The organism is Streptomyces javensis (genome assembly GCF_039525925.1).
Taxonomy (GTDB): Bacteria; Actinomycetota; Actinomycetes; order Streptomycetales; family Streptomycetaceae; genus Streptomyces; species Streptomyces asiaticus.
This window is the reverse complement of record NZ_BAAAIF010000003.1, coordinates 57,672-109,645: the sequence shown is the minus strand read 5'-3', so window position 1 is coordinate 109,645 and position 51,974 is coordinate 57,672. Positions and strand designations below refer to the sequence as shown.

The following is a 51,974-nucleotide window of genomic DNA, read 5'->3' as shown; positions in this document are numbered from 1 at the left end:
GCAGGCCGTATCGGCTGGGCAAGCCGGGTTGACCGGGTCGACCGGGGCCAGCGGGCCGACCGGGCACGCCATATCGGCTGAACAGACCGGAGAGCTCCGGCCGACTGGCCAGGCCGGGGCCACGGGGACGAGCGGCCAGACCGGGCAGGCCGGGGCGGCCGGGCAGGCCGTATCGGCTGGGCAAGCCGGGTTGACCGGGTCGACCGGGGCCAGCGGGCCGACCGGGCACGCCATATCGGCTGAACAGACCGGAGAGCTCGGGCCGACCGGCCAGACCGGGGCCACGGGGACGAGCGGCCAGACCGGGCAGGCCGGGGCGGCCGGGCAGGCCATATCGGCTGGGCAAGCCGGGTCGACCGGGGCGGCTGGGCAGGCGGGGTCGACCGGGGCCACCGGGCCGACCGGGCACGCCATATCCGCCGGGCAGACCGGAGAGATCCGGCAGACGGGGGCAGCCGGGCCGAGCGGGGCAGCCCGGCAGAATGGGGCCACCTGGGCAACCGGGCAGAACGGGGTCACCGGGGCCACCCGGGCAGCCGGACCGGTCTCGGCCTCCCCGCCGCCCATGCCGCCCGGCCCTCCCGAATCGTTCCGCCCCGCCGATCCCCTGCCGACGCCCCCATCGCTGCACCCGCCGCAGCCGACGCACGCCCCCGCGCCTCCGCCGCCCGGGTGGGCGCCCGTGGCCGATCCGCTCGCCTCGACGCACGCGGCGATATTCGAGGCGGCCAACGCGGGGCGGCACAGCGAGGCGGCCTCCATGGCGGCCGCCTGGGAGCAGGAGGCGCTCCGGACGGCCGGTCCCCGGTCCGACGAGGCGATCCACTGGCTGGAGGTCCGCGCCGATCTCTCCCGTATCGCCGGGGACCCGGCCCGCGCCTGCGAGCTGTGGCTCGCGGTGGCCGACGCGCGGCTGGGCAACGGGGAACCGGCCGAGCACCCCGAGGTCGAGGGGGCCGTGGACCGGGCCCACCACCAGTGGCAGTTCGTGGCGGACCGGGCCAGGGCCGGTGCCCTGGCCCCGCTGCTGATCGAGCTGCGGGGCCGGGTGCCCGGCCGCAGACCAGGGGCGCTGGAGGCGGTCCGGCGCCGCGCCGAACTGCTCCAGGCCCCGGCCCGCACGCGCTGATCGCCGTGGCCCTGGCCGGGATGTGCTGATCGCTGTTGCCCTGGCCGGGACGTGCTGATCGCCGTTGCCCTGGCCGGGACGTGCTGACCGCTGTCGCCCCGGACCGTACGCGCTGATCGCTGTTGCCCTGGCCGGGACGTGCTGATCGCCGTGGCCCTGGCCGGGACGTGCTGATCGCCGTGGCCCCGGCCGGGACGTGCTGATCGCCGTCGCCCCGGCCCGTACGCGCTGATCGCCGTCGCCCCAGGACCGGAGACACCGGACTCAGTGGTGGAACGCCTTGACGACCTTCCCCATCGGCGCGGGCTGGGACCGCAGGTCCGGCAGCAGTGACCCGAGGTCGCCCAGGAAGAGATCGGCCAGGTCCTCCGAGAAGCCGTTGCGGCACACCACCCGCAGTACGGACAGGTCCTCCCGGTTCGGCGGGAAGGTGTACGCGGGCACCAGCCAGCCGCGTTCGCGCAGCCGCCGGGAGATGTCGTAGACGTCGAAGTTGCGGATCCCCTCAGCCGTGGTGAACGCGAACACCGGGAGCTGATCGCCGCGGCTGAGCATGGTGAAGTCCCCGAACGCCTCGATCCGCTCGGCGAGCGAGCGCGCCACATCGCGGGTGTTCTGCTGGACGGCGCGGAAGCCCTCCCGGCCCAGGCGGACAAAGGTGTAGTACTGGGCGGCCACCTGGGCGCCGGGGCGGGAGAAGTTGAGCGAGAACGTCGGCATGTCGCCGCCCAGGTAGTCGACGCGGAAGACCAGCTCCTCGGGCAGCGCGTCCGACGTTCGCCACAGCGCCCACCCCACCCCGGGGTAGACCAGGCCGTACTTGTGCCCCGAGGCGTTGATGGAGGCGACCCGCGGCAACTGGAAGTCCCATACCAGGTCCGGGTCGAGGAACGGCGCGATCATCGCGCCCGAGGCGCCATCGACATGCACCGGGATGTCCAGTCCCGTGCGCTCCTGGAGGTCGTCCAGCGCCCGGCACACCTCGGCGACGGGTTCATAGGAGCCGTCGAAGGTGGAGCCGAGGATCGCGACGACCCCGATGGTGTTCTCGTCGCACAGCTCGGCGGCGCCCTGGGGGTCGAGGTGGAACCGGTTGCCCTCCATGGGCACCTGTCGCGCCTCCACCTCCCAGAAGTTGCAGAACTTCTCCCAGCACACCTGGACATTGGTCCCCATGATCAGGTTGGGGCGGGCGGTCGCCGGATAGCTCACCGGGTTCCGCTTGGCCCAGCGCCGCTTGAAGGCCATTCCGGCCAGCATGCACGCCTCGCTCGACCCCGTGGTGGAGCAGCCCACGACCGTGTCCGGGTCGGGGGCGTGCCACAGATGGGCGAGCATCGCCACGCACCGCCGCTCCAGCTCGGCGGTGCGTGGGTACTCATCCTTGTCGATCATGTTCTTGTCGCGGCAGTCGGACATCAGCTTGCCCGCCTGCGGCTCCATCCACGTGGTGACGAAGGTGGCGAGATTCTGGCGGGCGTTGCCGTCCAGCATCAGCTCGTCATGGACGAACTGATACGCGGTCGTGGGCGCCATCGGCCCGTCCGGGAGGCGGCGGCGCGGGGGTTTGCCGGTCATGCCGCTGACCGGATTGGCCTCGCCGTAGATCGGATTGATGGAGAACTCGGGGCGTTCTTCCCCGTCGTGTCGACCGCGAGTGCCTTCATGAAGAGCCATCTTCGTTAAATTAGAGGCATATCAGGCATAAGTCCTGATCCCGCGCCGTGCCCCCGCGTCCCGCCCCTCGCTATCCCGCGCTATCCCGCGCTATCCCGCGCTATCCCGCGCTATCCCGCGCTATCCCTCGCTACCCCGCGCTGCTGAGCGACAGCTTCGCCGCGAAGCCGAGGAACGCCGTGCCCGCGGCCGCCGAGAGCCCCGCCCGCAGCCGCCGGCGCCGCCGGAAGGTGGCCGCCAGATACGTACCGCTGAAGATCAGCACCGTCAGATAGGTGATGCTGAACAGCTGCGCCCAGGCGCCCAGCGCCACGAAGGACAGCGCGGGATGGGCGTAGTCCGGATCCACGAACTGCACGAAGAAGGAGATGAAGAAGAGGATCGCCTTCGGGTTCAGCAGGCTGATGACCAGCGCCCTGCGGTACGGGCGCTCGCCCTCCGCGGACTCCTTGGCCGCGTCCGCGGACCCCATGGCCGCATCCGCGGCCCCGTCCGCGCCCGGCGCCTCCGCCGCGCTCCGGGCCGCCTCCGCGGTCCCCGGACGGCGGCGCCACAGGGCCCGCGCCCCGCGCAGCATGCCCACCGCCAGCCAGGTCAGATAGCCCGCGCCCGCGAACTTGACCACCGCGAACAGCACCGGGCTCGCATGCAGCAGCGAGGCCACCCCGCCCGCCGACAGCGCCATCAGCACGGTGTCGCCGCACAGCACCCCGGCCGCCGCCCGATAGCCGGTCCGGGCGCCGCAGCGGGCCGCGACCGACACCACATACAGCGAATTGGGGCCCGGCAGCAGGATGATCAGCGCCAGACCGGCCAGATACGTCGAAAGATCGGTTATCCCCAGCACGAGCGGCAGGATGACAGCGGTCCGCCGCGCCGCCCAGCCGGTTTCGCCATCCGGACTTGCACCTCACGCCACGTGAGGGAGCACCGTGGAACCCGTACCGAACGGAAAGAGAGCGGATTCGGCCATGAGCTATTCCGTGGGACAGGTGGCGGGCTTCGCCGGCGTCACGGTGCGCACGCTGCACCACTACGACGAGATCGGACTGCTGCGCCCCGGCGCCCGCAGCGCGGCCGGGCACCGGCGTTACGACGACGCCGACCTCGACCGGCTCCAGCGGATCCTGTTCTACCGGGAGCTCGGCTTTCCGCTCGAAGAGGTGGCGGTGCTGCTCGACGACCCGGACATCGATCCGCAGGCCCACCTGCGGCGCCAGCACCAGCTGCTGTCCGACCGGATCGAGCGGCTGCGGAAGATGGCCGCCGCCGTCGAACAAGCCATGGAGGCGCGGAAGATGGGCATCAATCTGACCCCCGAGGAGAAGTTCGAGGTCTTCGGGGACTTCGACCCGGACGAGCACCACGAGGAGGTCGAGCAGCGCTGGGGGAACACCGAGGCGTACAAGGAGTCCCAGCGCAGGGCCGCCTCGTACACCAAGGAGGACTGGAAGCGGATCCAGGAGGAGGCGGACGATCTCAGCAACCGCTTCGTCGCGCTGATGGGCGCGGGCACCCCGCCGACGTCCGAGGCGGCGATGGACCTCGCCGAGGAGCACCGGCAGGGGATCGGCCGGAACCACTACGAGTGCGGCTATGAGATGCACGCCTGTCTGGGCCGGATGTACGTCTCGGACCACCGCTTCACGGAGAACATCGACAAGGCCGGCCCGGGGCTGGCCGTCTACCTCCGGGACGCGATCCTCGCCAACGCGGAGCGGCACGGCCAGGAGGCGTCCGACGGATCGTGACGCCCGCGGCGGGACGCATCGATACGCGGCTCCGCCGCGTGGCCCGCCGGGTACTCCGTCAGGGCGTCCCCGGGGGTGGCGGTCGAGGGCGGGCCTCCTTCGCGGTGGGAACCAAGGGCACGCACACGGCGTTGATAGCTTTGGGCGGCACACTGCGAAGAACTTCAGTCCGCCCCGAACCTGCGGCCGGGCCTCGCACGAGCCTGCTTCCCTCGACCCAGGAGCCTGTCACCCGTGACCACTCTCGCGCTCGGCCCTCAGTGGCTGGACCCGGACTATCTGATCGAGACCTTCGGTCTACTCGGCGTCCTGGCCATCGTTTTCGCGGAGTCCGGCCTGCTCATCGGCTTCTTCCTGCCGGGCGACTCGCTGCTGTTCACCACCGGCCTGCTGGTGACCACCGATGTGATCAAGCAGGATCTGTGGCTGGTGTGCGTGGCCGTGGCGGTCGCCGCGATCCTCGGTGACCAGGCCGGATATCTCTTCGGCCGCAAGGTGGGGCCGTCGCTGTTCCGGCGCCCCGACTCCAAGCTCTTCAAACAGGAGAACGTGGAGAAGGCGCATGAGTTCTTCGAGAAGCACGGGCCGAAATCGCTGATCCTCGCCCGCTTCGTGCCCATCGTGCGGACGTTCACGCCGATCATCGCGGGCGTCAGCCGGATGAACTACCGCTCGTTCATCATCTTCAACGTCATCGGCGGTGTGCTGTGGGGCACCGGCGTCACGCTGCTCGGCTCGGCGCTCGGAAAGGTCGACTTCGTGCATCAGCACATCGAGCTGATGCTGATCGCGATCGTGCTGCTGTCGATCATCCCGATCGTGATCGAGTTCCTCCGGGCGCGCGGCAAGGCGAAGAAGGAGGCCGCCGCGCAGCCGGAGCCGCAGGGCCCGGCCCCGGGTTCCCCCTCCCAGGGGCCGCGCGGGCGCCACGCCAAGCGCTGAGCGGGCCTTTCACCAGGCTTCACATCCGTCACACACCGCCCCCACCTGCCACTCGGCGGTCACCGCCCCGCACAATGGGCTCCGGTGGCCGCCGATGTTGCATCCTTGGCCGCTGGGAAACATACGGGGAGGGCTGGTGAGGAGCGAGGAGACGTGAGGTCGGACCGTCAGCAGATGCCGCGTGCCGTGAGCGCGGCGGAGACGGACACGGGGGAGCAGCAGAAGCCGCTGTCCGACGAGGCGCACAGCGCCTTCACCCCGCCCCTGGGCGTACCCCTGCCGCCGCCGCCCGAGGACGAGCACCCGACATCGGAGTTCGCCGTCCCGGACGGGCTGACGGCGGAAGCCCCCGCCGAGCCCGAGGGCTCGGCCTTCGTGCCGCCGGCCGGGGTGAAGACCCCCTCGAACAACCAGACCACCGGCGGCTTCCCCGTCATCACCCCGCCGAACGGCATCCCCGTCGTCCGGCTGACCAAGGACGCCCCCTGGCAGGACCGGATGCGCACGATGCTGCGCATGCCGATCAGCGAGCGCCCGACGCCCGAGCGCGTCGAGCGGCAGGACGATACCGGCCCGGCCGTGCCGCGTGTGCTCGACCTCACTCTCCGCATCGCCGAGCTGCTGCTCGCGGGCGGTGAGGGGGCCGAGGACGTCGAGGCGGCGATGCTCGGCGTGGCGCACGCGTACGGGCTCGACCGCTGCGAGCCGACCGTCACCTTCACCCTGCTGTCGGTCAGCTACCAGCCCTCGCTGGTCGACGACCCGGTCACCGCCAGCCGGACCGTACGGCGCCGGGGCACCGACTACACGCGGCTGTCCGCGGTCTTCCGGCTCGTGGACGACATCACCTCGCGGGACGACTTCACGCTGGAGGAGGCGTACCGGCGGCTCGCCGAGATACGCCGTAACCGCCACCCCTACCCCGGCTGGGCGCTCACCGTGGCCGGTGGCGGGCTGGCCGGCGCGGCGAGCATGCTGGTCGGCGGTGACTGGCCGGTCTTCTTCGCGGCGGCCCTCGGCGCGATGCTCGGCGACCGGCTGGCGTGGCTGGCCTCGGGGCGCGGGCTTCCGGAGTTCTACCAGTTCGTGGCCGCCGCGATGCCGCCCGCCGCGATCGGGGTACTGCTCAGCCTCGCCAACTCCGGGCTCCAGGCGTCCGCCGTGATCACCGGTGGGCTGTTCGCGCTGATCCCGGGGCGAGCCCTGGTCGCGGGCGTCCAGGACGGGTTGACCGGCTATTACATCACCGCGGCGGCGCGCCTGCTGGAGGTCGGCTATCTGATCGTCGGCATCGTCTGCGGGGTGCTCACGGTGCTCTACGGGGGCCTCCAGCTCGACGCCAAGCTCAACCCGGAGGCGGCGCTGCGCCATGTGGAGCGGCCGTACATCCAGATCCTGGCGGCGATGCTGCTCGCGCTGACCTTCTGCATCCTGCTCCAGCAGGAACGTCACACCGTGCTGTTCGCCACGCTCAACGGCGGGGTCGCCTGGGTGGTCTACGGCGCGCTGGCCGACACCGCCAATGTCCCGCCGGTGGCCGCCACGACCGTGGCCGCCGGGCTGGTCGGCCTCTTCGGCCAGCTGCTCTCGCGGTACAGATACGCCTCGGCGCTGCCGTACGTCACGGCCGCGATAGGGCCCCTGCTGCCCGGTAGCGCGACCTACTTCGGGCTGCTCGCGCTGGCCCAGGGCAATCTGGACCGCGGCATTCCGCACCTCACCCAGGCGGCGGCACTGGCCCTGGCGATCGCCATAGGGGTGAACCTGGGAGGCGAGGCCGCGCGCCTCTTCCTGAAGATGCCCGGCGCGGACACCGACCCCTCCGGCCGCCGCGCCGCCAAGCGCACCCGGGGCTTCTGACCGGGCCCCGGGGCTGTCGCTCCGGGGCCGGAGACCGCCGCCGCCCGGCCCCGGAAACGCCGGGAGGGCGGGGCACCCGCGTGGTGCCCCGCCCTCCCGGCGTACATCTATCGCTCAGGACTCAGTGGCCGCCGGCGGCCTCGAGACGCTTGATGGATGCCTCCACCTCGGCCTCGGCCTCGGCGCGGCCCACCCAGTTGGCCCCCTCGACCGACTTCCCCGGCTCCAGGTCCTTGTAGACCTCGAAGAAGTGCTGGATTTCCAGGCGGTCGAACTCTGAAACGTGGTGAATATCACGCAGGTGCTCCACCCGGGGGTCGGAGGCCGGTACGCAAAGCAGCTTGTCATCGCCGCCCGCCTCGTCGGTCATCCTGAACATGCCGATGGCGCGGCACTTGATCAAGCAGCCGGGGAACGTCGGCTCGTCGAGAATGACCAGTGCGTCCAGCGGATCACCGTCCTCGCCGAGGGTGTTCTCGACGAAGCCGTAGTCCGCGGGGTAGCTGGTCGACGTGAAGAGTCGCCGGTCAAGGCGGATGCGACCCGTCTCGTGGTCCACCTCGTACTTGTTCCGCGAACCCTTCGGGATCTCGATGGTGACGTCGAACTCCACGGGTGGCTCCTCCATGATCAACACATACGTCTGGTGATTAAGTGTCCCCCACGCAGGTGTGTGGTGGCGAAAGGGGCTGGTCGGTCGTGCCTGAAGCCCGATCGTGGCAGGTCAGGGAGTGGCTGAGCCACCGGCTGAGCCGTGGGCGACGCGAGTTGGACCGGATGCGCGGGCGTGGGCTGCGCGGGTTTGACCGGATGCGCGGGCGTGGGCTGCGCGAGTGGAACCGCGTGCGCGCCCGTGTCCGGCGCGAATGGCGTAGCGCGCCCCCGGAACAGCGGCGGACGTGGCAGCTGGTGGCGGTCTCCGCCGCGACCGGCCTGGTCGTCGCCGTGGTGTCGGTGCTGGTGGCCGGGCCCTGGGACGGCGGCCAGCGGACGGCCGAACGCGCCCGCGCCGCCGAGGACGGTGTCCCGGGCGAGCGGCACGGCGCCCCGGGGCGCCCCGCGCCCAGCGCCGCGCCCGTCCTGGCGGCGCTCGGCACGCGGTCCGCGCCCCGGTCGTCGGACAGCGGCGGCGACGCCGTGCCGCCACCCACCGGGGCGGGGCTCGCCGACACGCTCGAACCGCTGCTGAAGGACCCCGCGTTGGGCGGTGAGCGCTCGGTGGCGGTGATGGACGTGACCACCGGTCAGCAGGTGTTCGGCGCCAAGGCGGGCACGGCCATCGTCCCCGCCTCGACGATCAAGCTCGCGACCGGTGCCGCGGCCCTCTCCGCACTCGGCCCGGACCACCGCATCAGGACCAGCGTCGTGGCCGGCGCGGGCAAGCACGACATCGTGCTCGTCGGCGGCGGCGACCCCACGCTCACCGCGCGGGCCGTCAAGGGGGACGACCACCCCGCCGCACTCCGCCAGTTGGCCGATGACACCGCCCGCGCCCTGAAGAAGCGCGGTGCGGGCCCCTACCGGCTCGGCTATGACACCTCGCTCTACTCCGGGCCGAAGCTCCACCCCATCGGCCCCAACGAGAACCTCTCGCCCGTCGTCCCCCTGATGGCCGATGAGGGCCGTAAGGACGACAGCGACCACGGCACGGCCCCGCGTGCCGGGGACCCGGCCGCCGACGCGGCCGGCGCCTTCGCCGAGATGCTGCGCGACCGCGGCGTCGAGGTGAAGGACGAGCCTCGGGCGGGCAAGGCCGCCAAGGGCGCCCGTACGGTGGCCTCCGTCCGCTCCCAGCCGCTGTCCTCGCTCGTCGAGCGGATGCTGACCACCAGCGACAACGACATCGCCGAGGCCCTGTCCCGGCAGACCGCCATCGCCGCGGGCGAGCCCGCCAGCTTCGAGGGCGGGGCGAAGGCCGTGACCCAGCGGCTGCGCAAGCTCGGGCTGCCGCTGGGCGGTGCCCGGATCGCGGACGGCAGCGGGCTCGACCGCGCCGACCACGTCTCCGCCGGGCTGCTCGCCCAGGTGCTGGTGCGCGCCGCCGACCGCGACCACCCCGAACTGCGGTCGCTGCTCACCGGGCTGCCGGTGGCCGGATTCACCGGCACCCTGCGCACCCGCTACGCCCAGGACGCGGTGGGCCGGGGCGTGGTCCGGGCCAAGACCGGCACCCTCACCGGGGTCAACAGCCTCGCGGGCTCGGTCGTGGACGCGGACGGCCGGCTGCTGGTCTTCGCGTATCTGACCAACGGCACCACCGACGCCACCGGCGCCCAGCGCGCCCTGGACCGGATGGCCTCGGCCCTCGCCAACTGCGGCTGCCGCTGAGAGCCTGTGTCATACCCCCGGCCGGACGCGGGGCGGCCGCCTGTGCGGCCCCCGGTGTCCTCCCGGATGGGGCGCGGGCCACGTACCGTGAAGCCATGACGAGCATCGGTGGTGTGGAGATGGTCGACTGGAACCTCGCGGTCGCGACCGCGACCCGGCTGGTGCGCCCCGGGCCCGAGGTGAGCCGCGAGGAGGCGCGCGCGGTCGTCGCGGAGCTGCGACGGCACGCCAAGTCCTCGGAGGAGCACGTCCGCGCCTTCACCCGGATGGCCGTCTCCGGCGGCCCGGCCTCCGACACCCCCGTCCTCGTCGTGGACCGCGCGGGCTGGATCAGGGCGAACGTGGCGGGCTTCCGGCAGATCCTCAAACCACTGCTCGGCAAGATGCAGGACCGGCGCGGCGGGCTCCCCGGCGGGGCGGTGCTGGGCGCGGTCGGCGGCAAGGTGACCGGCGTCGAGCTGGGGATGCTGCTGTCCTTCCTGGCCTCCCGGGTGCTCGGCCAGTACGAGACCTTCGCGCCCTCGACCCGCGAGCTGCCCGGCTCCCCGGGCGGCGGCCGGCTGCTGCTGGTGGCGCCCAACATCGTCCATGTGGAGCGCGAACTCGACGTGGCCCCGCACGACTTCCGGCTGTGGGTCGCGCTGCACGAGGAGACCCACCGCACCCAGTTCACCGCCGTGCCCTGGCTGCGCGACCACATCGAGTCCGAGATCCAGGCGTTCCTCGGCGAGACCGACGTGGACCCGGCCACCCTGCTGGAGCGGGTCCGCGAGGCCGTCCAGTCGCTGAGCGGCGGCCGTCCCGCCGACGAGGGGGACGAGCCGGACGGGCACGGCGCGCCCAGCATCATCGAGCTCGTCCAGACCCCGGCCCAGCGGGAGATCCTGGCCCGGCTGACCGCGGTGATGTCGCTGCTGGAGGGGCACGCCGACTACGTCATGGACGGGGTGGGGCCGGAGGTCGTGCCGTCCGTCGCGGAGATCCGGGAGAAGTTCCAGAAGCGCCGGGCGAGCGGCGCGGGCCGGCTCGACCAGGCGCTGCGCAAGCTGCTGGGGCTCGACGCCAAGCTGCGGCAGTACCGTGACGGGGAGCGGTTCGTGCGGGCCGTGGTGAACCAGGTGGGCATGGACGGCTTCAACCGGGTCTGGACCTCGCCCAACACCCTTCCGACCAAGGCGGAGATCAGCAAACCCGCCGAGTGGGTCGCACGGGTGCACCGCAAGGCGGAGTCCTAGAACCGGCACACCCCCGGCACACGCGAAAACGGACGAACGCCCCCTTTAATCACTCGTCCGAGGGACCGTTGGCGACGGGTAGGCGTGCGATGCTCGGGGAACAGCTCGCTTCTGTCACCATCGACATACGCAGCGTGACGAAAGCCTCGTACCGCTCGTACTCCTCGTACCCCCCGAGGCACCCCCTCGAATGACAGATGGGAAACGGACATGGGTCCCCATCCAGCGGTCGCCGCGATACGCCTCGCGGTCCGCCGCGTCCTCCACGACATCCTCGTCGCCCATTCGGCCGCGCCCTCGGCCGCCTCGTCGCCCCCCGCTCCGCCCTCCCCCTCCCCGGCGCCCGCCGCCCCCGGCCCCCGCGGCTCCGCCCCGCGGGACGACGCACCGCTCGTGCTCGCCGCCTGCTCGGGCGGCGCCGACTCCATGGCACTCGCCTCCGCCCTCGCCTTCGAGGCCCCGCGGGCCGGGCTGCGGGCCGGCGGGGTCACCGTCGACCACGGCCTCCAGCAGGGCTCCGAGGTCCGCGCCGCCGAGGTCACCGACCGGATGCGGGCCCTGGGCCTGGCGCCGGTCGAGGCGATCGCCGTGTCCGTCGGCCGCGGCGGCGGCCCCGAGGCCGCCGCCCGGGACGCCCGCTACGCCGCGCTGGACGCCGCCGTCGAGCGCCACGGCGCCGCCGCCGTCCTGCTCGGCCACACCCGTGACGACCAGGCCGAGACGGTTCTGCTGGGCCTCGCCCGCGGCTCCGGCACCCGCTCGTTGTCCGGTATGGCCTGGGTCTCCGGCGCCGGCGGCCGCTACCGCCGCCCCTTCCTCCAGCTGGACCGGCACACCGTCCGCGAGGCGTGCCTGGCCCAGTCGCTGCCCGTCTGGGACGACCCGCACAACGTGGACCCCTCCTACACCCGCTCCCGGGTCCGCCACGAGGCCCTGCCCATCCTGGAGAAGGCGCTCGGCAAGGGCGTCGTCGAGGCGCTCGCCCGCACCGCCCAGCTCTCCCGTGACGACGCCGACGCCCTCGACGCCTGGGCCGCCCGCGCCGAGGCCGATGTGATGACCACCGCACCGGCGGCGGCCGGTGGCGCGCAGGCCGTGCACCTCGACACCGTCGGCCTGCACGGACTGCCCACCGCCGTCCGCCGCCGGGTGCTGCGCCGGGCCGCCATCGCCGCGGGCGCGCCCGCCGGTTCGCTCTTCGCCCGCCACATCGAAGAGGTGGACCGGCTGATCACCGGTTGGCGGGGGCAGCGGGCCATCAACCTCCCCGGCCGCGTCGAGGTCCGCCGGGAGGGTGGCAGACTGGTCATCCGGCAGGGCTGATCCGCCCGAGCCAGTTGAGCCGGTAGTCGAACGAGAGTGGCGCGGGTGGACGACAAGGACATGGGCACCGACCTCAAGTCGGTCCTCATCACCGAGGAAGAGATCAACGCGAAGCTGGCCGAGCTGGCCGCCGCCATCGATGAGGAGTACGCGGACAAGGATCTGCTGATCGTCGGCGTGCTCAAGGGCGCGGTCATGGTGATGGCGGATCTGGCGCGTGCCCTCTCCACGCCCGTCACCATGGACTGGATGGCCGTGTCGTCCTACGGCGCGGGCACCCAGTCCTCCGGCGTGGTGCGTATCCTGAAGGACTTGGACACCGACATCAAGGGCAAACACGTCCTGATCGTCGAGGACATCATCGACTCCGGACTGACGCTGTCGTGGCTGCTGTCGAACCTGGGCTCGCGCGAGCCGGCCTCGCTGAACGTCTGCACCCTGCTGCGCAAGCCGGAGGCGGCCAAGGTCGCCATCGATGTGAAGTGGGTCGGCTTCGACATCCCCAGTGAGTTCGTCGTCGGCTACGGCCTGGACTACGCCGAGAAGTACCGGAACCTTCGGTTCGTCGGCACCCTGGCCCCTCACGTCTACGGCGGCTGACGGGCGCCGCCGCCCCTCCTGGGAACCTGGCGGGGTTTTCCGCCGTTGGAGCAGGGGAAGGCGGTTTTGTTAACAGTCCACGGCGGCGTCGGGTGACAATGCTGGGGTACCGTCCGAAGGTCAGTCTTTTTCGAGACTGAGGATTACACAGCTCATACACCGCAATACACCGCACGCACGAGCGCCCCTCCAGGGCTGCCGTGCCTCACTGTGGCAGGAGGGACGGGGCGGCTTCGCCCCGTATGGATGGACGTGAAGCGCTACTTCCGTGGGCCGGTCATGTGGATCGTGCTGGCCGTCCTCGCCGTGGTCGTGTTGATGCAGGTCGTCGGCTCGTCCGGCGGCTACAAGTCGGTGGACACCAGTCAGGTCGTCAAGGCGATCAACCAGAACCAGGTCCAGTCCGCCGAACTGACGACCGGCGACGAGCACAAGGTAAAGATCAAGCTCAAGGACAACGTCGCCAAGATCTCGGGCAGCGACAAGCTCCAGGCCACCTACATCGGTGACCAGGGCGTCGATCTTGCCAAGACTCTTCAGGCCAACGCCCAGAAGCAGGGCGGGATCCCCGACGGGTACAACGTCTCGACGTCGAAGCAGAACCCGTTCGTCGGGATTCTGCTCTCGCTGCTCCCGTTCGTGCTGATCGTCGTGGTCTTCCTGTTCCTGATGAACCAGATGCAGGGCGGCGGCTCCCGGGTGATGAACTTCGGGAAGTCCAAGGCCAAGCTCATCACCAAGGACACCCCGAAGACGACCTTCACCGATGTGGCGGGGGCCGACGAGGCGGTCGAGGAGCTCCAGGAGATCAAGGAGTTCCTCCAGGAGCCGGCGAAGTTCCAGGCCGTGGGCGCCAAGATCCCCAAGGGTGTGCTGCTCTACGGCCCGCCCGGTACGGGTAAGACGCTGCTCGCGCGTGCCGTCGCGGGCGAGGCGGGTGTCCCCTTCTACTCGATCTCCGGCTCCGACTTCGTCGAGATGTTCGTGGGTGTGGGTGCCTCCCGGGTCCGCGACCTGTTCGAGCAGGCCAAGGCCAACGCCCCGGCCATCGTCTTCGTCGACGAGATCGACGCCGTCGGCCGGCACCGCGGCGCGGGCATGGGCGGCGGCCATGACGAGCGCGAGCAGACGCTGAACCAGCTGCTCGTCGAGATGGACGGCTTCGATGTGAAGGGCGGGGTCATCCTGATCGCCGCCACCAACCGGCCCGACATCCTCGACCCGGCGCTGCTGCGCCCGGGCCGCTTCGACCGGCAGATCGCCGTCGACCGCCCGGACATGCAGGGCCGGCTGGAGATCCTCAAGGTCCACCAGAAGGGCAAGCCGGTCGCCCCGGACGTCGACCTGTCGGCCGTCGCCCGTCGCACCCCCGGCTTCACCGGTGCCGATCTGTCGAACGTGCTGAACGAGGCCGCCCTGCTGACGGCCCGCAGCGACAAGAAGCTGATCGACAACCACTTCCTGGACGAGGCGATCGACCGAGTCGTGGCCGGTCCGCAGAAGCGGACCCGGATCATGAGCGACAAGGAGAAGAAGATCACCGCGTACCACGAGGGCGGTCACGCCCTGGTCGCGGCGGCGTCTCCGAACAGCGATCCGGTGCACAAGGTCACGATCCTCTCCAGAGGCCGGGCCCTGGGCTACACCATGGTCCTGCCCGACGAGGACAAGTACTCGACCACGCGCAACGAGATGCTGGACCAGCTCGCCTACATGATGGGCGGCCGGGCCGCGGAGGAGCTCGTCTTCCACGACCCGACCACGGGCGCGTCCAACGACATCGAGAAGGCCACCACCACGGCCCGCGCGATGGTCACGCAGTACGGCATGACCGAGCGGCTCGGCGCGATCAAGTTCGGCTCCGACAACTCCGAGCCGTTCCTCGGCCGTGAGATGGCTCACCAGCGCGACTACTCCGAAGAGGTCGCCGCGCTGGTGGACGAGGAGGTCAAGAAGCTCATCGAGGCCGCGCACAACGAGGCGTGGGAGATCCTCGTCGAGAACCGGGACGTCCTGGACAACCTGGTACTGGCGCTGCTGGAGAAGGAGACGCTGAACAAGGAGGAGATCGCCGAGATCTTCGCCCCGGTCGTCAAGCGCCCGGCCCGCCCGGCGTGGACCGGCTCCTCGCGGCGTACGCCCTCCACCCGTCCGCCGGTGCTCTCCCCCAAGGAGCTGGCCCCGGCCAACGGCGCCCAGCCCACCTCGGCGGCCTCGCTGACCAAGAGCACCGCCCCGGAGGACAGCGCCGAGCGACCCGAGGGATCGGGCTCCGGCTCGGAGAACTGATCCCCCTCACCGGGGGCGGTCTCCGCTCCCGGTGGCCCCGGAATGAATGCCGCGTCCATCAGGTTCTAGCCTGGTGGACGCGGCATTTTCGCGTTCGTGTGCGTGTATGTGAGGAACGAGGCAGTCCATGACCGACCCGGTGACGCTGGACGGCGAGAGCCCCATTGGCGTGTTCGACGAGAAGCGCGCCGAGAACGCGATCCGCGAGTTGCTGATCGCCGTTGGCGAGGACCCCGACCGGGAGGGGCTGCGCGAGACGCCGGGCCGGGTGGCCCGTGCGTACAAGGAGATCTTCGCGGGGCTGCGCCAGGTGCCCGAGGACGTCCTGACCACCACCTTCGACCTGGGCCACGACGAGATGGTGCTGGTCAAGGACATCGAGGTGATGTCCTCCTGCGAGCACCACCTGGTGCCGTTCGTGGGCGTGGCCCATGTGGGCTATATCCCGTCCCACGACGGCAAGATCACCGGGCTGTCCAAGCTGGCCCGGCTGGTCGATGTCTACGCCCGCCGCCCCCAGGTCCAGGAGCGGCTGACCACTCAGATCGCCGACTCCCTGATGCGGATACTGGAACCGCGCGGGGTGATCGTGGTGGTCGAGTGCGAGCACATGTGCATGACCATGCGCGGGGTGCGCAAGCCCGGCGCCAAGACCCTCACCTCGGCCGTCCGCGGCCAGCTGCGCGACCCGGCCACCCGGGCGGAGGCGATGAGCCTCATCATGGCCCGCTGAGCGGCTCTCCGGGCTCCCCACACACCTGGCGGGCCCCTGGGGCCCGGGTGCCCCTCAGGCGCGGGCCGCCGCGCTCGGGCCGTTCCCGTCGTTGTCGTCGTCCTCCGGGAGCTTGAGCACCCGCTCCAGGAAGAACGCGGCCGCCACCACACCCGCGCCCGCCAGGACCGAGCCCCCGGCGTAGAGCGCCTGATCGCGGCGGGCGGGCACATCGAGCTGCTCCATGGCCAGGAAGAGGCCCACCCCGCCGTACATCCCCGCGATCAGCGCCGCCACCAGCGCGCTGGCCTGCCCGAAGACCACCGCACGGGCGGCCACCATCGGGTCCACGCCCTTGGCGTCGGGCTGCCGCTCCCGCTGGGCGCGCAGCCGGGCCCGCAGCGACAGCGCGGTGGCGGCCAGCACGACCGCGATCAGGGCCAGCACGATCGGCGCGGCCACCGGGACGCTCGGCAGCGACCCGAAGGTGTCCCACAGCCGGGCGCCCGCCCACGACACCACACCGGCCACGGCGAACAGCCCGACCAGCACCCCGATCCGAAGTTGCTTCACCGAGCGGTCGCCCCTCAATCCAGTACGTGCCAGCGTCTCCCGGAACCTATCCGGATCAACGTCTACTCGGGCAGTCGCAGTTCCAGATCGACGCGGCCCCGGACCCCGTCCTGGCCCACCGCCGCCAGCAGCCCCGCGACCGTCCCGCGCCCGGGCACCTCGGCCTGCGGATCCACGTCGTTCCACGGCACCAGGACGAAGGCGCGCTCATGGGCGCGCGGATGCGGCAGGGTCAGCTGCGGGTCGTCGGAGACCACGTCCTGGTACGCCACGATGTCCACATCGATGGTGCGCGGGCCCCAGCGCTCGTCCCGCACCCGCTCGAACGCCTCCTCGATCGCATGGCCGCGCTCCAGCAGCGAGGACGGCGGCAGCGTCGTCTTGATCAGCACCACCGCGTTGAAGTACGTGGCCTGGGTGCCCGGCTCCACGCCCCACGGATCGGTCTCGTACACCGGCGACACGGCCTTGACCCGCAGGCCCGGGGTGTCCTCCAGCGCGTCGATCGCGCCCTGGAGGGTCTCCAGGCGGTTGCCCAGGTTGCTGCCGAGCGAGATCACCGCCCATTTGGGGTTGCTCAATGTCACATCGGCGGCGTCCACCTGCTCCACCACGGAGGTGGGAACGGGCTGCACGGTCGGGTCGCTGCTGCTCATACTCGGCTCCGGGTGATGGTGATGGTCACGTCGTCAAAGGGCACGGTGATCGGGGCCTGCGGCTTGTGCACCACGACCTCGACCTCCCGCACCACGTCGTGCTCGAGGCACCGGTCCGCGATCCGTTCGGCTAGCGTCTCGATCAGATCGACCGGCTCACCCCGGACCACGTCCACGACCTCCTCCGCCACCACGCCGTAGTGGACGGTCCTGCCGAGGTCGTCGTCGGCCGCGGCGGGCCGAGTGTCCAGGCCGAGCACGAGGTCCACGACGAAGTCCTGGCCCTCCTCGCGCTCATGGGGCAGCACACCGTGGTGCCCGCGGGCCCTCAGGCCGCGCAGCGCGACACGATCCACCTGAACCACTCCTGCTGGTCGTCGGTACGCGGGTACGTCCCATCCGGAACGCACCACCCGTCCCCTGCCGTATGCGGGGGTACCTGCCTCGAATCTACCTGCGAGCTCCGGCGGCACCCGCCCATGGGGTGGGCGGCGCCGGCTGCCGACGCTCCGCGCCACAGCCTCCTACCCCCACCTGGCGGGGCGCGAACTCCGGTGGGCTCAGCCCGGCAGCAGTCCGTCGTCGGCGGGGCCTTCGGGGCCGCCCGGCTCCTCGTCGTCGCTCTCCGCGAGCACCGGGGAGCCGTGGTGCGCCCAGACCTTCCAGCCGTCCTCCGTCCGGCGGAACACGTTCGTGGCCACGACCAGCTGGCCCACCAGCGGGCCGAGCTGGCCCTCCTCCTCCGCCGGGGCGCCGCTGAGGATGTTCTCGGTGCAGGTCACCATGGCGGTGTCGGCCATCACCGACACCTCGACATCCGTCAGGAAGAACTGGATGTAGTCCGTGTTGGCCATGATCAGCGCGTAGGAGCGGAGCACTTCGCCCCGGCCGCGCAGCACCGGCCAGCCCGGGTGGACACAGGACACCTCGGTGTCGGGGGAGTCCAGCCAGAGCCGCTGGAGCGTGGCGTGGTCGCCCTGCTCCATGGCGTCGTACAGCGCGGTGTTGACCAGCGCCACACGCTCGTTGTCCGTAAGGGAAGTCACAGCGCTCCCGCCGTGGTCTCGGCCGCTTCGATGGCCCGCGCCACGCGCACCGCGTCCGCGCTGGCCCGTACCTCGTGTACCCGGACGGCCCAGGCGCCCTCGCGCGCCGCGAGCGCGGTGACCGCCGCCGTGGCGGCGTCCCGCTCCCGGGCGGGCGGCGGGCTGCCCCCGTCACCGGCCAGGACGCGTCCCAGGAACCGCTTGCGGGAGGCCGCCACCAGCAGCGGCCGGCCCAGCTCCCGCAGCGCGGACAGATGGGCCACCAGCGCCAGGTCGTGCTCGGCGTCCTTGGCGAAGCCCAGGCCCGGGTCGACCACGATCCGCTCCGGGTCGATACCGCCCGTGACCGCCCCCTCCAGGGCGGTGCGCAGCTCGCCGACGACCTCGCCGACCACGTCCGCGTACACCGCCCGGTTGTTCATGTCGATCGACTGGCCGCGCCAGTGCATCACCACGAACGGCACCCCCGCCGCGGCGACCATGGGCACCATCGCGGGGTCGGCGCCGCCGCCGCTGACGTCGTTGACCAGCCGGGCCCCGGCTTCCACGGCCCGTTCGGCCACCGTGGCCCGCATGGTGTCCACGCTGATCACGGCCCCGGTCGCGGCCAGCTCCCGGACCACCGGGATCACCCGGCGCAGCTCCTCGGCCTCGTCGACGCGCGCCGCGCCGGGCCGGGTCGACTCGCCGCCGATGTCCACCAGGTCGGCCCCGGCGGCGACCAGATCGAGACCGTGCTTGACGGCCAGATCGGTGTCGAACCACTGTCCGCCGTCGGAGAAGGAGTCGGGCGTGACGTTCACCACGCCCATCACCGCGCACCGGTCCCACTCCGGCAGTCCGGCCACCCGGCCCCGCCCATGCAACGTGCTCATGTGCCCAGCCTAGGTGCAGGGGCCGCGTTCTGGATCAGGCCGCCTGCTGGAGCTCCCGGCCCTCGGCCAGGTGCCGATGGGCGCAGGGCCGGGGCTCGGGGCGGCGGCCGCGGCGCAGCAGCCGGGGCAGGGCGAGCGAGACGAACCCCTCGGCCTGCATCGCGGCCAGGCCGATCCGGGGCAGGTCGCGGGTGTTGCGGAAGACCACGAAGCGCGGCTCCCAGCGCGGCTGGAACTTCGCGTTGAACTTGTACAGCGACTCGATCTGGAACCAGCGGGAGAGGAACACCAGCAGCGCCCGCCAGCCGCGCAGCACCGGGCCCGCGCCCAGCTTCTCGCCGCGCGCCAGCGCCGAGCGGAACATCGCGAAGTTCAGCGACACCCGCTCCACGCCCAGCTCGGGGGCGGCCCGCAGCGCGGCCACGATCAGCAGCTCGTTCATGCCCGGGTCGGCGCTGCGGTCGCGCCGCATCAGCTCCAGCGACATCCCGTCCCGGCCCCACGGCACGAAGTGCAGTACGGCCTTGAGATCCCCGTACGGGCCCTCCTGCGCGCCCTCCTCGGCGGCCTTGTGGGCGGTGGCGATGACCGCGTCCCCGTCCGCCGGGTCACCGATCCGGCCCAGCGCCATCGAGAAGCCGCGCTCGGTGTCGGTGCCCCGCCAGTCGGCGGCGGCGCGCCGGATGGCCTCCAGCTCCTCGGGGCTCAGCTCACCGGCGCGCCGCACCCGGGTCTGGTACCCGGCCCGCTCGATCCGCTTGACCATCTGGCGCACATTGCGCATGGCGCGCCCGGAGAGGGTGAAGTCCGCCACATCGACGATGGCCTCGTCGCCGAGCTCCAGCGCGTCCAGGCCGGTCTCGCGGGTCCACACCTCGCCGCCGGTCTCGCTGCACCCCATCACCGCCGGGGTCCAGGAGTGGGCCCGGGCCTCCTCCATGAAGCGGGCGATCGCACCGGGCCACGCCTCCACGTCGCCGACCGGGTCGCCGCTGGCCAGCATCACCCCGGAGACCACCCGGTAGCAGACCGCGGCCTTGCCGGTGGGGGAGAAGACCACGGCCTTGTCGCGGCGGAGCGCGAAGTGGCCGAGCGAGTCGCGGCGTCCGTGGGTGTCGAGCAGGCCCCGCAGCCGCTCCTCGTCCTCGGCGGTGAGGCGGGCGGCGGGGTGCTCGGGGCGGAAGGCGAGATAGGCGGTGGTGGCCACGGTCAGCAGGCCCAGCGCGCCGAGGGAGTAGCCGACGGTGTAGTCCGCGCCGTGGCGGTAGTCGACCGGCCCCTCGAAGCCGAACAGGCCCCACAGGACGTGCTCCAGCTGCTCGCCGAGCGACGGGCTTCCTTCGATGGCGTCCGGATGGGACCGGACGATGAGCAGCCCCACGGTGACGCTGACCGCTCCCATGATCACGAAGTTGGCCAGCGCCATCCAGCGGCTGCGGGGGTCCGGCAGCGCCGCGAACTCGGCGCGGTAGCGGATCAGCACCCCCATCAGCACGAGGGAGAGGACCATGCCGATGACCGAGTGCCGGTAGAGCAGCTGTGCGGCGGCGCCGACCGGCAGCAGCCCCACGGCCGCGACCCACGCCCGCCGCTTACGCCGTTTGAGGCCGTGGGCCAGCATCAGCAGCAGCAGACCGACCACGATCGAGGCGGCGGCCGCCAGGGAGCTCACGGCGCCCGGCAGCAGCTCGGCCAGCGCGTGCACCCTGCTGTGCCGCAGCCGGGGGAAGACGATGTCCATCAGCCCGATCAGCGTGCACGCGGTGCCGACGGCGGTGGGCACCGCCTCCGGCCTGGGACCGCGTGGCAGGCGCCGTATCCGGGTGGGAACCTTCCCGGAAGTTTCGGCATCTTGACTGTCAGACATCTGTATTCCCGTCGCTTCGGTCAAGAGGATCTTCGGTTCTGTTGCGCGGCATCCGCACGATTTGTGCCCAGTAAGACGGCGTTTGAAGGAGCGGGGTTCACTCCCGGCGCGGCCGGGAGGTTCCCCCGGCGGCACGGGGGGCCGGCCGCCCGGCAGAAAGATAGTGATGGGTCTCACGAGCAACAACATCGTGATCGCGGCAGCCGTCGCGGCGTTGCTGCTGTTCGCGGCCACGATATGGCTGTGGCCCCGGCTGGCCGGGCGCGGCGTGGCTCCCGTGCTCGGCCGGTTCGGCATGCTACTGGGCACGCAGCTGTCCGTGTTCCTGGCGTTCGGACTGTTCGCCAATCAGTCCTTCGGATTCTACGGATCCTGGTCCGACCTCTTCGGTACGCAGGACGAGCCGGGTGTCGTGGTGGACCACGACACCCCGGGCACCCGGGTGCGGGTCACCGAGACCCGCCACCTGGCCATGGACGGCGGCTCCTCGCCCAGGATCGCCGGACGTGTCGAGAAGGTGAAGATCCAGGGGCCGGTCTCCGGGATCGCCAGTCCGGCGTACATCTATCTGCCGCCGGAGTACTTCCGGCCCGAGTACGCCCGGCGGACCTTCCCCGCCGCGCTGGTGCTGACCGGGTATCCGGGCACCACCGAGGCGCTCATCAATGGCCTGAAGTATCCACAGCACTCGCACAAGCTGGTCAAAGCGGGGAGGATGCAGCCCCTCGTCCTGGTGATGATGCGGCCGACGGTCGCGCCGCCGCGCGACACCGAGTGCGTGGACGTGCCGGACGGGCCCCGGGCCGAGACGTTCTTCACCAAGGATCTGCCCAAGGCGGTGGCCGACCACTACCGGGTGGGCAAGCGGGCCCGTAACTGGGGTGTCATCGGAAATTCCACCGGCGGCTACTGCGCCCTGAAGATGGCGATGCGCCACCCCGACGCCTTCTCGGCGGCGGCCGGGCTCTCTCCCTCGTACCAGGCCCCGATCGACTCGACCACGGGCGATCTCTTCGGCGGCAGCGAGCGGCTGGAGCGGGAGAACGACCTGATGTGGCGGCTGGACCACAAGCCGGCGCCGCCGGTCTCGCTGCTGGTGTCCAGCAGCCAGCACGGTGAGCGGAACTACAAGGACACCGTGCGCTTCGTGAACAAGGTCAAGCGGCTCAACCGGCGCGGGGAGCCGACCCGGATCTCGTCGATCATCCTGAACACCGGCGGCCACAACTTCAACACCTGGAAGCGGGAGGTCCCCGCGTCCCTGGAGTGGCTGGGAGGCCGCCTAAGCGCTCCGCTGGAAGCGCCCTGAGTGCCCTGAGCTACCGTCGATCGTCTGCGGCGCCGCCGTGGCTGCTCGCGCCCGCGCGGCGAAGCCGCACATCGATACAGCCCCGCGTCCCTTCAGGGCGCCTCAGGTGCGGCCCCGGTCAATGGGGGCGAGGCCCCCTACGCGTCGGCGACGGTCTGGAGCTGGACGTCGCCGCGGGCGATGCCGCCCGCGTCGGCGTCGATCGAGCGGCGCAGGGCCTCGTGGAGCCGGGCCGGGGTGAGGACGCCGAGGAAGCGGTCCTCGTCCAGCACCGCGATCCAGCCCGCGTCGTGCTGGAGCATCGTGCTGAACGCCTGCTTGAGCGGCGCCCCCACCGGCAGCCACGCCTCCATCCGGCGCGCGTGATCCCGTACGGTGCCCCGCGCGCCGTCGGCCGCCTCCGCCGGGATCCAGCCGTGCAGCCGCTCCGCGTCGTCCAGGACCACGGCCCAGCGCGCCCCGTCCGCGGCCAGCTTGGCGGCCGCCTTGGGGAGCGGGTCGTCCAGGTGGACCACGGGCGGCTGGGTGAGGTCGCCGGGCTCGATGGGGGTGACCGACAGCCGCTTCAGCCCGCGGTCCGCGCCGACGAAGTCGGCCACATACGGGGTGGCGGGCGCGCCCAGCACCGTGGCCGGGGTGTCGAACTGCTCGATCCGCCCCGAGCCGTAGACCGCGATGCGGTCCCCGAGCCGGACCGCCTCCTCGATGTCATGGGTGACGAAGAGCACGGTCTTCCGCACCTGTGACTGAAGTCGCAGGAATTCGGTCTGGAGATGCTCGCGTACGACCGGGTCGACCGCGCCGAACGGCTCGTCCATCAGCAGCACCGGCGGATCCGCGGCCAGGGCGCGGGCCACGCCGACGCGCTGCCGCTGACCGCCGGAGAGCTGGTCGGGGTAGCGGTCGCCGTAGACGGACGGGTCGAGGCCGACCAGGTCCAGCAGCTCGGCGGCGCGCTCCCGCCCCTTCTTCCGCTGCCAGCCCAGCAGATGCGGCACGGTCGAGGTGTTCTCCAGCACGGTCTTGTGCGGGAAGAGCCCGACCTGCTGGATGACATAGCCGATACGGCGGCGCAGGGCGACCGGATCCGCCTCGGCGATGTCCTCGCCGTCCACCAGGATCCGCCCCGATGTCGGCTCGATGAGCCGGTTCACCATCTTCATCGTCGTCGTCTTGCCGCAGCCCGAGGGGCCGACGAGGGTGACCAGCTCGCCCTCCGACACCTCGAAGGAGAGGTCGTCCACGGCCGTCGTGCCATCGGCGTAGCGCTTGGTGACATGCTCGAAACGGATCATGGCTCCCCATTGTTGCCGCATTCGTGGCAGACATTGTTGCTGTTGTGTGGCGATCGGACGAGATTGTCATCTCCCGGGGTTAGGGTCACCTGGAATTGTGATGAGCAACCGGCCCGCGACCCGACGGGGGAGGTGAGCGTATGGCCGACGGAAACTGTCTGATCAGTAACGAGTGGATATGCGGTGAGTATGTACGCACACGCGGTCAAGAGCTGACGGACGCGACGCTCGAGCACGTAGGGATCACGCTCGCCTCGGTGGCGATCGGCCTTCTGGTCGCCTTTCCGCTGGCGCTGCTGGCCCGCCGCTGGCGGTCGGTGGCGGGCCCCGTGCTGGGGCTGACCACGATCCTCTACACGGTGCCGTCGCTGGCGATGTTCTCGCTGCTGCTGCCCGTGTTCGGAGTGTCGGCCGCGGTGGTGGTCACCGGCCTGGTGCTCTATTCGCTCACGATCCTGGTGCGCAACATCATGGCCGGTCTCGCCTCGGTGCCCGAGGAGGCGCGGGAGGCGGCCCGGGGCATGGGGTACGGCCCGCTGCGGCTGCTCTTCGGCGTGGAGCTGCCGCTCGCGCTGCCCGCGCTGATGGCCGGGCTGCGGATCACCACCGTCTCCACGGTCTCGCTCACCACGGTGGGCGCGATCATCGGATACGGCGGCCTCGGCAACCTCATCTACGAGGGCATGCGCAGCTTCTTCAAGGCCGAGGTGCTCACCGCCTCGGTGCTGTGCGTGGCGCTGGCGGTGGTGGCGGATCTGCTGCTGCTCGGCCTCCAGCGGCTGCTGACGCCGTGGGCACGCAAGAGTCGGAAGGGCACCACCTGATGGACGTCGTCGCCAAGGCGTGGACCTGGCTGGCCACCGGCTCGCACTGGGCGGGCCCCGACGGGGTGTGGCACCGGCTGGGCCAGCATCTGTTCCTGACCTTCGTCTGCCTGGCGATCTCCTGCGCGGTGGCGCTGCCGATCGCCGTGGCCCTCGGCCACATCGGCAAGGGCGGCGCGCTCGCGGTGAACATCTCCAACGCGGGGCGCGCCGTGCCCACCTTCGCCGTACTGGTGCTGTTGCTGCTCAGCCCGCTGGGGACGCACGGCCAGTGGCCCACGATCATCGCGCTGGTGCTGTTCGCCATCCCGCCGCTGCTCACCAACGCCTATGTGGGGGTGCACGAGGCGGACCGGGAGGTCGTGGAGGCGGCCCGCGGCATGGGGATGACCGGCGGGCAGCTGATCCGCCGGGTCGAGCTGCCGCTGGCGTTCCCGCTGATCATGACGGGCGTACGGACGGCCGCGGTGCAGGTCGTGGCCACCGCGACACTGGCCGCGCTGCCGGGCGGCGGCGGTCTCGGCCGGATCATCACGGCGGGCTTCCGGCTCACCGACACCCCGCAGGTGGTGGCCGGCGCGGTGCTGGTCGCGGCCCTCGCGCTGGTGGTCGAGGGCGTCTTCGTACTGCTGGGCCTGGTGCTGGACCCGATGCGGCGCAGGACGGGGCGGCGGTCGACCGCGGCCCGGCGCCCGCCCGCCGACCAGGCGCCGGCCTCACCGGCGCTCACGACGTAGAACCCGCGGGCCGGGCCCTCCCGCGACCGGGCGCGAAGGCGTGCGGGCACCCAGGGCGGACGGCGCGGGGAGCGCGGACAGCGCGGATGACGCATAGATCGCGGACGACGCGGAAAGCGCGGATGACGCGGAAAGCGCGGAAGGCGCGGATGACGCGGAATGCGCCGACAACGCGGCCACACAACCGCGGCCACAACAACGGATGGGGAACCATGGATAAGATCAATCGGGCGGCGGCCGCCGTGGCGGGGGTCGCGGTGCTGGCGGCCGGGCTGACCGCCTGTGGCGGGGACAGCCTGGAGAAGTCGAGCGGCGGCGACAGTTCCGGTAAACCGGGCAAGGGCTCGCTGGTGATCGGCTCCGCCTCCTTCTCCGAGTCGAAGATCCTCGCGGAGCTGTACGCGGGGGTTCTGGAGGACGCCGGCTATTCCACCTCGATCAAGACGGTGGACGCCCGTGAGCTGTATGAACCGGCCCTGGAGAAGGGCCAGATGGATGTGGTGCCGGAGTACGCGGCGACGCTGGCCGAATTCCTCAACCAGAAGAAGAACGGGTCGAATGCCGCCCCGGTGGCCTCCTCGGACGTGACCAAGACGGTCGCGGCGCTGAAGAAGCTCGCCGAACCGCGTGGGCTGAAGGTGCTGGAGCCCGGCAAGGCCGTGGACCAGAACGCCTTCGCGGTCAGCGCTGACTTCGCGAAGAAACACGGTCTCAAGACCCTCTCCGACCTCGGCAAGTCCAAGCAGAAGGTCACCCTGGCGGCGGGCGACGAATGCCCCAAGCGGCCCTTCTGCCAGCCGGGTCTGGAGAAGAAGTACGGCATCGACATCGCCGGGATCGACCCGCTGGACATCGGCAGCGTCCAGGCCAAGCAGGCCGTCAAGGACGGCAAGGACCAGATGGTCCTGACCACGACCACGGACAGCACGCTGGATCAGTTCGGGCTCGTGCTGCTCGGCGACGACAAAAATCTCCAGAATGCCGACAACGTACTTCCCGTGGTGAATGCGAAGTCCGCCGGTTCACAGAAGATCGCGGACTCGCTGAACAAGCTCACCAAGGCGCTGACGACCGCCGATCTGAGGGAACTCAACAAGAAAGTTGACGCCGAGCGGCTCAAGCCGGCGGATGTCGCCGGCGACTACCTGCGGGACAAGGGGCTGGTGAAGTAGGATCAAATCCCCGCTCGGAAGGGCTTGGCACGGGCTCGGCACGGGCTCGGCACGGGATCTCGGCCGCACAACCGCCGTATTTGCCAACGGATTGACAACAGATCTGGCCCGGCGGGCACCCAAGCGACCCCTTAACGCGGTAGGTTTCGGGCCATGCCACGTGGACGCCACCGCCAATCCCCACCCCTGCACAGGCTCCTCCCCTCCGCTTCGGTCGCAGTCGCGTCAATAACCTGCGCCGCCGGTGCCTGGCTGGTCGGCGACACGGTCGTGATCCGTGGGCTGGCCGCGACCGCGGCCGGCGCCGCGGTCGTCGGCGCCTATCTGATGCGCCGCTGGGACCGCTCGGCCGGTCGCCGGGTCGCGGAGGCCGCGAGCGAGACCGCGCGCCAGGAGATGAAGTACGAGGAGCGGATCGCGGAGCTCGAGGCGGACGCCGAGAAGGCGAGCGAGCTCCGCGGCGCGCTCAACACCCGGCTGCGCGCCAAGCGCGCCGAACTCGCCCGGCTACGCAACGAGCACGCCGAGCTGCTGCGCCGCTACGCCACGGCCGAGACCGAGCGGGCCAGCGCCCTGGAGGGCCGCCGCCGGCTCGCGCTGGAGGCCGCGTCCCCGGCGAAGGCGCTGGAGGCCGCCGGGTCCGTCGGGTCCGTCGCGTCCACCGGGTCCACCGGGTCCGTCGACTCCGACGACGAGCCGGACGAGATCCCCACCGGGCTGCCGTCTGCCGCCGCGTACGCCAAGGCCGACGAGGCCCTGAGCCGGCTCAGGGAGAGCGCCCGGCGGCAGAAGGAGCGGCGGGAGCAGGCCGCCGCCGCTGCCGCCAAGGCCGAGGCCGAGGCCGCGGAGCAGGACCCGGAGCGGGACGCGGAGCGTGACGACCGCAAGGGCCCGCGCGAGAGCCGGGGCAAGGACGGTGCCGCCACGCTGGGGAAGCCCCCGGCGGCCGGCGGGCAGGACGGCGACGGCCCGCAGGAGCCGCGCGCCCACGCCCGTACGGCCGCCTCGGCGGTGGTGCCGTATGCCGCGGCACGCCGGGCCGCCTCCCGTTCGGAGAGCGGCTTCGACTACTTCGGCACCCAGAAGAAGCAATCGAAGAAGCAGAAGCGGGAGCCCGAACCGGCCGCCGAGGAGGACCTCGCGGACGTGATCGGCGACGAGACCCTGGCGGAGACCAGGAAGGGCGCGGTGGGCGAGGTCATCGACCTGACCGCGCACGACGAGACGGAGCAGATCGACCTCGGGGAGCTGCGCAGCGCGATCTCGTGAGGGATCGCCCGCGCGGCCCGCGCGGCCCGCCCGCCCGCCCGTTCGGCCTCGCCGACCTACTTCTCGCCGACCTACTTCTCGCCGACCTACTTGTCGATGTCGCCGACGACGAAGAAGAGCGACCCCAGGATCGCCACCATGTCGGCGACAAGGGTGCCCGGCAGCAGCTCGGTGAGCGCCTGGATGTTGTTGTACGACGCCGAGCGGAGCTTCAGCCGGTACGGCGTCTTCTCGCCCTTGGAGACGAGGTAGTAGCCGTTGAGGCCGAGCGGGTTCTCGGTCCAGGCGTAGGTGTGGCCCTCGGGCGCCTTGAGCACCTTCGGCAGCCGCTGGTTGATCGGCCCCGGCGGAAGCTCGTCCAGCCGGTCCAGGCAGGCGTCGGCCAGCGCCAGCGAGGTGTGCGTCTGCTCCAGCAGGCATTCGAACCGGGCGAGGCAGTCGCCCTCCTCGCGGATGGCGACCTCGAGGACGTCCCGGAGCTCGGCGTAGGCCAGGTACGGCTCGTCGCGCCGCAGATCGAAGTCGACGCCCGAGGCCCGGGCGATGGGGCCGCTGACCCCGTACGCGTGCACCGTCTCGCGGGCCAGGACGCCTACGCCGCGGGTGCGGCCCCGGAAGATCTCGTTGCCGAGCACCAGGTCGTCGTACACGCCCATCCGCGAGCGCACCTCGGCCACGGCCTGCCGGGCCCGGCCCAGCCAGCCCGCCGGGAGGTCGTCCTTGAGGCCGCCGACCCGGTTGAACATGTAGTGCATCCGGCCGCCGGAGATCTCCTCCATGACGTGCTGGAGGTCCTCGCGCTCCCGGAACGCGTGGAAGATCGGCGTGATGCCGCCCAGCTCCAGGGGGTAGGAGCCGAGGAACATCAGGTGGTTCAGGACCCGGTTGAGCTCCGCGAGGAGGGTACGGGTCCACACCGCGCGCTCGGGGACCTCCATGCCCAGCATCCGCTCGACGGCGAGTACGACGCCGAGTTCGTTGGAGAAGGCGGAGAGCCAGTCGTGACGGTTGGCGAGCATGATGATCTGGCGGTAGTCGCGCGCCTCGAAGAGCTTCTCCGCGCCCCGGTGCATATAGCCGATCACCGGCTCGGCGCTCTGGATCCGCTCCCCGTCGAGGACCAGCCGCAGCCGTAGCACTCCGTGGGTGGAGGGGTGCTGTGGGCCGATGTTGAGCACCATGTCCGTGCTCTCGGCGGCGCCGCCGATGCCGACTGTCGTCTCCGTCATGCGTACCAGTCTCTCAGTTGCCCGGCGGGTCTTTCCCCTACCCGCCCCTTCCCGATACCAGGGGCTCCGCCCCTGGACCCCGGGGCCTGGGGGCACCACCCCCAGGGGCGGTGCCCCCGCCCGGCGGAGTCGCGTCATCGATGCGCTGCGTGGCAGGGCCCGGGTCTGGGGGCGCCACCCCCAGGGGCGGTGCCCCGGCCCGGCGGAGTCGCGTATCGGTGCTTTCCGTGTCCCGCTGCGTCCCGTGTGGTGGCGATTTGCGGGTCGGTCGCGTGGCAGGGGCTTCGGGCGTGGGCCTGGTGGTCTGGGGCGGTGCCCCGGGCGGCGGAGTCGCGTCATCGATGCGCTGCGTGGCAGGGCCCGGGTCTGGGGGCGCCACCCCCAGGGGCGGTGCCCCCCGCCCGGCGGAGTCGCGTATCGGTGCTTTCCGTGTCCCGCTGCGTCCCGTGTGGTGGCGATTTGTGGGTCGGTCGCGTGGCAGGGCCCGGCGTCTGGGGCGGAGCCCCAGTTTCGGGAAGGGGCGGGTAGGGGAAAGCAGCCCGCCGCAGGCGCCAAGCTCCGCCGGGCACCCCTACGGCCGGAGCACGTCGTGGGGCAGGTTCACCGGGTGGAGGAGCCAGGTGAAGGCGCCGAAGCCCGCGGGGTCGGTCAGCTCCGCGGCCTCGCCCGCCGCGCTCAGGGCGCGGACGTAGGCGGTGGGGTCGGTGGAGGCCAGGGCGAGCGGGGGGCGGCGGGCGTCGAGGCCCAGGGCGCGCAGCGCCTCCCGCTGGGTCAGCAGCCCGGCGCCGGGCCCGGCCGCGTCGGCGGCCTTGGCGGCGGACGCGGTAGTGGCCGCGGTGGTGGACGCGTCGGCGGGCGTTGCGGCGGGCGCAGCGCCGTACGCGTCCATCGCGGTGCCGGACGCGTCCATCCCGGCGCCGGACGCGTACGCGTCCATCGCGGCGCCGGACGCGTACGCGTCCATCGCGGTGCCGGACGCGTCCATCCCGGCGCCGGACACGTTCATCACGGCAGCGCACGCGTCCATCGCGACATGCGCCGTCAGATCGCAGGACCCGTCCGGGACGGGCCGGACCTCGCGCCCGTCGCGGAAGCCGGTCAGCGTGCCGAAGGGCGGCCGGGTGGCGCGTTCATGGGCGTAGTCGACGGCGACCGCGAGGCCCGCCCGCAGGGAGCCGACGGCCCGCGCCCAGGCCGCCTCGCGCGGATGGCCGATCTCGGCGCGCAGTCCCGGTTCGGCGCCCGCCAGGGGCCACCAGCGGGCCAGCCATGCCGCGTCCGCGCCGTCCACCGGGTCGCCCAGCCGCTCGGCGCCGTCCAGGGAGGCGAGATCCACCTCGACCCGGCGGGGCACGCCGTCAGCGTCGGTCTCGGCAACGTCCACGGGCACGTTGTCGAGCCACTCATTGGCGAACAGCAGCCCCGTGCACCCCTCCGGCGGGGCGTCGAGCCAGCCGATCCGCCCGTCCAGGCCCGCCGGCCGCTCCGCCCGCTCCACCGCGTAAGGACGCAGCCGCCGCCCCAGCCCGTGCGGCAGACCGGGGGCCAGGGCGAGCACCCGGGTGAGCAGCTCGCCACGGCCGGCGCCCAGGTCCACCAGCGCCACCTCGGCGGGGCGCCCCAGCGCCTCGTCCACCCGGCACAGCAGCTCCGCGACCGCCCGCGCGAACAGCGGTGAGGCATGCACCGACGTGCGGAAATGCCCGGCCGGACCCTCCGGGCGGCGGAAGAAGCCGCCCGCTCCGTACAGCGCGCGTTCGGCCGCCGTACGCCATCCGCTCCACTCATGCTTCTCACTCGCCACACCGCCACGCTATGCGGAGTGGTCTCCACCTTGGGGAGTAGGGCCGGGCGTCGCGGATCGCCCCTCGGGCTGACCCGGGAGGGCTCCGGCGATGCCTACGCTGGGTGACGTGCAGCGCCTCTACGAATTTCTCCGCAGGCATCCGACAGGGGTGGACACCTTCTGGGCCGTCCTCCTTGTCGCTTCCGGGTTCCTGTGGCTCGTGGAGGCGTCGATGGGCCGGGGCTCCCGCCTCGCGGGCGTGCCGATCGTGCTGGCGCTGGGGGCGACGGTCGCGCTGCGCCGCCGCGCCCCCGAGAAGATGCTGGTGCTGGCCATCCTGTGCGGTCTCGCCCAGATGGCCGCGAATGTCGAGCCCAATGCGGCCGACTTCGCCATGCTGGTGATCGTCTACACGGTGGCGGTCACCTCCTCGCGCCCCGCCTCCCGCTTCGCGCTGGGCGTGGCGATCAGCGCGGCCCCCCTCGCCACCCTCCGCTGGCCGCACTCCCAGCAGGGCTGGTGGGAGGACGTGGTCTCAGCGGTCTTCGTCTCCATCCCCTTCGCCCTGGCCTGGGTGCTCGGCGACTCGATCCGCACCCGCCGCGCCTACTACGCACAGCTCGAGGAGCGGGCCGCCCGGCTGGAGAAGGAGCGCGAGGCGCAGTCGAAGGTCGCGGTGGCCGCCGAGCGCGCCCGGATCGCACGGGAGCTGCACGATGTCGTGGCGCACAACGTGTCGGTGATGGTGGTGCAGGCGGACGGCGCCGCGTACGTCCTGGACTCCTCGCCCGAGCAGACCCGGCAGGCGCTGGAGACGATCTCCGGCACCGGCCGCCAGGCGCTCGCCGAGATGCGGCGGCTGCTGGGCGTGTTGCGCACCGGGGAGCCGGGCGAGGAGAACGACTACGTACCGCAGCCGGACGTCGAGCAGATCGACGAACTCGTGGAGCAGGTGCGGGGCGCCGGGCTCCCGGTGGACTTCAAGGTCGTGGGCAGCCCGCGCCAGCTCCCCAGCGGGGTCGAGCTGACCGCGTACCGGATCGTGCAGGAAGCGCTCACCAACACCCGTAAGCACGGCGGCCCGGACGTGGGCGCGAGCGTCCGCCTCACCTACTTCGACGACGGGCTCGGGCTGCTGGTCGAGGACGACGGGCGGGGCGCGCAGCGCGAGATGTACGAGGACGGCGGCGCGGACGGCAGCGGCCATGGTCTGATCGGGATGCGGGAGCGCGTCGGCATGGTGGGCGGCACGCTCGACGCGGGCCCGCGACCGGGCGGCGGCTTCCGGATCAGCGCGCTGCTGCCGCTGAAGCCGGTTCATTGAGCCATCCGATACGTGCTGTAGGCCGGCTGTCAGGCCAGAGGGAAGGGACCGTCCGGGATGTCGATCCGCGTCATGCTCGTCGATGACCAAGTGCTGCTGCGCACCGGCTTCCGGATGGTGCTCGCGGCCCAGCCCGATATGGAGGTCGTCGCCGAGGCGGGCGACGGGGTGGAGGCGCTCCAGGTGCTGCGCTCCACCGAGGTGGACGTCGTCCTGATGGACGTCCGGATGCCCAAGCTGGACGGAGTGGAAGCGACCCGGCGGATATGCGAGCGGGACGGGGCGCCGAAGGTCATCATCCTGACCACGTTCGACCTGGACGAGTACGCCTTCTCCGCGCTCAAGGCCGGGGCGGGCGGCTTCATGCTCAAGGATGTGCCGCCGGGCGAGCTGCTCGGGGCGATCCGCGCGGTGCACAGCGGTGACGCGGTGGTCGCGCCCAGCACCACGCGCCGGCTGCTGGACCGGTTCGCGCCGATGCTGCCGGGCGGCGGGGCCGGTGGCCCCGGGGGCCGGGCCCGTCCGGAGCTGGACCGGCTGACCGACCGGGAGCGCGAGGTGGTGCTGCTGGTCGCGCAGGGGCTGTCGAACGGCGAGATCGCGGCGCGGCTGGTGCTGTCCGAGGCGACCGTGAAGACCCATGTCGGCCGCATCCTCACCAAGTTGGAGCTGCGGGACCGGGTGCAGGTGGTGGTGATGGCCTACGAGACCGGACTGGTCCGGGCCGGGGGGCCGACCGGCCCGGCCCGCTGAGGCGGCGTCCGCACGGTGGGGGCGGCGTCCTTACGGTGGGCGCGGCGTCCATACGGTTGGCACGGCCCTCTTACGGTTGGCACCGCCTACCGTGCGTCCTCGCCGTTCCGCGGCGGCCGCTCGCGGAGGACCAGGTCGAGCAGTCCGGGGAAGCGCTGGTCGAATTCGGGGCGGCGCAGCCGGTTGACCCGCTTGGGGCCCAGGTCGCGCTGCTCGATCAGCCCGGCCGCGCGCAGCACCGAGAAGTGGTGGCTGAGCGCCGCCTTGCCCACGGGGACGTCGAAGGTGCCGCAGGTGTGCTCCCAGTCGGCCGCCGTGGCCAGTTCGCGGACCAGCTGGAGCCGTACGGGGTCGGCGAGCGCCGCGAGCGCGGTCCGCACGGGGACGTCGTCGGGGTGGGTGTGGCGTGGGGCGGACCGGTGGCTTCGGTTGCTCATCGCCGCTCCTCCGCCGCTCGCCGTTCCGATCGCGTGCACTGTGCGGTGGACATTTTAGGCGGGGTCGGCGCCCTACCGCAGAACGCTCTCCAGGAAGTCGCTGCCCAGCCTGGCCACCGACGGCAGATCGAGCTGGTGCAGCACATAGCGGCCGCGGCGGCGGGTGGTGAGCAGACCGGCCTTCTTCAGCACCGCGATATGGCGGGAGACCTCCGGCGGCGTGATGCCGTACGACTCGGAGAGCTCACCGGTGGTGTGCGGGCCGCGGGCCAGGGTGCGGCACAGCCGCATCCGCATCGGGTGGGCCAGGGCCTCGAGGCGGCGCTGGACGAGCTCCAGGGCGGCGGGCGGGGGCAGCTCGGGCGCGGCGACCGGGTACTGGATCACCGGGCGCCAGCCGGGGGCGTGCACGATGACGAGATGCGGCCAGCCGAAGGCGGTCGGGATGAAGGTGACGCCGTCGCCGTACGCCGTCGTACGGCCGCCCGCCAGCTTGTCGACCAGGATGCTGTCCCCGTCCTCCGACAGCGACAGCGCGGCGGAGGCCGACGCCAGCGCCTCCGCGAGCCCCTTGCGCTGGAGCAGCTCGGCCTTGTGGCGGGCGTCGGCGGCCAGCTGGATCCGCACCCGCCGCCAGGTGTCGGCGAAGAACGCCTGGTCGCAGTCCTCCAGCAGCCGCCGCAGCCAGACCCGCAGCCCGTCCGGGTCCTCCAGCATGCGGTCGGTGAAGGCCGCCTGGCGCGGTCCGCGGGCGGCCGCCATCTCGCGGACCCGGGCCCGTTCGCCCGCGTCGACCAGTGGCGAGGGGGTGTGCCGGGTGTACGAGGGGGAGCAGGCGATCTCGAAGGCGGCCGCCACGAACGTCTCGTCGTCGATCCGGTCCAGCGCGTCCAGCTCCTCGGCGAGCGTCGCCCCGGGGACGGCCGGGAGCAGCAGATCGGAGCGGGCGGTGCGCCACAGGAAGTCCGCCTCGCAGAGCCGGTCCGCGAGATCCGGCTTGAGCGCCGAGGCGGTGGCGGTGGCCCAGCCGTGCAGCCCGGGGTGGTGGCCGGGCTCGGACAGCACATGGAGCGCGGCGCCCAGCTCGGCGAGCGGGGACGGGCTGAAGACGATGCGCTCGGGCGGCAGCCCGGCGATGTCGATGACATTGGCCATGGACCCATGGTGCGCGAGCCCGGCCCCGCCGTTCCCCTCGTTTGACGCCCATCGTCAAACGGCGTGACCGGCGCCCGGGGCCGGGCGGACCCTCGAGCCATGTCCCTCACCGAGCAGTACGCACTCGACCTGTACCGGGCCGCCCAGCGCGGCGAGCCCGCCCCGCCCGCACCGGGCCCGCACGACTGGCGCACCCTCCGGGAGCTGCGGGAGTACCGCGACTTCCGGGCCGTGACGGAGGGCCGCCCGGTCCGCCGCTGCGGCCGCCGTGGCCGCCTTACGGATGCCCTGCGCTCCGTAAGGGCGGTCCGGGAGGTGTTCGCGCGGCGCCGGTCAGCCCTCCGTGAGCTCCCGGACCCGGGTGAGGAAGGCACCGGCCGCGGCCGTGACGTCGTCGGCCGTCCACTCGAGTGCGGATGAGGCGACCGTCAGCTCCGTCATGGCCAGGCCGGGCGGCCCCGGCTCCCGCCAGCGACGGAACAGCACCGTCCGGGTCTCCTCCGCCTGCCGCACCCCCGCCTCGTCCAGCACCGCCGCCGGATACGGCAGCCACACCTGGAACTGGTGGGTGTGCGGCACCTCCGGGTGCACCCGGGACCACCCCACCCCCGCGGCCGTGAACGCCGTCCGCAGCGCCTCGGCCACGACCCGCGCGTGCGCCACGTACGACGGCAGCCTCGGCAGCTCGCGGTCCAGGCCGTCCAGCGCGGCCAGCGCCACCGGCCACTGCTGGAAGAGCTGGCCGCCGTACCGGTGGCGCCACGCCCTGGCCTCGGTCACCAGGGTCTCGGGCCCGGCCAGCGCCGCTCCCGAGAGGCCGCCGAGCGACTTGTAGAAGGACACATAGACGGAGTCCGCCAGGGCGGCGATCTCCGGCAGCTCCCGGCCGAAGTGCGCCGTGCACTCCCACAGCCGCGCCCCGTCGAAGTGCACCACCGCGTCCCGCTCCCGGGCCGCCGCCACGGCCGCGACCAGCTCGTCCCACTCGGGCAGCACGAATCCGGCGTCGCGGAGGGGGAGTTCGAGGGCGAGGGTGCCGAACGGCTCGTCCAGGCCCCGGATCTCCTCGGCGGTGGGCGGCCGCGGCTCGCCGGTCGGACGCACCGCGCGCAGCCCGCTCACCGTCAGATACGCGTCCCGCTCGTGCATGTCCAGATGGGCCAGCGGATGCAGCGCCACCACCGGACTGCCGGTGCGCCCCGCCCAGCAGCGCAGCGCGACCTGCTGCGCCATGGTGCCGGTGGGGAAGAACGCCGCGGCCTCCATGCCGAGCAGCCCGGCGACCCGCCGCTCCAGCTCCTCGACGATGCCGTCGCCGTAGATGTCCACCCAGCCGTCCCCGTCGTACGACGCGGTGCCGGCCGTGAGGGCGGTGGTGAGGGCGGCCAGCCGCTCCGCGATCCGCACCTCGGCGGGCCCGCGGGCGAGCGTCCGCTCGGCGCCGTGCCAGGCCGCGAGGCGGCGAGCCCGCGCGGCCCGCTCCGTCCCGCCGCCCGTGCCGTCCATCTCGTCTGCCTCGTCTGCCTCGTCTGGCTCGTCCGTCCCGTCCGTCATGGGCTGATCATGTCGCACGCCTGTCCATCGGACCACAGAGTTGTCCACAGGCCCGGGCGTGCGGCCAAACCCCCCGGAAACACTCGCGTAGCATGGCGGGGAATCGTCCGGTACCCCCTGAGGACTGGAACGGAAGGCCGTTGTCGCGTGAACGCTCAACCACTGCCTGAGCCGCAGGACCGACCTGCCCGGCTCACCGTCGGGGTCGTCGGCGCGGGCCGCGTCGGCCCGGCCCTCGCCGCCTCGCTGAGACTCGCCGGGCACCGCCCGGTCGCCGCGTCAGGTGTCTCCGACGCCTCCGTGCGCCGGGCCGCCGCCCTGCTTCCCGAAGTCCCCGTCGTGCCGCCCTCCGAGGTGCTGGCGCGGGCCGAGCTGGTGCTGCTCACCGTCCCCGACGACGCGCTGCCCGAGCTGGTCGGCGGCCTCGCCGAGACCGGTGCGGTGCGCCCCGGCCAGCTGCTGGTGCACACCTCGGGGCGCTACGGCGTCGGCGTGCTGGAGCCCGCGCTGCGGGCCGGTGCGCTGCCGCTCGCGCTGCACCCCGTCATGACCTTCACCGGCACCTCGGTGGACGTCCAGAGGCTGGCCGGCTGCTCCTTCGGCGTCACCGCGCCCGAGGAGCTGCGGCTGGCGGCCGAGGCGCTGGTCATCGAGATGGGCGGGGAGCCGGAGTGGATCGCGGAGGAGTCCCGTCCGCTCTATCACGCCGCCCTCGCCATCGGCGCCAACCACCTCACCACGCTGGTCGCCCAGTCCCTGGAGCTGCTGCGCGCATCCGGGGTCGAGGCCCCCGACCGGATGCTCGGCCCCCTCCTCGGCGCCGCGCTGGACAACGCGCTGCGCAGCGGCGACGCCGCGCTCACCGGCCCGGTGGCGCGCGGCGACGCGGGCACGGTCGCCGCCCATGTCGCCGAGTTGCGGCGGCACGCCCCGCACGCCGTCGCCGGGTATCTGGCCATGGCCCGTACGACCGCGGACCGGGCGCTCGCGCACGGCCTGCTCAAGCCGGAGCTCGCCGAGGACCTGCTGGGCGTGCTCTCGGACGTGACCGACGCGCGGGGCCGGGGAGGTAGTGAGGCATGAGCCCGAAGCTGTGGACCAAGGCGCTTCCAGGGGAGCCGGATGTGGAGCTGTTCCGTCATCGCCCGGATCTGGACGCGGCGCTCGCCCACTTCGCCGTGCCGGGGCGCACGGCCGTCGTGATGACCATGGGCGCGCTGCACGACGGGCACGCCTCGCTCATCCGCGCCGCCCGCGCCCGGGTGGGCGCCAAGGGCATGGTGACCGTCACCATCTTCGTCAACCCGTTGCAGTTCGGCGCGGGCGAGGACCTCGACCGCTATCCGCGCACCCTCGACGCCGACCTCAAGGTGGCGGCCGAGGCGGGCGCGGACATCGTCTTCGCCCCCACCGCCGAGGAGGTCTATCCGGGCGGCGAGCCGGGCGTCCGGATCACCGCCGGGACCCTGGGCGAGCGCTACGAGGGCGCCTCGCGCCCCGGCCACTTCGACGGGATGCTCACCGTCGTCGGCAAGCTGCTCCATCTCACCCGCCCGGACATCGCCTTCTTCGGCGAGAAGGACGCCCAGCAGCTGTCGCTGGTCCGCCGGATGGTCCGCGATCTGAACTTCCCCGTGGAGATCGTCGGCGTCCCCACCGTCCGGGAGGGCGACGGGCTCGCCCTCTCCAGCCGTAACCGCTATCTGACGGCCCAGGAGCGGGACACCGCGCTGGCCCTGTCCCGGGCGCTGTTCGCGGGGCGCGACGCGGGGCTGCTGGCGGCCGGGGAGGGCCCGGCCGGGTCCGAGGAGCACGAGCTCATACGGGTCGCGTCGCCCGCCGCGGTGCGGTCCGCGGCGCGGACGGTGCTCGACGAGGCGGCGGGGCTCGAACCGCCGCTCGTCCTGGACTATCTGGCCCTGGTCGACCCCGCCGACTTCACCGAGGTCTCCGACGGCCACACTGGCGAGGCCGTGCTGGCCGTCGCCGCGAAGGTCGGCGCCACCCGCCTGATAGACAACGTCCGCCTGTGGATCGGAGCCGCCCGATGACCCGTCCGACCGGGCGCCCGGCGGCCGTGGCCGCCGCCCCCGCCACCGCCCTGCGCGCCCCCGCCCCCGGCTGGGCCACCGAGGCCGATGTCGTGGTCGTCGGCTCCGGGGTCGCCGGGCTGACCGTGGCGCTGCGCTGCGCCGCGGCCGGGGCCAAGGTCACCGTGGTCACCAAGGCCCGCCTGGACGACGGCTCCACGCGCTGGGCCCAGGGCGGCATAGCCGCCGCCCTCGGCGAGGGCGACACCCCCGGGCAACACCTGGACGACACCCTGGTGGCCGGTGCCGGGCTCTGCGACGAGCAGGCGGTGCGGGCGCTGGTCACCGAGGGCCCCGACGCGGTGCGCCGGCTCATCGCCACCGGCGCCCGCTTCGACGCCGACGACGCCACCGGCGAGATCCTGCTGACCCGCGAGGGCGGCCACCACCGCCGCCGGATCGCCCACGCGGGCGGCGACGCGACCGGCGCGGAGATCTCCCGGGCGCTGGTCGAGGCGGTCCGCGCGGCCGGTATCGAGACCGTGGAGAACGCCCTGGTACTCGATCTGCTCAAGGACGGCTCCGGCCGGGCGGCCGGGGTCACCCTGCACGTCATGGGCGAGGGCCAGCGGGACGGCGTGGGCGCCGTAAGGGCGGACGCGGTCGTGCTCGCCACGGGCGGCATGGGCCAGATCTTCTCCGCCACCACCAACCCCGCCGTCTCCACCGGCGACGGGGTCGCGCTCGCGCTGCGCGCGGGGGCCGAGGTCAGCGATCTGGAGTTCGTACAGTTCCATCCCACGGTGCTGTGGCTGGGCCCGGACGCGGAGGGCCAGCAGCCGCTGGTCTCGGAAGCGGTGCGCGGCGAGGGCGCCCACCTCGTGGACGCCGACGGGGTGCGGTTCATGCGCGGGCAGCACGAACTGGCCGAGCTGGCGCCCCGCGACATCGTCGCCAAGGGCATCATGCGGCGGATGCGGGAGCGCGGCGCCGAGCACATGTACCTGGACGCGCGCCACTTCGGGGCCGAGATGTGGGGGCGGCGCTTCCCGACCATCCTCGCCGCCTGCCGCGCGCACGGCATCGACCCGGTGACCGAGCCCATCCCGGTCGCCCCGGCCGCGCACTACGCGAGCGGCGGGGTCCGCACCGATCTGCGCGGGCGCACCACCGTCCCCGGCCTCTACGCGTGCGGGGAGGTCGCCTGCACCGGCGTCCACGGCGCCAACCGGCTGGCCTCCAACTCCCTTCTGGAGGGCCTGGTCTTCGCGGAGCGCATCGCCGAGGACGTCACCGCCGAAGACATCACCGCGGAGGACACCACCGCGGCGGTCATGACCGCCGGGGCGGAGTCCGCGGGACGCGAGCGGCCATCGGCTCCCGCCGCTTCCGGCGACGCGCCCCTGCTCGCCTCCGAGGCCCGCTACGAGATCCAGCACATCATGACCCACGGCGCCGGGGTGCTCCGCTCCGCCGAGAGCCTGGCCCGCGCCGCCGACCGGCTGGACCGCGTCCAGGACGACGCCGTGGCGCAGCTGCGGCGGGACGGCAAGACGGCCGAGCCCGGGGTCGAGACCTGGGAGGCCACCAACCTCCATCTCGTCGCCCGGGTCCTGGTGGCCGCCGCGCTCCGCCGCGAGGAGACCCGCGGCTGCCACTGGCGCGAGGACCGCCCCGAGCGGGACGACACCGCCTGGCGCCGCCATCTGCTGGTCACCCTCCGCCCGGACGGCGCCCTCGATGTCCGTGCCACGGACTCCGAAGCGTTTCCCCCATCGACCACCCCCCGAGCCGAGACGGAGTCCCGCCCGTGAGCAGCAGCACTTCCGAAGACCGTCAGCCACCCGTGTCCCTGCCGCTGCTCCAGATCGGCGGCCCCGGTGAGGGGGGCGGCTGCGGCGACGCCTGCGGCTGCGGCGGTGACGACGGTGAACTCGACCCGATGGAGTGCGGTCTCGACCCCGATCTGGCCGGGCTGCTGATCCGCGCCGGACTCGACCCCGTCCAGGTCGAGGACATCGCCCATATGGCCATCGAGGAGGACCTCGACCAGGGCGTGGACGTCACCACCGTGGCCACCGTCCCCGAGGACGCCTTCGCCACCGGCGACTTCACGGCCCGTGAGGCGGGCACCGTCGCGGGGCTGCGGATCGCCGAGGCGATCCTGTCCGTGGTCTGCACGGACGAGTTCGAGGTCGAGCGGCATGTCGAGGACGGCGACCGGGTGGAGCCCGGCCAGAAGCTGCTCAGCGTCCGCACCCGCACCCGCGACCTGCTCACCGGCGAGCGCAGCGCGCTCAATCTGCTGTGCCGGCTGTCCGGTATCGCGACCGCGACCCGCGCCTGGGCCGACGCCCTGGAGGGGACGAGGACCAGGGTCCGTGACACCCGTAAGACCACACCGGGGCTGCGCGCCCTGGAGAAGTACGCGGTGCGCTGCGGCGGCGGGGTCAACCACCGGATGTCGCTCTCGGACGCCGCGCTGGTGAAGGACAACCACGTGATCGCGGCGGGCGGGGTCGCGGAGGCGTTCGGCGCCGTACGGGCCGAGTTCCCGGATGTGCCGATCGAGGTGGAGGTCGACACCCTGGAGCAGATCCCGCCGGTCCTGGCGGCGGGCGCCGATCTCATCCTGCTGGACAACTTCACCCCGGAGCGGACCCGCGAGGCCGTCGAGCTGGTCGCCGGGCGCGCCGCGCTGGAGTCCTCGGGACGGCTGACGCTCGCACGCGCCCGTACGTACGCCGAGACGGGCGTCGACTATCTGGCGGTCGGCGCGCTCACCCACTCCTCCCCGATCCTGGACATCGGCCTGGACCTGCGCGAGGCCGAGGAGAAGTAAGCGATGCTCCTGACCATCGACGTCGGAAACACACGCCCGCCCGTCGCCCCACCCACCACCCCGGGGCTCGCCCTCGGCCGTGAGCCCGACCGGAAGCGGTGCCGCCCATGCTGTTGACCATCGACGTCGGGAACACCCACACCGTGCTGGGCCTCTTCGACGGCGACGAGATCGTCGAGCACTGGCGGATCTCCACCGACGCCCGCCGCACCGCCGATGAACTCGCCGTCCTGCTCCAGGGGCTGATGGGCATGCACCCGCTGCTCGGCGAGGAGCTGGGTGACGGGATCGCGGGCATCTCCATCTGCTCCACCGTCCCCTCCGTCCTCCACGAGCTGCGCGAGGTGACCCGGCGCTACTACGGCGATGTGCCGTCCGTCCTGGTCGAGCCGGGCGTGAAGACCGGTGTGCCGATCCTGGTGGACAACCCCAAGGAGGTCGGCGCCGACCGGATCATCAACGCGCTGGCCGCCGTGGAGCTCTACGAGGGCCCGTGCGTGGTGGTCGACTTCGGCACCGCGACGACCTTCGACGCGGTCAGCGCGCGCGGGGAGTACGTGGGCGGGGTGATCGCGCCGGGCATCGAGATCTCGGTCGAGGCGCTGGGCGTACGCGGGGCGCAATTGCGCAAGATCGAGCTGGCCCGCCCGCGCAGCGTGATCGGTAAGAACACGGTGGAGGCCATGCAGTCCGGCATCCTCTACGGCTTCGCCGGCCAGGTGGACGGAATCGTCCGCCGTATGGCGCGCGAGCTCGCCCAGGACCCCGAGGATGTCACCGTGATCGCCACCGGCGGTCTGGCGCCCATGGTGCTAGGAGAATCCTCAGTGATCGATGAGCATGAGCCCTGGTTGACCCTGATCGGCCTCAGACTGGTCTACGAGCGGAACGTCTCGCGCGGCTGAGCACCGGCGATCAGCTCTTCACCTGCTCTTCACCCGGGTGCTCGACCGCATTGACGGCATTACGAAACGAATTCCCGCACTCGGGATTCGTCCTGCGCAACTGATCGCTCTTCGCCAATGGGGCAAGGGGTGGTCAAGGGAAAGACGGCACATCGAATTCCGTATTGACAAGCGGAACGGCCGTCAACCATGTACACCGGCACCCGGATGCGACGGTCCGCCCCCGGGTGCCGGGTCCGGACGGGGCCGCCTCGGCGCGGTCCCGTCCGGCGCTTCCCCCGTATGGCGGCTCGGCGTCCGCAACGCGCCGCACCGTCCTGCGCTCAGCGAAATTTGTCCGCTTAGCACTTAAAGTCGCCCCATGCCCACGCCATATGGATCCCGCGGCGGAATGGCGTTCAGTGCGGATGAGCTGCGTGTGCTCCGACGCGCCCTCGCCATCGCCCTCCAACCCGACCCCGTCACCCCCTCCGCCGGCCCCCTCGGCCCGGACCGGGCGGAGGAGGTCCAGGACTGTCTCCGGCTCGCCGAGGCCGTGGACGAAGCGGTCCGCGAGGGCGGGCGGCTGCGAGCGTTCCTGCTCGACGAGCTGGCCCGCTACCGCGCCGCCCTGCCCGGCGCCGCCGTCGGCTATCTCGAGCAGCTCCAGGGCGCCCTGGCGACCGGTTACGAGCCGCTGGCCGAGGATCTGGCCGCGCTCCGCGCGCTGTGCGGGTCGGCCGCCGGGGGCGGCGAGGCGACGCGCCGGCGCGCGCTGCTGAACCACTGCGAGCGCCTTGCCGAGCGGGGCGTACGCGCCCGGCTCGCGGAGCGCGCCGGTGCCGTCGGCGCCGTTGTGGAGCCGCGTACGCGCCCCGTGGCGCCCCGGCTGCGCGCCCTGCCCGGCGGGGTCTCGGTGGCGTCCGGGACGGCCGAGCAGGGGGCCCGGAGGGGGCCCGGGGTCGTGCTCCAGTCCGACGAGCAGAAGCGTGAGCCCCGTAAGAAGCCCACGCCGCCGGAGCACGGCGATCGCGAGGAGCCGAAGCGGAGGGAGCCGGGCCGCCGGGCGCCGCGCCCGGGGCGTCCGGTGCCCACGCCGGCGGAGGTCTTCCCGCCCAAGCGCCGCCGCCCCTCGCCACCCCCGGAGCAGGACTCGAGGCTCGCGTCCGGGGCCGGGACCCGCTCCGCATGACCCGCCGGCCCGGGACGCCCCGCCCGGGACCGGTGCCCGGCTCCGGGAGGCCACGGCGCGCGGCGTAATCTGGTGGTCTCGAGCAAAAGGAGGCCGAGAGCCATGGATTACGTCTCCGCGCTGATCCCGCCCGTGGTGATGGCCGTGGCCTTCACCGCGCTCATCGTGACGATGGTGAAGAGCCAGGGCGGCGCCAACAAGTCCAAGGAGGACGCCGCGGTGGACGCCGCGCTGGCGGCCAGCGGCGAGGCCGAGCGCCCGGTGCCGGAGCGCGAGACCTCCTCCTGATCGGACCGATCACGCCGGACCACGCCCCGCGGACGCGTCGCGTCCCGGGGCGTGTGGCATTTCCCGTCCAACCCTCCCGACATTCGGGACATCTCCCACTATTATTCTCGGTGTGCCTCGGCCATTGGGAGATCTCGAAGACGCGGTCATGACGCGGGTGTGGAAGTGGAACCGCCCGGTCACGGTCCGGGAAGTCCTGGAAGACCTTCAGCGGGAACGCTCGATCGCCTACACGACGGTCATGACCGTAATGGACAACCTGCATCACAAGGGCTGGCTGCGCCGTGAGGTGGAAGGCCGCGCCTATCGATATGCCGCGGTCTCCACGCGTGCCGCCTACTCGGCCGCACTGATGAACGAAGCGTGGTCGACCAGTGACAACCCAGCGGCCGCACTCGTCGCGTTCTTCGGGATGATGTCCGAAGAGCAGCGCGACGCACTACGGGATGCCATGCGCGTCGCACAACTGGGGGAGCCGGGGGAGAGCCCCGGTGAGTCGGGGCGATGACCCGGGGCGATAGCGTCCGCTCATGTCCTCCCCACTATCAAAAGTAGTCACCGTCCGCCGTGCCCGGACCAGCGATGTTCGGGCAGTGCGCCGTCTCATCGACTCGTACGTGGACGATCGCATCCTGCTCGACAAAGCCACCGTGACGCTTTACGAGGACATCCAGGAGTTCTGGGTCGCCGAGCGCGACGACGACGCTGAGGTCATTGGCTGTGGAGCGCTGCACGTCATGTGGGAAGACCTCGCGGAGGTCCGCACTCTCGCCGTCGATCGGACTCTCAAGGGCACCGGTGTAGGGCATCTGGTGCTTGACAAGCTGCTACAGACCGCACGCTGGCTGGGCGTGCGGCGCATTTTCTGCCTCACCTTCGAAGTCGAGTTCTTCACCAAGCACGGCTTCGTGGAGATCGGCGAGACGCCGGTGGACGGCGATGTCTACAGCGAGCTCCTGCGTTCCTATGACGAGGGCGTCGCCGAGTTCCTGGGTCTCGAACGGGTGAAGCCGAACACCCTTGGCAACAGCCGGATGCTTCTGCAACTGTGATCGCGGGCCCTATGTCCGAATCGCTCCCCTATCACATAGCTCCGGAACATGACCTTCCATGAGCCTTCCCGCTTGGTGGATCGGTCGAACCTTCGCGAGGGGTTTGTGTTTTTCCGGGAAAAGCGGTTTCCTATTCTCCCGTAGTGTAATTACCTGGGGGGTGAGTCATCAGCGGCTAACGCCGCGCCCCCGAGCCCCCCGTTTTCCCTGAAAGGAACCCCATGGCACAGAAGGTTCAGGTCCTTCTTGTCGACGACCTCGACGGCGGCGAGGCGGACGAGACCGTGACGTTCGCTCTGGACGGCAAGAGCTACGAGATCGACCTCACCACCACCAACGCGGACAAGCTCCGTGACGCCCTGGAGCCGTACACCAAGGGCGGCCGGCGCACCGGTGGCCGGGCCTCCGGTGGCCGGGGCAAGGCGCGCGCGGCGGCGGGTGGCGCCGGTCAGGACACCGCGAAGATCCGCGCCTGGGCGAAGGAGAACGGCTACGAGGTCAACGACCGCGGCCGTGTTCCGGCGACCGTCCGTGAGGCGTATGAGAAGGCCAACGGCTGAGCGCGTCACCCTTCCCCGGCTCGCCGCTGCCTGGGCAGTGGCAGGGCGCGCACCAACCGGGCTCGGTGGCACTCCGTGGCCGCCGTGCTCACGAGCCGTACGAGATCGGGGGCGCCCCCATCGCCCCCGAAGCCTGCCCTCGGCAGCGTCGGCTCCACCTCGCCCTTCGCGTCGGGAGGTCGCAGCCATACGGCGGCCTCCTGCGGGCATCGCCCACCGGGCGCCCCGGCGGCCAGGGACGGTGGCCAGGAGCGGGCGGGGCATGGCGCGGTGATCCGGCCTCCGGCGCCGATCGCGCCCAGGTCCAGGGACACTCCGCCCCACTCCAGCCAGTCGAGCAGCCCCGGAAGCTCGTCCGCGCTGCCGACGGCCACCAGGAGCCGCATCCAGGCGCCCTCCACCGCGACCGGACCGGTCCGCGGTACGCGCCGCAGCATCGCGAAACCGGCCACGGCCGGCAGTTCGATGACGTCGAAGGCCACCCCCGTGAGCAATTCGACGGGATCGCTGCCGGCCGTCGGCCAGCCCAGCTCCCGCTCGTACCAGCGAGACCGGGCGGCCGGCGCGGACGGCTCCGCGCCGTGGGCCCTGAGGATCATGCCCAGCAGAACTCCCCGCCCGCCCGCTTGGTTACGCGGGCGGTCGCGTTCGTACGTGATGATCTCCGTACGCGATGACGGTCCGTACCGGCCCGTATGCGTCCCGTACCCATAAGGGGCCCTACAGGGCCGGTGAACGGGCGCAAGGTTGTTCGCCCATAGCGGATGGAACCGGCCTCCACGGCATGGAGTATCTGTGCTTGCGGGTAAGACATCCCTAGTGGGGAGGGGCGGTCCGCGTGTCAGGAGTAAGCGGCGTTCGCCATCGGCGTACTGGCGGTGGGCGTAGATGCCTGGCCTGCGGGAACATCGTCTCGCACCATCGGGTTGAAGCAGTTGTCGGCTGTTCGGGCAGGAGGCCAGTGGCTGTTTGCCCCGTGCGAGCGGGGGTGATCCGGACGGTTGTCGGCAGTTGGAATGAGCTGTCCCGGGTTGCGGGACTAGCATGCGGAAGGACAGGGAGGGGATCGTCCCCGATCTTTCTGACCGCTCTGAGGAGCGATTAACGATGTTCGAGAGGTTCACCGACCGCGCGCGGCGGGTTGTCGTCCTGGCTCAGGAAGAAGCCCGGATGCTCAACCACAACTACATCGGCACCGAACACATCCTCCTGGGCCTGATCCACGAGGGTGAGGGTGTCGCCGCTAAGGCCCTGGAGAGCCTCGGGATTTCGCTCGAGGCGGTCCGCCAGCAGGTGGAGGAGATCATCGGGCAGGGGCAGCAGGCCCCGTCCGGGCACATCCCCTTCACCCCCCGTGCCAAGAAGGTCCTGGAGCTGTCGCTCCGCGAGGCCCTTCAGCTCGGCCACAACTACATCGGTACGGAGCACATCCTGCTCGGCCTGATCCGCGAGGGCGAGGGCGTCGCCGCCCAGGTCCTCGTGAAGCTGGGCGCCGATCTGAACCGGGTGCGGCAGCAGGTCATCCAGCTGCTCTCCGGCTACCAGGGCAAGGAGGCCGCCACCGCCGGCGGCCCGGCGGAGGGCACTCCCTCCACCTCGCTCGTCCTGGACCAGTTCGGCCGCAATCTCACCCAGGCCGCCCGCGAATCCAAGCTCGACCCGGTCATCGGGCGCGAGAAGGAGATCGAGCGGGTCATGCAGGTGCTCTCGCGCCGCACCAAGAACAACCCGGTCCTCATCGGCGAGCCCGGCGTCGGCAAGACGGCGGTCGTCGAGGGCCTTGCCCAGGCCATCGTCAAGGGCGAGGTGCCCGAGACCCTCAAGGACAAGCACCTCTACACCCTGGACCTGGGCGCCCTGGTCGCCGGCTCCCGCTACCGCGGTGACTTCGAGGAGCGCCTGAAGAAGGTGCTCAAGGAGATCCGCACCCGCGGCGACATCATCCTGTTCATCGACGAGCTCCACACCCTGGTGGGTGCGGGTGCCGCCGAGGGCGCGATCGACGCCGCGAGCATCCTGAAGCCGATGCTGGCGCGGGGCGAGCTCCAGACCATCGGCGCGACCACGCTCGACGAGTACCGCAAGTACCTGGAGAAGGACGCGGCCCTGGAGCGCCGCTTCCAGCCCATCCAGGTCGCCGAGCCGTCGCTGCCGCACACCATCGAGATCCTCAAGGGTCTGCGGGACCGCTACGAGGCGCACCACCGCGTCTCGATCACGGACTCGGCCCTGGTCGCGGCCGCCACCCTGGCCGACCGCTACATCTCGGACCGCTTCCTGCCGGACAAGGCGATCGACCTGATCGACGAGGCCGGTTCCCGGATGCGGATCCGCCGGATGACCGCACCGCCGGACCTGCGCGAATTCGACGAGAAGATCGCCGATGTGCGCCGGGAGAAGGAGTCCGCGATCGACTCGCAGGACTTCGAGATGGCCGCGGGCCTGCGCGACAAGGAGAAGCAGCTCCTGGCCGCCAAGGCGAAGCGGGAGAAGGAGTGGAAGGCCGGCGACATGGACGTCGTCGCCGAGGTCGACGAGGAGCTGATCGCCGAGGTCCTGGCCACGGCCACCGGCATCCCGGTCTTCAAGCTCACCGAGGAGGAGTCCTCCCGGCTGCTGCGCATGGAGGACGAGCTGCACAAGCGCGTCATCGGCCAGAAGGACGCCATCAAGGCGCTCTCCCAGGCCATCCGGCGTACGCGTGCGGGCCTCAAGGACCCCAAGCGCCCCGGTGGCTCGTTCATCTTCGCGGGCCCGTCCGGCGTCGGTAAGACCGAGCTCAGCAAGACCCTCGCCGAGTTCCTCTTCGGCGACGAGGACGCGATGATCTCGCTCGACATGTCGGAGTTCAGCGAGAAGCACACCGTCTCGCGGCTCTTCGGCTCCCCGCCCGGATACGTGGGCTACGAGGAGGGCGGCCAGCTCACCGAGAAGGTGCGCCGCAAGCCGTTCTCCGTGGTCCTCTTCGACGAGGTCGAGAAGGCCCACCCGGACATCTTCAACTCGCTGCTCCAGATCCTGGAGGACGGTCGGCTGACCGACTCCCAGGGCCGGGTCGTGGACTTCAAGAACACGGTGATCATCATGACCACCAACCTCGGCACCCGGGACATCTCCAAGGGCTTCAACCTGGGCTTCGCCGCCCAGGGCGATGTGAAGACCGGCTACGAGCGGATGAAGGCCAAGGTCAACGAGGAGCTGAAGCAGCACTTCCGCCCCGAGTTCCTGAACCGTGTCGATGACACCGTGGTCTTCCACCAGCTCACCGAGGACGACATCATCCAGATCGTCGACCTCATGATCGCCAAGGTGGACGAGCGGCTCAAGGACCGCGACATGGGCATCGAGCTCAGCGGTGACGCCAAGAAGCTGCTGGCCAAGCGGGGCTACGACCCGGTCCTGGGCGCCCGGCCGCTGCGCCGGACGATCCAGCGCGAGGTCGAGGACGTGCTCTCGGAGAAGATCCTCTTCGGCGAGCTGCGTCCGGGCCACATCGTGGTCGTGGACACCGAGGGCGAGGGTGAGGAGAAGAAGTTCACCTTCCGCGGCGAGGAGAAGTCGGCGCTGCCGGACACCCCGCCGATCGAGTCCGCCGCCGGTGGCGCGGGCCCGAACCTCAGCAAGGAGGCGTGACGCGCAGCCGTCCGTCGCCTCGGGGCCGCCCCGGACCGTTTCCCGGTCCGGGGCGGCCCCCTTTTGCGTGGGTGCGGCTTGCTTGTGCGGGGTGCGGCTTGTGCGGTTGCGGCTTGTGCGGGAGTCGTTTTGTGCGGGCCGTTTTGTGCCAGCCGCTTGTGCGAGCCGCTTGTGCCAGCCGCTTGTGCCAGTCGCTTGTGCGAGCCGTTTTGTGCGGGTGCCGCGCAGGCGCGCCCTGAGGGGTCCTGTGACGCCCCGGGAGGCCGGGCAGGTCCAACCCCCTCCGGGACGCCCCTCGACGCCTCTCAGGCGCCCGCCACGATGACCTGGACGCCCTCAGGGACGCCGGTCACCTCCGCGTTGCGGTGGCTCAGCCGCAGGATCTCCAGTCGCGGGAAGACCGCCAGCCAGCTCAGGTCCAGGTCCGCGCCCAGGTCGTAGGCGAGCCACAGCTCGGTCAGCCGCTCGGCCACCAGGCCCTCGGCCAGCTGCTCCGGGGTGAACGCCCCGGCTATCTGGACGCAGGGGCGGCCGCCCAGCCGGCGCAGCGCCCGCAGCTCCTCCGGGTCCGACACCGGAAAGTCGAGTTCCCGCTCATCGAGATGGGCGATGATTTCCTCGGCGTAACGGTCGGTGTCATATCGCCGCCAGGCGCCCGCGAGCTGCGCCCGTACCGCCCAGGAGGCGCGGTCCCGCAGCCGGACCAGATAGTCGATCGCGCGGTCGTCGGCTATCGAGGTGGCGGTGACGGCCAGCCGGTGGGCTTCCTCATCGGATACCCCGCTGGGATCGGGCAGCATTTCCAGCACGATAGGCCCGATCCAGCCCAGCGCCCGGGCCCCTTCCAGCGAGGTCGGGCGTACCAGATCACGGGTATAGCGATGCACCCGGGAACGCACCTCGGGGTCCAGCTCCGTAGCGTGTTCCAGACATGCGGCCGCCAGGAGTTTGCGATGGCGAGCATGGACCGGGCGGGCGTCTTTACGGGCCGCCAGCAGCCCCTCCAGGAGGTAGGCGCATTCATCGGGACGGGCGAGGGCGACGGACATTCTGATCACTTCTTCCCAGTCGTCCAGGTGTGCGTGGTCGATCAGGAAGTCAAAATCGTGCCGTTCGACGACCGCTCTCGCGCTGAGATAGTCCTGGAACGTTCGGTGCACGAAATCGACCGAACCGGGTGTGGGCTCGCGCAATAGACCGGTCCGGTTGAGCAGATGGCGGTAGATCTCCTCCGGCCCGCCCTGCCGCGCCGCGTGCGGAATGGCCGGGATGTACCGGCCGAGCGTCTCGAGGGCGGTGGCCCGGTCCATTTCGGACCGGCCGTTGACGAGCATCCGGTGCGCCAGCTTCTGGAGCAGCTGGATCTTCGGTTCCTGGGGGAGGTCGATTCCATCCGGCGGCAGCATGGCGCGCTCGCGGTCGCGCCGCTCCAGGAGCATGGAAAGGGCCGCGTCATAGAGGGCTTTCCGGCCGCGCGGCAGATAGCCGCGGCGGTCCCGGTGCAGTGCGCACAGCAGACCGCACATCAGTGGATTGGTGGCCAGCCGCCCGAGGTCCCGGGTAATCCTTACGGCGTCCAGCAGCGTTTCCTCGTAACCGCTGAGCCGGTCCAGATCGATCGGGTCGGTGATGTCCTGGCGGGCCGCCGCATGCCAGCGCCGGATGAACGCGGTGACGCCCTCGCGGCTGAGCGGGGAGAGTTTCAGCTCGGTGAAGCGCTCGGAGGCGAGCCAGTTCTCCCGTACGGCCGAGGGGCGGGAGGTGACCAGCCAGACATTTCCCGGATAGCGGGTGGGGAGTTCGCGGAGCGCTTCGCGGAGCCGTTCGCGCTCGTCCTCCGGCGCCTCGTCCACGCCGTCCACGAGCAGCAGCCCGCGCCCGCGCGACAGCACCCGTTCGGCCCAGCCGGGCGGCTGTGCGGCGGCGTGCGGATAGCGGACGGCGGAGAGGAAGGCGTCCGGCTCCGGGAAGCCGTCGCGGCGGAACCGGCGCACGGGGAGCACGAACGGCACCCGTCCGCGCAGCCCCTCCAGCGGGGCCGGGAGGTCGCCGCGCGCCACGGAGACCGCGAGCCGCTGCACCAGCGTGGTCTTGCCCGACCCCGCCACGCCCCACAGCAGCACCCGGGTGCGTCCGGCGAGGGCCTGCTCGGCGGGGGCGCTGGGGCCGCTCCCGTCGGTCTCGGTCTCCAGGCTGAGATAGGCGGCGTCCAGTGGCCAGCTGTCGGGGGAGTGGGTCAGATCGATGCCGTAGATGGTGAGGTGGTCGTGGGCGGCGATGATGTCCTGGGCGTAGCGCTCCTCGAACGCGGCGTCCTCGGCGGCCGCGACGAAGGGGGAGCGGGTGGTGAGGAAGCGCAGGATGTGCGCGCAGACGGCCTTGCGCAGCGAGGCGTGCGTATGGGCGTCCGCCGGGTTGAGTTCCTCGTCGGCGTCGGGGGCGGCGATGGCGAGGTGGCGGGCGAAGGCTTCGTGGCCGAGGCGGACGGCCCGTAGGTCGTCCAGGTCGACGGTGCCGAGGGAGTGGAGGGTGCGGGCGAGCGCGTCGGTGAGCGCGGGGCGCGTTGCCTGATCGGCGGTCTCTTCGGCGATTTCTCCGGTGATCTCTTCGCTGAGTTCTTCGGCGAGCGCGGAGGCGATCCGGGGCAGGTCCCGTTCGGTGAGCGTGCGGTGGTCGCCCTGGAAGGCGACGAGGGAGGCGATGCGGACGGGCCGGTCCACCGGCCCGTCGGCGACGAAGAGTTCCTGGACCAGTGTGGCTATGGCTGCGGGATCCATGAGGCCCCGTCCCCCCGGTGACTGTTGTTCGCCGTTCAGAAGCCACCAGGGTAGGCACGGTCGGTGCCGGATGGGTGGGGGTTCGGCGTGGGTTCCGGGGGCGGCCGGTGGCACGGGGCGGGTGCGCGGTGCGGTGGGCGGTGGTCGCTGGGGTGCGCGGTGGGGCGCGCGGTCGGTTGGGTGGTGGGTGGCGGGTACGCGGTGGTTGCTGGGGTGCGCCTGCTGTTCGTGGTGGGTGGCGGGGGCGGGGCCTCCGGGGCGGCGCCCTGGACCGTATATTTACGGCGCCGTTGGCCGGGAGCGTTGTGTTGGTCGGGGATTGGCGCCACAAATACACGTAAGAGTCCAGGGCACCACCCCTCCGACCCCACCCCCTCCCGCCGCGTCGGCGGCCGCCGGCCGGTGGCACCGGCCCCTGGCTCGGTCCCGGCCCCGCCCGGTGATCTACCAGCCCGGCTCTTCCTCCGCGAAGAGCTCATCGGCGGTGGACACGGTGAAGGCGCGGTCGAACCAGCGGTCCAGGGCGTCGAGGTCGGTGCAGTGGGTGATGCGGTCGCGGGTCTCGGGCGGGGAGGCGATCCCTCGCTTCTCCAGAACGCGGAGCACGCCCTGTACCCGCGAATGGCGTTCGCCCTCCGCTTTGCCTTTGAGGAAGGTCTCCTCGATGAGGGTCCCCCGACCGGGGAAGTAGCTACCCACTACGGCCATGGTCGTCAGTCGTCCTCAGCGAAGAGTTCTTCTGTCTGGGAGACGGTGACGGCGCGGTCGAGCCAACGGCCGAGGGCGTCCAGGTCGGTGCAGGCGGTGATGCGGTCGTGTGCTTCGGCCGGGATGGCGACTCCCCTCTTCTCCAGGACGCGCAGCACCGCCAGCGCACGCTCCTCGGTCTGTCCCTCTGCCTTGCCCTTCAGGAAGGTCTCCTCGATGAGGGTGCCACGGCCGGGGAAGTAGGTACCCACGCTCATCTCGTTCCTCCAAGTGTCTTTGGCCGGGAAGCCCTCCAGGCCGA

The 51,974-nt window shown here is 71.8% G+C and carries 48 protein-coding genes (1 of these 48 only partly in view); 29 read left to right on the top strand and 19 right to left on the bottom strand.

The annotated features are described in order from the left end of the window. Window positions 1–682: 682 nt before the first annotated feature. On the top strand, window positions 683–1,129 hold the full coding sequence (locus tag ABD329_RS04560) for a hypothetical protein (RefSeq protein WP_344315987.1): 447 nt from the start codon (window positions 683–685) through the stop codon (window positions 1,127–1,129). 264 nt (window positions 1,130–1,393) lie between these two features. Here ABD329_RS04560 and gad read toward each other — a convergent pair whose 3' ends face one another. Both gad and leuE read right to left on the bottom strand, forming a co-directional pair. Further along, on the bottom strand, window positions 1,394–2,806 hold the full coding sequence (gad, locus tag ABD329_RS04555) for a glutamate decarboxylase (protein ID WP_198279394.1): 1,413 nt from the start codon (window positions 2,804–2,806) through the stop codon (window positions 1,394–1,396). Between the two features lie 130 nt (window positions 2,807–2,936). Then, the gene (gene leuE / locus ABD329_RS04550; RefSeq protein ID WP_198279395.1) at window positions 2,937–3,653 is read right to left on the bottom strand and encodes a leucine efflux protein LeuE; all 717 of its coding nucleotides are present in this window, start codon (window positions 3,651–3,653) and stop codon (window positions 2,937–2,939) included. A gap of 124 nt (window positions 3,654–3,777) precedes the next feature. On the opposite strand from leuE, the gene ABD329_RS04545 reads away from it, so the two are divergent. From ABD329_RS04545 to ABD329_RS04535, 3 genes are all read left to right on the top strand, one after another. Continuing rightward, window positions 3,778–4,557: a MerR family transcriptional regulator gene (locus tag ABD329_RS04545; protein WP_198279396.1), complete on the top strand. Its 780-nt coding sequence runs from the start codon at window positions 3,778–3,780 to the stop codon at window positions 4,555–4,557. A 234-nt stretch (window positions 4,558–4,791) separates the two neighbouring features. Further along, window positions 4,792–5,499 carry a VTT domain-containing protein gene (locus ABD329_RS04540; protein WP_198279397.1) on the top strand — a complete coding sequence of 236 codons (708 nt, stop codon included), beginning with the start codon at window positions 4,792–4,794 and terminating at the stop codon, window positions 5,497–5,499. A 174-nt stretch (window positions 5,500–5,673) separates the two neighbouring features. Then, window positions 5,674–7,359 carry a threonine/serine exporter family protein gene (locus tag ABD329_RS04535; RefSeq protein WP_198279400.1) on the top strand — a complete coding sequence of 562 codons (1,686 nt, stop codon included), beginning with the start codon at window positions 5,674–5,676 and terminating at the stop codon, window positions 7,357–7,359. Window positions 7,360–7,480: 121 nt separating this feature from the next. Here the strand turns inward: ABD329_RS04535 and ABD329_RS04530 are convergent, their stop codons facing one another. Beyond that, a complete protein-coding gene (locus ABD329_RS04530) occupies window positions 7,481–7,972 on the bottom strand; it encodes an inorganic diphosphatase (RefSeq protein WP_014061662.1) in 492 nt (163 codons plus the stop codon). An 86-nt stretch (window positions 7,973–8,058) separates the two neighbouring features. Here ABD329_RS04530 and dacB point away from each other — a divergent pair, with 86 nt between their 5' ends. From dacB to folE, 6 genes are all read left to right on the top strand, one after another. Then, window positions 8,059–9,687, top strand: coding sequence for a D-alanyl-D-alanine carboxypeptidase/D-alanyl-D-alanine endopeptidase (dacB, locus tag ABD329_RS04525; RefSeq protein ID WP_344315985.1), 1,629 nt, complete (start codon window positions 8,059–8,061; stop codon window positions 9,685–9,687). Window positions 9,688–9,782: 95 nt separating this feature from the next. Further along, window positions 9,783–10,922: a zinc-dependent metalloprotease gene (locus ABD329_RS04520; protein ID WP_198279399.1), complete on the top strand. Its 1,140-nt coding sequence runs from the start codon at window positions 9,783–9,785 to the stop codon at window positions 10,920–10,922. A gap of 210 nt (window positions 10,923–11,132) precedes the next feature. After that, window positions 11,133–12,245: a tRNA lysidine(34) synthetase TilS gene (gene tilS / locus ABD329_RS04515; RefSeq protein ID WP_344315984.1), complete on the top strand. Its 1,113-nt coding sequence runs from the start codon at window positions 11,133–11,135 to the stop codon at window positions 12,243–12,245. Window positions 12,246–12,305: 60 nt separating this feature from the next. Continuing rightward, window positions 12,306–12,845: a hypoxanthine phosphoribosyltransferase gene (gene hpt, locus ABD329_RS04510; protein WP_198277996.1), complete on the top strand. Its 540-nt coding sequence runs from the start codon at window positions 12,306–12,308 to the stop codon at window positions 12,843–12,845. Between the two features lie 246 nt (window positions 12,846–13,091). Beyond that, on the top strand, window positions 13,092–15,134 hold the full coding sequence (gene ftsH / locus ABD329_RS04505; RefSeq protein ID WP_198277986.1) for an ATP-dependent zinc metalloprotease FtsH: 2,043 nt from the start codon (window positions 13,092–13,094) through the stop codon (window positions 15,132–15,134). A 127-nt stretch (window positions 15,135–15,261) separates the two neighbouring features. Next, on the top strand, window positions 15,262–15,867 hold the full coding sequence (gene folE, locus ABD329_RS04500) for a GTP cyclohydrolase I FolE (protein WP_137978541.1): 606 nt from the start codon (window positions 15,262–15,264) through the stop codon (window positions 15,865–15,867). Between the two features lie 54 nt (window positions 15,868–15,921). Here the strand turns inward: folE and ABD329_RS04495 are convergent, their stop codons facing one another. From ABD329_RS04495 to ABD329_RS04470, 6 genes are all read right to left on the bottom strand, one after another. Further along, window positions 15,922–16,419, bottom strand: a complete 498-nt coding sequence (locus tag ABD329_RS04495) for a DUF3180 domain-containing protein (protein ID WP_198277987.1) — start codon at window positions 16,417–16,419, stop codon at window positions 15,922–15,924. Window positions 16,420–16,481: 62 nt separating this feature from the next. Further along, a complete protein-coding gene (gene folK / locus ABD329_RS04490) occupies window positions 16,482–17,075 on the bottom strand; it encodes a 2-amino-4-hydroxy-6-hydroxymethyldihydropteridine diphosphokinase (RefSeq protein WP_198277988.1) in 594 nt (197 codons plus the stop codon). After that, a complete protein-coding gene (gene folB / locus ABD329_RS04485; RefSeq protein ID WP_020870351.1) occupies window positions 17,072–17,431 on the bottom strand; it encodes a dihydroneopterin aldolase in 360 nt (119 codons plus the stop codon). Before folB ends, folK begins: the two co-directional genes overlap by 4 nt. A 204-nt stretch (window positions 17,432–17,635) precedes the next feature. Then, window positions 17,636–18,121: a nuclear transport factor 2 family protein gene (locus tag ABD329_RS04480; protein ID WP_037964699.1), complete on the bottom strand. Its 486-nt coding sequence runs from the start codon at window positions 18,119–18,121 to the stop codon at window positions 17,636–17,638. Beyond that, window positions 18,118–18,996, bottom strand: coding sequence for a dihydropteroate synthase (gene folP, locus ABD329_RS04475; protein ID WP_198277989.1), 879 nt, complete (start codon window positions 18,994–18,996; stop codon window positions 18,118–18,120). Before folP ends, ABD329_RS04480 begins: the two co-directional genes overlap by 4 nt. A 34-nt stretch (window positions 18,997–19,030) precedes the next feature. After that, the gene (locus ABD329_RS04470; protein WP_198277990.1) at window positions 19,031–20,863 is read right to left on the bottom strand and encodes a phosphatidylglycerol lysyltransferase domain-containing protein; all 1,833 of its coding nucleotides are present in this window, start codon (window positions 20,861–20,863) and stop codon (window positions 19,031–19,033) included. A 166-nt stretch (window positions 20,864–21,029) separates the two neighbouring features. Between ABD329_RS04470 and ABD329_RS04465 the strand changes: the two genes are divergently transcribed. Next, complete coding sequence (locus ABD329_RS04465) at window positions 21,030–22,172, top strand: alpha/beta hydrolase (RefSeq protein WP_198277991.1); 1,143 nt, start codon at window positions 21,030–21,032, stop codon at window positions 22,170–22,172. 137 nt (window positions 22,173–22,309) lie between these two features. On the opposite strand, the gene ABD329_RS04460 is transcribed toward ABD329_RS04465, so the two are convergent. Further along, complete coding sequence (locus tag ABD329_RS04460) at window positions 22,310–23,467, bottom strand: betaine/proline/choline family ABC transporter ATP-binding protein (protein WP_198277992.1); 1,158 nt, start codon at window positions 23,465–23,467, stop codon at window positions 22,310–22,312. Window positions 23,468–23,607: 140 nt separating this feature from the next. On the opposite strand from ABD329_RS04460, the gene ABD329_RS04455 reads away from it, so the two are divergent. From ABD329_RS04455 to ABD329_RS04440, 4 genes are all read left to right on the top strand, one after another. Continuing rightward, on the top strand, window positions 23,608–24,291 hold the full coding sequence (locus ABD329_RS04455; protein WP_198277993.1) for an ABC transporter permease: 684 nt from the start codon (window positions 23,608–23,610) through the stop codon (window positions 24,289–24,291). Then, window positions 24,291–25,028 carry an ABC transporter permease gene (locus ABD329_RS04450; RefSeq protein WP_086883229.1) on the top strand — a complete coding sequence of 246 codons (738 nt, stop codon included), beginning with the start codon at window positions 24,291–24,293 and terminating at the stop codon, window positions 25,026–25,028. Before ABD329_RS04455 ends, ABD329_RS04450 begins: the two co-directional genes overlap by 1 nt. Window positions 25,029–25,240: 212 nt before the next feature. Then, window positions 25,241–26,200 (top strand): ABC transporter substrate-binding protein, encoded by a 960-nt coding sequence (locus ABD329_RS04445; protein ID WP_198277994.1) that lies wholly within the window; start codon window positions 25,241–25,243, stop codon window positions 26,198–26,200. A 153-nt stretch (window positions 26,201–26,353) separates the two neighbouring features. Further along, complete coding sequence (locus ABD329_RS04440) at window positions 26,354–27,469, top strand: coiled-coil domain-containing protein (protein WP_198277995.1); 1,116 nt, start codon at window positions 26,354–26,356, stop codon at window positions 27,467–27,469. A gap of 86 nt (window positions 27,470–27,555) precedes the next feature. On the opposite strand, the gene ABD329_RS04435 is transcribed toward ABD329_RS04440, so the two are convergent. Together ABD329_RS04435 and ABD329_RS04430 are read right to left on the bottom strand one after the other, a co-directional pair. Then, window positions 27,556–28,698, bottom strand: a complete 1,143-nt coding sequence (locus tag ABD329_RS04435; protein WP_198282359.1) for an NADH-quinone oxidoreductase subunit D — start codon at window positions 28,696–28,698, stop codon at window positions 27,556–27,558. A 571-nt stretch (window positions 28,699–29,269) separates the two neighbouring features. After that, the gene (locus tag ABD329_RS04430; protein WP_344315983.1) at window positions 29,270–30,502 is read right to left on the bottom strand and encodes an SAM-dependent methyltransferase; all 1,233 of its coding nucleotides are present in this window, start codon (window positions 30,500–30,502) and stop codon (window positions 29,270–29,272) included. A 109-nt stretch (window positions 30,503–30,611) separates the two neighbouring features. Between ABD329_RS04430 and ABD329_RS04425 the strand changes: the two genes are divergently transcribed. After that, window positions 30,612–31,808: a sensor histidine kinase gene (locus ABD329_RS04425; RefSeq protein WP_198280189.1), complete on the top strand. Its 1,197-nt coding sequence runs from the start codon at window positions 30,612–30,614 to the stop codon at window positions 31,806–31,808. A 57-nt stretch (window positions 31,809–31,865) separates the two neighbouring features. After that, window positions 31,866–32,561, top strand: a complete 696-nt coding sequence (locus ABD329_RS04420; protein ID WP_198280188.1) for a response regulator transcription factor — start codon at window positions 31,866–31,868, stop codon at window positions 32,559–32,561. 86 nt (window positions 32,562–32,647) lie between these two features. On the opposite strand, the gene ABD329_RS04415 is transcribed toward ABD329_RS04420, so the two are convergent. Both ABD329_RS04415 and ABD329_RS04410 read right to left on the bottom strand, forming a co-directional pair. Further along, complete coding sequence (locus tag ABD329_RS04415) at window positions 32,648–32,998, bottom strand: ArsR/SmtB family transcription factor (RefSeq protein WP_198280187.1); 351 nt, start codon at window positions 32,996–32,998, stop codon at window positions 32,648–32,650. A gap of 72 nt (window positions 32,999–33,070) precedes the next feature. Then, the gene (locus ABD329_RS04410; RefSeq protein WP_198280186.1) at window positions 33,071–34,153 is read right to left on the bottom strand and encodes a DUF5937 family protein; all 1,083 of its coding nucleotides are present in this window, start codon (window positions 34,151–34,153) and stop codon (window positions 33,071–33,073) included. Window positions 34,154–34,252: 99 nt separating this feature from the next. On the opposite strand from ABD329_RS04410, the gene ABD329_RS04405 reads away from it, so the two are divergent. Further along, window positions 34,253–34,573 (top strand): hypothetical protein, encoded by a 321-nt coding sequence (locus ABD329_RS04405; protein ID WP_198280190.1) that lies wholly within the window; start codon window positions 34,253–34,255, stop codon window positions 34,571–34,573. Here the strand turns inward: ABD329_RS04405 and ABD329_RS04400 are convergent. Next, window positions 34,487–35,707, bottom strand: a complete 1,221-nt coding sequence (locus tag ABD329_RS04400) for a threonine aldolase family protein (protein ID WP_198280185.1) — start codon at window positions 35,705–35,707, stop codon at window positions 34,487–34,489. The two genes, ABD329_RS04405 and ABD329_RS04400, sit on opposite strands and share 87 nt — an antisense overlap. 147 nt (window positions 35,708–35,854) lie before the next feature. Here ABD329_RS04400 and ABD329_RS04395 point away from each other — a divergent pair, with 147 nt between their 5' ends. The 10 genes from ABD329_RS04395 (at window position 35,855) to ABD329_RS04350 (ending at window position 44,555) form a co-directional block, all read left to right on the top strand. Beyond that, entirely contained in the window at window positions 35,855–36,790 is a 936-nt protein-coding gene (locus ABD329_RS04395; RefSeq protein ID WP_198280184.1) for a Rossmann-like and DUF2520 domain-containing protein, read from the top strand. Then, window positions 36,787–37,758, top strand: coding sequence for a pantoate--beta-alanine ligase (gene panC, locus ABD329_RS04390; RefSeq protein ID WP_198280183.1), 972 nt, complete (start codon window positions 36,787–36,789; stop codon window positions 37,756–37,758). Before ABD329_RS04395 ends, panC begins: the two co-directional genes overlap by 4 nt. Further along, complete coding sequence (locus ABD329_RS04385; RefSeq protein ID WP_344315982.1) at window positions 37,755–39,551, top strand: L-aspartate oxidase; 1,797 nt, start codon at window positions 37,755–37,757, stop codon at window positions 39,549–39,551. The genes panC and ABD329_RS04385 overlap by 4 nt, the downstream gene beginning before the upstream one ends. Continuing rightward, entirely contained in the window at window positions 39,548–40,579 is a 1,032-nt protein-coding gene (gene nadC / locus ABD329_RS04380; protein WP_309142952.1) for a carboxylating nicotinate-nucleotide diphosphorylase, read from the top strand. The genes ABD329_RS04385 and nadC overlap by 4 nt, the downstream gene beginning before the upstream one ends. 107 nt (window positions 40,580–40,686) lie before the next feature. After that, entirely contained in the window at window positions 40,687–41,484 is a 798-nt protein-coding gene (locus tag ABD329_RS04375) for a type III pantothenate kinase (protein ID WP_020870373.1), read from the top strand. Window positions 41,485–41,845: 361 nt separating this feature from the next. Next, the gene (locus ABD329_RS04370) at window positions 41,846–42,655 is read left to right on the top strand and encodes a hypothetical protein (RefSeq protein ID WP_344315981.1); all 810 of its coding nucleotides are present in this window, start codon (window positions 41,846–41,848) and stop codon (window positions 42,653–42,655) included. 102 nt (window positions 42,656–42,757) lie between these two features. Then, entirely contained in the window at window positions 42,758–42,943 is a 186-nt protein-coding gene (locus ABD329_RS04365; RefSeq protein WP_344315980.1) for a hypothetical protein, read from the top strand. Window positions 42,944–43,055: 112 nt separating this feature from the next. After that, complete coding sequence (locus ABD329_RS04360) at window positions 43,056–43,451, top strand: BlaI/MecI/CopY family transcriptional regulator (RefSeq protein WP_075200364.1); 396 nt, start codon at window positions 43,056–43,058, stop codon at window positions 43,449–43,451. A gap of 22 nt (window positions 43,452–43,473) precedes the next feature. Next, on the top strand, window positions 43,474–43,995 hold the full coding sequence (locus ABD329_RS04355; protein ID WP_078559538.1) for an amino-acid N-acetyltransferase: 522 nt from the start codon (window positions 43,474–43,476) through the stop codon (window positions 43,993–43,995). 221 nt (window positions 43,996–44,216) lie between these two features. Continuing rightward, window positions 44,217–44,555 carry a histone-like nucleoid-structuring protein Lsr2 gene (locus ABD329_RS04350; RefSeq protein WP_037960512.1) on the top strand — a complete coding sequence of 113 codons (339 nt, stop codon included), beginning with the start codon at window positions 44,217–44,219 and terminating at the stop codon, window positions 44,553–44,555. Between the two features lie 5 nt (window positions 44,556–44,560). On the opposite strand, the gene ABD329_RS04345 is transcribed toward ABD329_RS04350, so the two are convergent. Next, window positions 44,561–45,154, bottom strand: coding sequence for an SCO3374 family protein (locus ABD329_RS04345; protein ID WP_344315979.1), 594 nt, complete (start codon window positions 45,152–45,154; stop codon window positions 44,561–44,563). 508 nt (window positions 45,155–45,662) lie between these two features. On the opposite strand from ABD329_RS04345, the gene ABD329_RS04340 reads away from it, so the two are divergent. Further along, complete coding sequence (locus ABD329_RS04340; RefSeq protein ID WP_137978521.1) at window positions 45,663–48,188, top strand: ATP-dependent Clp protease ATP-binding subunit; 2,526 nt, start codon at window positions 45,663–45,665, stop codon at window positions 48,186–48,188. A 305-nt stretch (window positions 48,189–48,493) separates the two neighbouring features. Here the strand turns inward: ABD329_RS04340 and ABD329_RS04335 are convergent, their stop codons facing one another. The 3 genes from ABD329_RS04335 to ABD329_RS04325 form a co-directional block, all read right to left on the bottom strand. Beyond that, window positions 48,494–50,965, bottom strand: coding sequence for an NACHT domain-containing protein (locus ABD329_RS04335; RefSeq protein ID WP_344315978.1), 2,472 nt, complete (start codon window positions 50,963–50,965; stop codon window positions 48,494–48,496). A 444-nt stretch (window positions 50,966–51,409) separates the two neighbouring features. Then, window positions 51,410–51,673: a hypothetical protein gene (locus ABD329_RS04330; protein WP_198282361.1), complete on the bottom strand. Its 264-nt coding sequence runs from the start codon at window positions 51,671–51,673 to the stop codon at window positions 51,410–51,412. 5 nt (window positions 51,674–51,678) lie between these two features. Next, a protein-coding gene (locus ABD329_RS04325) for a hypothetical protein (protein WP_198282360.1) crosses the window boundary here: on the bottom strand, window positions 51,679–51,974 show its 3' end. Its footprint extends 595 nt past the window's final position; only the last 296 of its 891 coding nucleotides appear in the window; its start codon lies beyond the right edge, outside the window; it ends in the stop codon at window positions 51,679–51,681.

Bases quoted from the DNA above. Each gene is read 5' to 3' on its own strand.
- ABD329_RS04405 (WP_198280190.1), top strand. From the start codon at position 34,253: ATGTCCCTCACCGAGCAGTACGCACTCGACCTGTACCGGGCCGCCCAG.
- ABD329_RS04545 (WP_198279396.1), top strand. From the start codon at position 3,778: ATGAGCTATTCCGTGGGACAGGTGGCGGGCTTCGCCGGCGTCACGGTG.
- ABD329_RS04465 (WP_198277991.1), top strand. From the start codon at position 21,030: ATGGGTCTCACGAGCAACAACATCGTGATCGCGGCAGCCGTCGCGGCG.
- folK (WP_198277988.1), bottom strand. From the start codon at position 17,075: ATGAGCAGCAGCGACCCGACCGTGCAGCCCGTTCCCACCTCCGTGGTG.
- ABD329_RS04350 (WP_037960512.1), top strand. From the start codon at position 44,217: ATGGCACAGAAGGTTCAGGTCCTTCTTGTCGACGACCTCGACGGCGGC.
- ABD329_RS04330 (WP_198282361.1), bottom strand. From the start codon at position 51,673: ATGGCCGTAGTGGGTAGCTACTTCCCCGGTCGGGGGACCCTCATCGAG.
- ABD329_RS04470 (WP_198277990.1), bottom strand. From the start codon at position 20,863: ATGTCTGACAGTCAAGATGCCGAAACTTCCGGGAAGGTTCCCACCCGG.
- folE (WP_137978541.1), top strand. From the start codon at position 15,262: ATGACCGACCCGGTGACGCTGGACGGCGAGAGCCCCATTGGCGTGTTC.
- ftsH (WP_198277986.1), top strand. From the start codon at position 13,092: ATGGACGTGAAGCGCTACTTCCGTGGGCCGGTCATGTGGATCGTGCTG.
- ABD329_RS04520 (WP_198279399.1), top strand. From the start codon at position 9,783: ATGACGAGCATCGGTGGTGTGGAGATGGTCGACTGGAACCTCGCGGTC.
- gad (WP_198279394.1), bottom strand. From the start codon at position 2,806: ATGGCTCTTCATGAAGGCACTCGCGGTCGACACGACGGGGAAGAACGC.
- ABD329_RS04335 (WP_344315978.1), bottom strand. From the start codon at position 50,965: ATGGATCCCGCAGCCATAGCCACACTGGTCCAGGAACTCTTCGTCGCC.
- ABD329_RS04415 (WP_198280187.1), bottom strand. From the start codon at position 32,998: ATGAGCAACCGAAGCCACCGGTCCGCCCCACGCCACACCCACCCCGAC.
- ABD329_RS04440 (WP_198277995.1), top strand. From the start codon at position 26,354: ATGCCACGTGGACGCCACCGCCAATCCCCACCCCTGCACAGGCTCCTC.
- ABD329_RS04460 (WP_198277992.1), bottom strand. From the start codon at position 23,467: ATGATCCGTTTCGAGCATGTCACCAAGCGCTACGCCGATGGCACGACG.
- ABD329_RS04340 (WP_137978521.1), top strand. From the start codon at position 45,663: ATGTTCGAGAGGTTCACCGACCGCGCGCGGCGGGTTGTCGTCCTGGCT.
- ABD329_RS04365 (WP_344315980.1), top strand. From the start codon at position 42,758: ATGGATTACGTCTCCGCGCTGATCCCGCCCGTGGTGATGGCCGTGGCC.
- ABD329_RS04370 (WP_344315981.1), top strand. From the start codon at position 41,846: ATGCCCACGCCATATGGATCCCGCGGCGGAATGGCGTTCAGTGCGGAT.
- ABD329_RS04445 (WP_198277994.1), top strand. From the start codon at position 25,241: ATGGATAAGATCAATCGGGCGGCGGCCGCCGTGGCGGGGGTCGCGGTG.
- ABD329_RS04450 (WP_086883229.1), top strand. From the start codon at position 24,291: ATGGACGTCGTCGCCAAGGCGTGGACCTGGCTGGCCACCGGCTCGCAC.
- panC (WP_198280183.1), top strand. From the start codon at position 36,787: ATGAGCCCGAAGCTGTGGACCAAGGCGCTTCCAGGGGAGCCGGATGTG.
- tilS (WP_344315984.1), top strand. From the start codon at position 11,133: ATGGGTCCCCATCCAGCGGTCGCCGCGATACGCCTCGCGGTCCGCCGC.
- ABD329_RS04375 (WP_020870373.1), top strand. From the start codon at position 40,687: ATGCTGTTGACCATCGACGTCGGGAACACCCACACCGTGCTGGGCCTC.
- ABD329_RS04385 (WP_344315982.1), top strand. From the start codon at position 37,755: ATGACCCGTCCGACCGGGCGCCCGGCGGCCGTGGCCGCCGCCCCCGCC.
- ABD329_RS04345 (WP_344315979.1), bottom strand. From the start codon at position 45,154: ATGATCCTCAGGGCCCACGGCGCGGAGCCGTCCGCGCCGGCCGCCCGG.
- ABD329_RS04420 (WP_198280188.1), top strand. From the start codon at position 31,866: ATGTCGATCCGCGTCATGCTCGTCGATGACCAAGTGCTGCTGCGCACC.
- hpt (WP_198277996.1), top strand. From the start codon at position 12,306: ATGGGCACCGACCTCAAGTCGGTCCTCATCACCGAGGAAGAGATCAAC.
- folP (WP_198277989.1), bottom strand. From the start codon at position 18,996: ATGAGCACGTTGCATGGGCGGGGCCGGGTGGCCGGACTGCCGGAGTGG.
- ABD329_RS04400 (WP_198280185.1), bottom strand. From the start codon at position 35,707: ATGACGGACGGGACGGACGAGCCAGACGAGGCAGACGAGGCAGACGAG.
- ABD329_RS04535 (WP_198279400.1), top strand. From the start codon at position 5,674: ATGCCGCGTGCCGTGAGCGCGGCGGAGACGGACACGGGGGAGCAGCAG.
- ABD329_RS04455 (WP_198277993.1), top strand. From the start codon at position 23,608: ATGGCCGACGGAAACTGTCTGATCAGTAACGAGTGGATATGCGGTGAG.
- ABD329_RS04410 (WP_198280186.1), bottom strand. From the start codon at position 34,153: ATGGCCAATGTCATCGACATCGCCGGGCTGCCGCCCGAGCGCATCGTC.
- ABD329_RS04355 (WP_078559538.1), top strand. From the start codon at position 43,474: ATGTCCTCCCCACTATCAAAAGTAGTCACCGTCCGCCGTGCCCGGACC.
- ABD329_RS04435 (WP_198282359.1), bottom strand. From the start codon at position 28,698: ATGACGGAGACGACAGTCGGCATCGGCGGCGCCGCCGAGAGCACGGAC.